The sequence below is a fragment of the Enterobacter sp. Ag1 genome, from assembly GCA_000277545.1.
Lineage (GTDB): Bacteria > Pseudomonadota > Gammaproteobacteria > Enterobacterales > Enterobacteriaceae > Cedecea.
On record AKXM01000049.1, the window covers coordinates 1 to 56,050 of the forward strand.

The window sequence follows — 56,050 nt, forward strand, 5'->3', positions numbered from 1 at the left end:
GGAATGGTGTTTTGATGATGGCGTGCCCTGGAACGGTCAGCCAGAGAGTTAACATCTTCGCCTGAAAAACGAGCTAACCACTTATAGCCCGTTTTACGGCTGATATTGAATCTGCGACAGGCATCGCTGACAGATAATCCGTCTACAAGGCATGCCATGACAAATTGCATTCGTTGCATGGTAACAGTCTCAAGCCAGGGCACGATAAACCTCCTCACTCAGTTTACCGTACCAGTTATAACCTGTTACCCATGTGCCCGGTTTAAAGTGTTACCTATGTGCCAGTTCATACAGTTTCACACCCCGTATCGCTTTCTTCCCGCCGCTTTATTCATCATTCCAATCAAATAAATTAGCTGGCAACCATATGGCTGGTTTATCATCAATATGTACCTGCTTTAAGGTACAACTTGCCTTACGCAAAGCGTTTCCCCTCCCACCCATGAGGTTGATGTGCAGTTAACGAGTTTTACTGATTACGGTTTACGTGCTTTGATTTATATGGCTTCTCTTCCCGAAGGGAGAATGACCAATATCTCTGAAGTCACAGAGGTGTACGGCGTGTCCCGTAATCACATGGTGAAAATCATCAATCAACTCAGCCGCGCGGGCTATGTTATGGCCGTGCGAGGAAAAAATGGCGGCATTCGCCTTGGTAAGCCAGCGGAAACGATCCGCATTGGCGACGTGGTGCGCGAGCTGGAGCCGCTCTCATTGGTGAACTGTAGCAGTGAGTTTTGTCATATCACCCCCGCCTGCCGACTCAAACAGGCTTTGGCTGAGGCGGTGCAGAGTTTCCTTCAGGAACTGGACAAGCACACGCTGGCCGACCTGGTGGACCAAAACCAACCGCTCTACAAATTACTGCTGGTGGAATAATCACTATTCCACCTGCGGATGACAACGGAGGACCCGAAATGTCAAAAGATCCTTTCCAGGAACGAGAAGCCGAAAAATACGAAAACCCGATCCCAAGCCGGGAGTTTATTCTCGACCATCTCTCAAAACGTGAAAAACCGGCCAGCCGCGAAGAGCTGGCGGAAGAACTAAAAATCTCCGGTGAAGAACAGCTTGAAGCTTTGCGCCGCCGCCTCCGTGCGATGGAGCGTGATGGCCAACTGGTCTTCACCCGCCGCCAGTGTTACGCGCTGCCGGAACGCCTGGATCTGCTGAAAGGTAAAGTGATCGGCCACCGCGACGGATTCGGTTTCCTGCGCGTTGAAGGAAGTAAAGACGATCTCTATCTTTCATCCGAGCAGATGAAAATGTGTATGCATGGCGATCTGGTACTGGCGCAGCCGCTCGGCGCGGACCGTAAAGGCCGCCGCGAAGCGCGTATTGTGCGAGTGCTGGAGCCAAGAACCGGGCTGATTGTTGGCCGCTACTTTACCGACGCAGGCGTAGGTTTTGTGGTGCCGGACGACAGCCGCCTGAGCTTCGATATTCTGATCCCGCCGGAAGCGCTGATGGGCGCCCGTATGGGCTTTGTGGTGGTGGTCGAGCTGACCCAGCGTCCGACCCGTCGTACCAAAGCGATCGGTAAGATTGTTGAAGTGCTTGGCGACAACATGGATACCGGCATGGCCGTTGATATGGCGCTGCGTACCCATGAAATCCCGCACGTCTGGCCGAAAGAAGTTGAAGCCCAGGTTGCAAAACTGAAAGAAGAAGTGCCGGAAGAAGCTAAAATCGGCCGTGTTGATCTGCGCGATCTACCGCTGGTGACCATCGACGGCGAAGACGCGCGTGACTTTGACGATGCCGTATTCTGCGAGAAAAAACGCGGCGGTGGCTGGCGCCTGTGGGTTGCGATTGCCGACGTAAGTTACTACGTTCGTCCTCCTACGGCGCTGGATAACGAAGCCCGCAATCGCGGGACGTCAGTTTACTTCCCGTCGCAGGTAGTACCGATGCTGCCGGAAGTGCTTTCAAACGGCCTGTGTTCCCTCAACCCGCAGGTTGACCGCCTGTGTATGGTCTGCGAGATGACCATCTCCGCGGCAGGGCGCCTGACGGGCTATAAATTCTATGAAGCGGTGATGAGCTCCCATGCGCGCCTGACCTACACCAAGGTCTGGCATATGCTGCAGGGCGATCAGGAACTGCGCGAGCAATATGCGCCGCTGGTTAAACACATCGAAGAGCTGCATAACCTCTACAAAGTGCTGGAGGTTTCTCGTGCTCAACGCGGCGGGATCTCGTTTGAAAGCGAAGAAGCGAAGTTTATCTTCAACGCCGAGCGCCGCATTGAGCGCGTCGAGCAGACCGTGCGTAACGATGCACACAAACTGATCGAAGAGTGCATGATCCTCGCTAACATCTCGGCGGCGCGTTTTGTCGAGAAGAATAACGAGCCAGCGCTGTTCCGCGATCACGATCGTCCAAGCAACGATGCGATCACCGCGTTCCGTTCGGTGCTGGCTGAGCTGGGCCTTGAGTTGCCAGGCGGGCAAAAACCAGAGCCGCGTGATTACGCCGATCTGCTGGAATCTATCGCCGATCGCCCTGACCACGAAATGCTGCAAACCATGCTGCTGCGCTCGATGAAACAGGCGATTTACGATCCGGAAAACCGGGGGCACTTTGGTCTGGCGCTGCAGTCCTACGCGCACTTTACTTCGCCAATTCGTCGCTACCCGGACTTGTCCCTGCACCGCGCCATTAAATACTTACTGGCAAAAGAGCAGGGGCATACCGGGAACAGCACCGAATCCGGCGGCTGGCACTACAGCATGGAAGAGATGCTGCAGTTGGGTCAGCACTGCTCGATGACCGAACGCCGCGCTGACGAAGCGACTCGCGACGTAGCGGACTGGCTGAAGTGCGACTTTATGCAGGATCAGGTCGGCCAGGTATTCAACGGCATTATTGCCAGCGTAACAGGTTTCGGTTTCTTCGTGCGTCTGGACGATTTGTTTATCGACGGCCTGGTTCACGTCTCGACGCTGGACAACGACTACTACCGCTTTGACCAGATTGGTCAGCGCCTGATTGGCGAATCCGGCGGGCAGACTTATCGTCTGGGCGACCGCGTTGAGGTTCGGGTGGAAGCCGTGCACATGGACGAGCGCAAGATCGACTTCGCGTTGATCTCAAGCTCGCGTGCGCCGCGTGGCGAAGGTAAAACGGCAAAAGACAAAGCGAAGCGAGGCGGAAAGGGTGGTGCGCCATCTAAGCGCCGTCAGGCAGGCAAGCGCGTAAACTTCGAGCCGGACAATGCTTTCCGTAAAGAGAAAGACGGAGCGAAAGCAAAGAAAGAGAAGGCTGGAAAGAAACCGAAGAAAGCCAAAGCGCCGTCTGACAAAACCCGTAAAATAGCCGCAGCAACGAAGGCGAAGCGCGCCGCGAAGAAGCAGGCGAGCTGATATAACCCTCACTCTGACGTATTCCCTCCCGGAAAGGGAGAGGGGGCAAACAGAACGATAATGTATGCTTTTATCGTTTTCCCCCTCGCCCCTTTGGGGAGAGGGCCGGGGTGAGGGGAAAAATCCCGATTATGAACAAACCAACACGGGCGAACCCTCGTCCGCAATGAGTGATATCGATGAGTGAAATTATTTACGGCATTCACGCCGTCCAGGCCCTGCTTGAACGTGCTCCGCAGCGTTTTCAGGAAGTCTTTATCCTGAAAGGTCGCGAAGACAAGCGCCTGCTGCCGCTGATCCACGCTATTGAAGCACAAGGGATCCCGGTGCAGGTGGCAAATCGCCAGTGGCTCGACGAGAAAGCCGAAGGCGCGGTACACCAGGGTATCATCGCCCGAGTGAAGCCGGGCCGCCAGTATCAGGAAAACGATTTGCCTGACCTGATCGCCGAACACGAACGTCCGTTCCTGCTGATCCTGGACGGTGTAACAGATCCGCATAACCTTGGTGCCTGCCTGCGTAGCGCAGACGCGGCCGGTGTGCATGCCGTTATCGTCCCGAAGGATCGTTCCGCGCAGCTGAATGCGACGGCAAAAAAAGTTGCCTGTGGCGCAGCGGAGAATGTGCCGCTGATCCGCGTCACCAACCTGGCCCGCACCATGCGTCTGCTGCAGGAAGAGAACGTCTGGATCGTCGGCACCGCCGGTGAAGCGGACCATACTCTGTTCCAGAGCAAATTCACTGGCCCGATGGCGCTGGTTATGGGCGCAGAAGGTGAAGGCATGCGTCGTCTGACCCGCGAGCACTGCGATGAGTTGGTCAGCATTCCAATGGCCGGCACCGTTTCTTCTCTGAACGTGTCCGTTGCCACCGGCGTTTGCCTGTTCGAAATCGTGCGTCAGCGCGGTTAAGCCACATCATCTGAATGGGGTGGAAACACCCCGTTTGTGATCCCTCTCCGCGCAGAACCCGCATCTCCGTCCATACTTACTGGCATTGCCACAGATGGAGGGAACAGCATGCGCTGGCAAACTCACACCGTTTTTAATCAACCCAAACCCCTCAGCAACAGCAATCTTTTTCTTTCAGACATCCCGTTGCGAGAAGCTGTCGTCCGTGAAGGGGCTGGCTGGGATGTTGAACTGCTGGCCAGCATCGGCCAACAGCTGGGATCTGCAGAATCTCTGGAGCTCGGCCGCCTGGCAAATATCAATCCGCCGGAGCTGCTGCGGTTTGACGCCAGCGGAGAGCGCCTGGACGACGTTCGTTTTCACCCCGCCTGGCATTTGCTGATGCAAGGCCTGTTTGCTAATCGGGTTCACAACCTGGCCTGGCAAGAAGATGCTCGTCAGGGCGCTTTTGTTGCCCGTGCGGCTCGGTTTATCCAGCATGCTCAGGTTGAAGCGGGCACGCTTTGCCCGATTACGATGACGTTTGGAGCAACGCCACTGCTGCTACAGCACTTACCCAAAGTATTTGAAGGCTGGCGCAAGCCCTTGCTGAGCGATCGCTATGATGCACATTTGCTGTCGGGTGAACAAAAACGTGGTTTGCTGATCGGTATGGGAATGACTGAAAAGCAGGGGGGATCTGACGTGCTGAGTAACACGACTCGCGCGGAACCGCTGGCTGGACGAGGGGCCGGAGAGGCTTACCGGCTGGTGGGGCATAAATGGTTTTTCTCCGTGCCGCAAAGCGATGCGCATCTGGTGCTTGCTCAGGCTAAGGACGGACTGTCGTGCTTCTTCTTACCGCGTATTCTGCCGGACGGCCAGCGCAATGCCGTTCGTCTTGAACGGCTCAAGGACAAGCTGGGCAACCGTTCAAACGCCAGCAGTGAAGTCGAGTTCTGTGATGCCACGGCCTGGCTTATTGGTGAGGAAGGCGAAGGCATTCGTCATATTTTGAAGATGGGCGGATTTACCCGCTTCGACTGTGCGCTGGGGAGTCACGGTCTGATGCGGCGAGCACTCTCCGTGGCCTTGTGCCACGCCCTTCAGCGGCAGGCCTTTGGCAAAACGCTTATCGAACAGCCGATGATGCGTCAGCTACTGGGAAAAATGGCGCTGCGGCTTGAAGGCCAGACGGCTTTTCTTTTCCGTCTGGCGCGAGCGTGGGAGTCTCCGGACAATGCTCTACAGCTGGCCTACAGCCGTTTGTTTACCCCGGCCGCGAAATTCAGCATCTGTAAAGCAGGGATCCCTTTTGTGGCAGAAACGATGGAGGTGCTGGGTGGCGTGGGCTACTGCGAAGAGAGCGAGTTGCCTCGGTTATATCGTGAAATGCCTGTAAACAGCATCTGGGAAGGATCTGGCAATATTATGAGCCTTGATGTGCTGCGCGTGTTCGCCAAACAGCCTGCGGCAATGGAGATGCTGTGCAGCGAATTTGATGAGGTTAAAGGGCAAAACCGGCATTTCGATCGCAGCTGGCGGCAGTTGCAGCAGCGTTTGCGGAAGCCTCAGGAGGAGAGAGGCAGAGAAATTACTCAGCAGCTGGCTAATCTCGCCTGTGGGGCACAATTACTTAAATCACTTTCACCCCCGGCAGCGGAAGCCTGGTGCCGTATGATGCTGGATGAACGGGGAGAATCGCTTTTGCCCGAGCAGGTCATCAATGACGTGCTGCTGCGGGCAACGGGAGGCGTGGCTTAATAAAATCGCGGGCCTTTACGCGTAGAGAATGGCCTGCGCTCGCCAGCTATCGGCCAGAGAGTTTTCCTGCATCTGAATAATGCGGTACCAGGAAGCGCCTTGCTCGTCAGCTTTCAGCGCGATCATACGTTCGACGTCCTGCGGGCTGCCGGCAATGTTATTGACCGAAATTAATCCGATTTCATTGAGGCCCGTTACGCAGTCCGCGCTGGCAAACTCGGCGGACTGCGCCAGCGTCGGAATGAGGCCAACAGATAACAGCAGTGTCGTTAAGGCAAGGGATCGTTTCATTGTCAGTTCCTTATCATTTTACCCCGAAGTTACAGGGCAATCCTTCGCTTACTCAAAGCTGACCCCGCTTCCTGAGGGCGAGGTCCATTGTGCATAAGAAACGATCAAGCGGCGAAAAGCTGTGTAAATATCAATAAATAACGGCTATCGGCCTCGGCTATTTTCGATACAAAATAGCCTGTGAATACCACTGGCCCGGGATAACCGTCTCATCATTCATAATGATGAGATAATAATCGGCTTTTGCTGCTGCGGCTTTCTTCTTAATAATGGCTTCTGAGTCCATCGGAGAGCCACGTACCACGGCGGTCACGGTGCCTATTTTTGTTAATTCCGCAGTCTGAGTGCGCTGTACTTCCTGCGGATAATTCGTCGGCGACGGTGCTGGTTGCGGTGTACCCTGAAGCACGCTGCAGGCGCTGAGTAAGGCTGCCAAAAATAGTACGGATAGCCGTGGCATGATGGTTTCTCGTTTCTTGACGATCATAGTGTAGTTCCGGGTTTGGCCGTGCAAAGGGGGAATGTTCCCGATTTGTTATCTCAGGCGCGCTTTTGGCTGACTTTCGAATGAAAATCGCTAGCTAGATCTCATCGTTACAATAATCCCTAATCTGCGTTACTTTCCCTGATATTTCGCCGGAGGAGAAGAGAAGATGATCGAAATTTATAATGAGCGGTTTGCTGATGTTGAAGTGCTGCACGCGGTCCCTGCCAGAATGAAGCAGTCCCCGCTGCCGACGGTTATTTTCTATCACGGGTTTACCTCTTCAAAACTGGTCTATAGCTATTTCGCTGTGGCGCTGGCGCAGCGGGGATTTCGTGTTGTCATGCCTGATGCGCTCGATCATGGCGCTCGATACAGCGGTGACGCTCACGCTCGCCTGCAGAAGTTCTGGCCGATTTTAAAAAACAGTATTGATGAATTCCCGGCTCTCTATCAGGCATTAATCAACTCCGGCGGTGTTGCTGAGGGCAGACTTGCCGTGGGAGGGGCTTCTATGGGGGGCATGACGGCGCTGGGGATTATGGCGCGGCAGCCTGAAGTCCGCTGCGTTGCCTGCCTGATGGGGTCTGGCTATTTTACGACTCTCGCCCAGACGCTGTTTCCACCTTCGGTGGAGGTACGTGACAAGATTATCGTCAGTCTGAAGGATTACGATGTTGGCGAGCAGCTTGAAGCGCTAAGCAACAGGCCGTTACTGCTCTGGCACGGTGAAGAAGATGATGTTGTGCCCGCCGTCGAAACGTTCAGGTTGCAGCAGGCCCTGGGGGCGAACAAGCTGGATAAAAACCTGACTTGCGTATGGGAAGCGGGCGTCAAACATCGCATTACGCCCGAAGCGTTAGACGCCACAAGCCAGTTTTTTGTCCGGTACCTGTAAGCACTAAACCAGGATGACTTTGATGCCACGTTCCTGAAGTTTTAGCACGACTTCAGGATCGGCCTGCTTGCCGGTAATGACCAGATCTATTTGATCTGTGCGGCTGAACAGCATTCCAGCCCGTTGCCCGACTTTGCTGCTGTCAACCAACACCACCAGTTTGCCCACCACTCCCAGCATCTTCTGCTCTGCCATTGCGGTTAGCATATCGGTTTTATACAAACCTTCGGCGGTCAGTCCCTTGCCACTGGTAAACATCCAGTGTCCGGCATACAGCGACGTTTCATTCTCCTGTGGCCCGAGGGTGATAGAGTGGCTTTTATTGTACTGCCCCCCCATGATAACCACGCTGTCATGCTCCTGTTCGATAAGATAATTTGCCAGCGGTAAGTAGTTGGTAATGATTTGTACCGGTTTACTACAAATCTGTTGGCCGAGCAGAAAGGCTGTGGAGCCGCAGTTGATAACAATGCTTTCACCTGGGCTGACCAGCTGAGAAGCCGCGCGGGCAATCCGTACTTTTTCATCATGGTTTTGAGCCTGATGAATGTTCATCGGCGACCAGCGCGGACGCTGCTCACTAACGGCTTCCGCACCGTTGCGGACTTTTTTCAGTTTGCCGCTCTCGTCGAGTTTATTGATATCACGCCGAGCCGTTGCGGGAGAGATTTTCAGCCGGGATATCACTTGCTCCACGGTGACAAACCCCGTTTGTGCAAGCAAATCCAGTAAAATTTGATGTCTTTGCGCTTCCGTCATGAGCAAATCCGATTAAAAGTGATAAGCAAAGATAATATTTAAAATCAGATGAAAATACTAATGTGGACGGAAAGAAATTCCGACGAGCGGCTTGTATTGACCGCTCGCCGGAGACATCTTACAGGAAGGACTTAAAGGGCAGATCGGGTTCCAGGGTGAAGCAGTCATCGAACCCACGTGGATAGTGGTATTCGTAGTTGTCTTTGTCCAACGGCCAGGTGAATTTCCCCCCAACCTGCCAGATGAAGGGCTTAAAGTGATATTTCAGCCGATCTTTCTTCATTTCCCACAGCATGCGGATTTCCTGTGGGTCGGCCTGGAAATTTGACCAGATATCGTGATGGAACGGGATGACCACTTTGGCGTTCAGTGATTCGGCCATACGCAGGATATCCGCGCTGGTCATTTTGTCGGTAATACCGCGTGGGTTCTCGCCATAGGAGCCCAGAGCCACATCGATTTGGTGCTCGTTACCGTGTTTTGCGTAGTAGTTGGAGTAGTGAGAATCACCGCTGTGGTACAGCGTGCCACCCGGCGTTTTGAATAAGTAGTTCACTGCGCGCTGGTCCATCCCGTCCGGCAGCACCCCCGCAGCTTTTTGATCGACCGGTAACGTGATCAGCGCGGTACGGTCAAACGCATCGAGCGCATGGATTTCAATATCTTTTATTTTTATAACGTCGCCAGGTTTTACCACGATGCAGCGTTCTTTCGGTACACCCCAGCCAATCCACAGATTAACGCAGGTTTGCGGGCCGATAAACGGTACGTCATCAGCACAGTTCTGCATGACTGCGGCGGCAACGTTCACATCAATGTGATCATTATGATCGTGCGTGGACAGTACGGCATCGATCTGGCGAATGGCGAATGGATCCAGAACAAACGGTGTAGTACGTAGGTTGGGTTGGAGTTTCTTCACGCCCGCCATGCGTTGCATCTGATGGCCTGTTTTCATCAGCGGGTTGCCGTGACTTTGCTTACCTGTTCCGCACCAGAAATCGGTGCAAATATTGGCCCCGCCTTCTGATTTCAGCCAGATGCCTGTACAGCCCAGCCACCACATGGCAAAGGTGCCCGGCGCAACCTGCTCTTGTTCAATTTCTTCATTCAGCCAGCTACCCCATTCCGGAAAGGTACTCAGAACCCATGATTCACGGGTGATCGTGTTCACTTTATTCATCGTTTTCACTCCTTTTTAATTCAAAATAATTCACAGTGTGATTTAATTTGATTTAAAATGGCACTATTTGATTCAGTTTGCAATAGCCTGATATCGGTATTTCGACTTGAAAACGGCAGCGTAAATCTATCTTTATGTTGGTTTGATATCGGTGAGTTTTGGTTATTTAATTGAATTTAATGGTTTATTTTCTTTACTTTGAACGGCGGTGATAATCCATTCTCATCCTATGGAAATAATTTGCGTGATGCATCACAATTAATCAAATTTGATCTTTTGGTGATCATTTGTGATTGCTAGAGTGATGGCACCCACCACGAAGGGATTGCCCCTCGCGTTCTTATTTCTGGAGAGAGTTATGGAGATCCTCTACAACGTCTTTACCGTGTTCTTTAATCAGGTCATGACTAACGCCCCGCTGTTGCTGGGTATCGTGACGTGTCTGGGCTACATCCTTCTACGCAAAAGCGTCAGCGTCATCATTAAAGGCACCATCAAAACCATTATTGGTTTCATGTTGCTGCAGGCGGGTTCCGGCATTCTGACGAGCACTTTTAAGCCCGTGGTGGCAAAAATGTCGGAAGTGTATGGTATCAACGGCGCGATCTCTGACACCTATGCGTCAATGATGGCAACTATTGAGCGTATGGGTGATGCCTACAGTTGGGTGGGATATGCCGTACTACTCGCGCTGGCGCTGAACATCATTTACGTTCTGCTTCGCAGGATCACAGGCATTCGCACCATCATGTTGACCGGCCACATCATGTTCCAGCAGGCGGGGTTGATTGCCGTTGCTTTCTATATCTTTGGCTACCCAATGTTGACGACGATTATCTGTACTGCAGTGCTGGTGTCGCTCTACTGGGGCATTACCGCCAATATGATGTTTAAGCCGACGCAGGAAGTGACTGACGGCTGCGGTTTCTCTATTGGCCATCAACAGCAGTTTGCCTCCTGGGTGGCTTATAAAGTCGCGCCGTATCTTGGTAAAAAAGAGGAGAGCGTTGAAGACCTCAAGCTACCGGGCTGGCTTAATATTTTCCATGACAACATCGTCTCTACGGCGATTGTGATGACCCTCTTCTTCGGTGCCATTTTGCTCTCCTTTGGTATCGACGTTGTCCAGGCGATGGCGGGCAGCACCCACTGGACGGTCTATATCCTGCAAACCGGTTTCTCGTTCGCCGTGGCTATTTTCATCATCACTCAGGGCGTGCGTATGTTCGTCGCCGAGCTGTCCGAAGCGTTCAACGGTATTTCCCAGCGTTTGATTCCTGGCGCAGTGCTGGCGATTGATTGTGCCGCTATCTATAGCTTTGCGCCAAACGCCGTAGTTTGGGGCTTTTTGTGGGGCACCATCGGCCAATTGATCGCCGTCGGTATTCTGGTGGGCCTCGGTTCTTCCATTCTGATTATTCCGGGCTTTATCCCAATGTTCTTCTCGAACGCCACCATCGGCGTCTTTGCTAATCACTTTGGCGGTTGGCGTGCTGCGCTGAAGATTTGTCTGGTGATGGGGATGATTGAAATCTTTGGCTGTGTCTGGGCGGTAAAACTTACCGGCATGAGCGCCTGGATGGGGATGGCCGACTGGTCAATTCTGGCACCACCGATGATGCAGGGCTTCGCCTCTGTCGGACTGGTCTTTATGGCCGTCATCATTCTGATTGCTCTGGCCTATATGTTCTTCGCTGGCCGTTGTTTGCGAGCGGAGGAAGATGCGGAAAAACAAACAGCAGAAGTTTCTGCTCGCTAAGGAGTCTCGATTATGACCGTACGTATCCTGGCCGTGTGTGGCAATGGGCAAGGGAGTTCCATGATCATGAAGATGAAAGTGGACCAGTTTTTAACTCAGTCAAATATTGACCATACGGTAAACAGTTGCGCGGTGGGGGAATACAAAAGTGAACTCAACGGCGCGGACATCATCATCGCATCCACGCATATCGCGGGAGAAATCACCGTAACAGGCAATAAATATGTTGTTGGGGTGCGAAATATGCTCTCGCCTGCTGATTTTGGGCCAAAACTGCTGGAGGTGATCAATGCTCACTTTCCACAGGATGTGAAGGAGGGCAGCTAATGAAACTACGTAATTCGCTGGCAGACAATAACACCATCCTTTTACAGGCTGAGGCCCGTACCTGGCAGGAAGCGGTAAAGCTGAGTGTTGATCTGTTGGTTAAGGCTGACATTGTTGAGCCGCGTTATTACCAGGCCATTCTTGATGGTGTTGCGCAGCATGGTCCTTACTTTGTGATTGCGCCAGGGCTGGCGATGCCGCATGGCCGCCCGGAAGAGGGGGTCAAGAAAACCGGCTTCGCGCTGGTGACGCTAAAAACGCCTCTGGTGTTCAACCATGAAGATAATGATCCGGTCGATATTCTTATCACCATGGCGGCCATTGACGCCAGCACCCATCAGGAAGTGGGCATCATGCAGATCGTCAATCTGTTTGAAGATGAGGCTAATTTTGACCGTTTACGTGCCTGCCGCACCACGCAGGAAGTACTCGATTTAATTGATAATGCCACTGCGGCGGCTGTTTAAAAGGAGCATCAAATGTCATTACCAATGTTGCAGGTTGCGCTGGATAATCAATCAATGTCTTCCGCATATGAAACAACCCGCCTGATTGCCGATGAAGTGGACATCATTGAAGTTGGTACCATTCTTTGTGTGGCTGAAGGTGTACGCTCCGTTCGCGATCTGAAGTCGCTCTATCCGCAAAAAATTGTGCTGGCTGATGCCAAAATTGCCGATGCCGGTAAAATTCTTTCCCGCATGTGTTTTGAAGCGAGCGCCGACTGGGTAACCGTTATTTGCTGTGCGGATCTTAACACCGTCAAGGGCGCACTGGATGTGGCGAAAGAGTTTGACGGTGATATACAGATTGAACTGACAGGCTACTGGACGTGGTCGCAGGCGAAGGCGTGGCGTGATGCGGGCATCGCGCAGGTGGTTTATCACCGTAGCCGTGATGCACAGGCGGCCGGTATGGCGTGGGGCGAAGCAGATATCAATGCCATTAAATGTCTGTCTGATATGGGCTTTAAGGTCACCGTAACCGGCGGCCTGACGCTGGAAGATTTGCCGCTTTTCCAGGGGATTCCGATTCACGTCTTTATTGCCGGTCGCAGCATTCGCGATGCGGCTGCACCTGCGGAAGCGGCACGGCAGTTTAAACGTTCTATTGCCCAGTTGTGGGGCTAAGGAGCGGTTATGCTGTCGAAACATATTCCGCTCGGCATCTATGAAAAAGCACTTCCCTCCGGGGAGTGCTGGCTGGAACGCCTGCGGCTGGCGAAAACACTCCTTTTTGACTTCGTCGAGATGTCGGTTGATGAAACCGATGCCCGATTGGCTCGCCTGGACTGGCGCAAAGAACAGCGCCTCGCTTTGGTCAATGCGATTGCCGAAACCGGTGTGCGTGTTCCTTCTATGTGCCTCAGTGCTCATCGACGTTTCCCTCTCGGTAGCGAAGACGATGCGGTACGGAACCACGGTCTGGAGATCATGCGCAAGGCGATTCAACTGGCACAGGATGTGGGCATTCGAGTTATCCAACTGGCGGGTTACGACGTTTATTATCAGGAGGCCAATGACGAGACGCGCCGCCGTTTTCGCGAGAGCCTTAAAGAGTGCGTCGAAATGGCAAGCCGCGCGCAGGTGATGCTGGCGATGGAAATCATGGATTACCCGCTGATGAATTCAGTCAGTAAGGCATTGGGCTATGTCCATTACCTGAATAATCCGTGGTTCCAGCTCTATCCTGATATTGGCAACTTGTCCGCGTGGGATAACGATGTGCAGATGGAGCTACAGGCCGGGATAGGGCATATCGTCGCAGTGCATGTGAAGGATGCAAGGCCAGGTGTGTTTAAAAGCGTGCCGTTTGGTGAAGGCGTGGTTGATTTCGAAGGTTGTTTTAAGACCCTCCAACAGAGTGGCTATTGTGGCCCCTACCTGATTGAAATGTGGAGTGAAACGGCCGATGACCCGGCAGCAGAAGTGGCGCGCGCACGCGATTGGGTGAGAGCGCGGATGGTGCGGGCTGGACTGGATGAGGCATCATAATGCAAAAGCTCAAACAGCAGGTTTTTGACGCTAATATGGATTTACCGCGCTATGGCCTGGTGACCTTCACCTGGGGCAACGTGAGTGCCATTGACCGGGAGCGTGGGCTGGTGGTCATTAAACCCAGCGGCATAGCCTACGAGATCATGAGTGTGGACGATATGGTGGTGGTGGATCTGGAGGGCAATGTGGTGGAAGGTAAGCTCCGTCCTTCTTCCGATACGGCTACGCATCTGGCGTTGTATCGCCACTATCCGCGTCTTGGCGGCGTGGTGCATACCCACTCGACGCATGCTACGGCCTGGGCGCAGGCCGGTCTTGCCATTCCTGCGCTGGGCACGACTCATGCGGACTACTTCTTTGGCGACATCCCGTGCACCAGAGCGTTAAGCGCCAGTGAAGTTGAAGAGGATTACGAGCTGAACACCGGGCGGGTGATCATTGAAACGCTGGACGTAATGGAGCCACTGCATACGCCGGGAATTGTGGTGTTTCAACACGGGCCTTTTGCCTGGGGCAAAGATGCTCATGATGCGGTGCATAACGCGGTCGTTATGGAAGAAGTCGCCAGAATGGCGTGGATTGCTCGCGGTATTAATCCCCTCCTTGGCCGCATGGATGATTACCTGATAAACAAGCATTTCATGCGTAAGCATGGTCCGAATGCCTATTACGGGCAAAAGTGAACGCGGGTGTTGGATGTTAAAGCCGCTGTCACCAGCGGTATTGGGGCGTTATCCAAAAAAAGCCCCCGCAAGCGGGGGCAAGTCAAACATGGATTTTTAGGTCGTGGTGTCTTCTCTGGTGTTTACGCGTACTCTCAAACTACCGGTAGATGTCAGCGCTGACGTGCATATTGCCGTTGCTGCCCGGTTCTCTCATGATTATCGTGTGATAAAACTTCGCGTTGTGCTGGTCAGCATCCTGTTGAATGGCCGATTCCGCTTCAGAAACGGTAGCGAAGTTGTGGTTGATGTAAATAACGCCCAGGCTCTGAACGTCGTCCATATTTCTGGCCTGGCGGGCGTCGATTTTTATAGCTGCGGCCGCATTTGCGCTAAAGAGCAGAACAGCGGCAAGGGCAATAACGATATTTTTCATGATGCGCTCCACTACAACAAACCTGAAATCCGTGGTCGTCGCTCCTGTTAATGGCTGTGGCGGCCTGTTACCAATAAGTGTAATTCCTGATGGCTGAATAAAAAGTGACCATTTCTGATGGTCTCTTTCAAAATATTTTGACGATCTGCTGCTTTGTTTTGAAATTCACAGGCTTAGCCATTCCCCCTGTCATAAAGAGAATTTATTTGCCTGCGGCCTTGAGTTTGGCGGCCTGGGTAAGTATGATTACGCGTCAATTTTTCAGCCGCAATTCAAACACGTTCCTTGCTTCCATGGGCCGCGGCTGACCCTGACAGGAGGCTGAATAATCCGTAAGGAGCAATTCGATGCGTCATTACGAAATCGTTTTTATGGTCCATCCTGACCAGAGCGAACAGGTTCCGGGCATGATCGAACGTTACACTGGTGCAATCACTGCAGCAGCAGGTACGATCCACCGTCTGGAAGACTGGGGCCGCCGTCAGCTGGCTTACCCGATCAACAAACTGCACAAAGCTCACTACGTTCTGCTGAACGTTGAAGCTCCGCAGGAAGCGATCGATGAGCTGGAAACTAACTTCCGCTTCAACGACGCCGTTATCCGCAGCATGGTTATGCGCGTTAAGCACGCGGTTACCGAAGCATCTCCAATGGTTAAAGCGAAAGACGAGCGCCGTGAGCGTCGCGATGATTTCGCTAACGAAACCGCTGATGATGCAGATGCTGGGGATTCTGAAGAGTAATTCTGATGATGGCCAACCGCCTGGCGTTGTCTGGCACAGTGTGCAAGACGCCCCTTCGCAAGGTCAGCCCCTCAGGAATTCCTCACTGCCAGTTCGTGCTTGAGCACCGTTCTGTGCAAGAGGAAGCCGGTCTTAACCGGCAGGCATGGTGCCGAATGCCAGTGATTGTTAGCGGGCACGCGAACCAGGCCATTACTCACAGTATAACGGTCGGTACGCAAATCACGGTTCATGGGTTCATTACTTGTCATCAGATGAAAAATGGCCTGAACAAAGTGGTCTTGCATGCCGAGCAGATTGAATTGATAGATTCTGGAGACTAGCCATATGGCACGTTATTTCCGTCGTCGCAAGTTCTGCCGTTTCACCGCGGAAGGCGTTCAAGAGATCGACTATAAAGATATCGCTACGCTGAAAAACTACATCACCGAAAGCGGTAAGATTGTCCCAAGCCGTATCACCGGTACCCGTGCAAAATACCAGCGTCAGCTGGCTCGCGCTATCAAACGCGCTCGCTACCTGTCTCTGCTGCCGTACACTGATCGTCATCAGTAATCGGTCACGGTCCATTAATACGACTTTGAGAGGATAAGGTAATGCAAGTTATTCTGCTTGATAAAGTAGCAAACCTGGGTAGCCTGGGTGATCAGGTTAACGTTAAAGCGGGCTATGCTCGTAACTTCCTGGTACCACAGGGTAAAGCTGTTCCTGCTACCAAGAAAAACGTTGAGTTCTTCGAAGCACGCCGTGCAGAACTGGAAGCTAAACTGGCTGACGTTCTGGCTGCTGCTGCAGCTCGCGCTGAGAAAATCAACGCACTGGAAACCGTAACCATCGCGTCCAAAGCTGGCGACGAAGGTAAACTGTTCGGTTCCATCGGTACTCGCGACATCGCTGACGCTGTAACTGCAGCTGGCGTTGCTGTTGCTAAGAGCGAAGTTCGCCTGCCGAACGGCGTTCTGCGCACCACCGGTGAGCACGAAGTGGACTTCCAGGTTCACAGCGAAGTATTCGCTAAACTGACTGTAAACGTTGTAGCTGAATAAGTTTTTATTCACTGCTCGTAAAAACGCCAGCCTCGTGCTGGCGTTTTGCTTTTCTGAGGCCGGACGCGTTTACTGCGCGCGAATAAAGCTGCCGTTCGGCTGGCGGGTAAACAGCACCTGCTGATCGTTGCCGATATCGATGGTTAAGCCCGTCACCACCCCGTTGGCATTCTGCCTGATCTGCACCATTTGCCCGGTCTGTAGGTTGCTCAGCGGCTTGCTGTCACCTTCTACCTGCGCCATCGCGTAAACGTCCGCTGGCGGTAAATTATGATCGCGGAACAGCTGGGCCATCGTCTGGCCGGCCGCTACGCGATAGGAGCGCCACTGCTGCTCAATATCATTGTTGTCATGGGGAACGGAAGCCTGGGGTTGCTCCTCCACGCGTGGAGGTTCAACCGGTGTCGCTGGAACATTGCTATTGGTTGAAGGCGTCAGTTCAGCCTGCATCGGTGACTGAGATTGTACGGAGAGCTGTGCATCGCGTGAGACCGGGCGACTATCGTTATCTGCCCCTGGCAGGAGAAAGCCGAGAATGACGCACGCGAAGCCAAGGATAATGCCTCGGCGGTGCAGGGGAGGTAACGGATCCAACAAGCGGATATGCTCAGGTGCATGCCAAATCCGCGTAAGCCATGGTTTAACAGCGAATTGCATGGGCAACCCTCCTCAAAAGAATACTTTCCAGTATAGACTCGTCCTGCTTCAAGCTGCCGGTATTGGCTGCAACTCGAATTATTTAGAGTGTAAACGCTAACTGTTTGATGCCTGTGGCAATCCCGGTTTCCGTGACGGTGAACCGCAGTTTTGCGCCCGCTTAAGCTATTGTTCCCGTTTCGTTTGCATTTGTCACCTTTCCTCCAATGTCATTTACCCTGTGGATTGACGCTGTTATGCTTCGGGCTTGCTTTTAAACATCATGAAAGGAAAATCCATGACAACCCCTTCTTTTGACAGCGTCGAAGCACAAGCAAGTTACGGTATTGGTCTGCAGGTAGGCCAGCAGCTGAGCGAGTCCGGCCTGCAAGGTTTACTGCCAGAAGCGCTGGTCGCTGGCCTCCGTGACGCGCTGGAAGGGAATGCCCCTGCCGTGCCTGTTGACGTTGTACACCGCGCTCTGCGTGAAGTTCACGAACGTGCGGACGAAGTGCGTCGCGAACGTCAGAAAGAGCTGGCGGTAGAAGGCCAGAAATACCTGGCTGAGAACGCAGAAAAAGAAGGCGTGAGCAGCACCGAATCTGGCCTGCAATTCCGCGTTATCACTCAGGGTACTGGCCCAATTCCTGCCCGGAAAGATCACGTTCGCGTGCATTACACCGGTAAGCTGATCGACGGCACCGTTTTCGATAGCTCCGTCCAGCGTGGCGAACCGGCAGAGTTCCCGGTAAGCGGCGTTATTGCTGGCTGGATCGAAGCGCTGACCCTGATGCCGGTTGGCTCCAAATGGGAACTGACCATTCCGCACAACCTCGCTTACGGTGAGCGCGGTGCCGGTGCTTCTATCCCACCATTCAGCACCCTGGTGTTTGAAGTCGAGCTGCTGGAAATTCTGTAAAGCGCTCAGAACCCCGCCAGGTGCGGGGTTTTGCATTGCCTAATAATAAACTAGCGTGATTTTATCTTGCATTAACCTGTTTTACGGGTATTTTTGTGAGCCATATCGCGCAGTGAATGCGATTTCACACTCAAATTAAACAAAAAATTAACATTACCCTTGTGCTTATTATTTATCCCACCGATTCTTACCTCGTATCACACAAAACAACATCACGTAAAAACAGTTCACGGGCCAGTAGAGCCTGAAAAAACAGACAGGTACAGGAAAATACAAACATGGTAGATCAGGTCAAAGTCGCGGACGACGCTCAGGCGCCGACCGAGCAGTCGCTGCGGCGTAATTTAACAAACCGCCATATTCAGCTTATTGCCATTGGGGGTGCCATCGGCACCGGCTTGTTCATGGGGTCAGGGAAAACCATCAGCCTTGCGGGGCCGTCCATCATCTTCGTCTACATGATCATCGGCTTTATGCTGTTCTTCGTGATGCGTGCGATGGGCGAGCTGCTGCTATCGAATCTGGAATATAAATCGTTCAGCGATTTTGCCGCAGATTTGCTGGGGCCGTGGGCGGGATATTTCACCGGTTGGACGTATTGGTTCTGCTGGGTGGTGACCGGTATGGCGGACGTCGTGGCGATAACCGCCTACGCCCAGTTCTGGTTCCCCGGGCTTTCCGACTGGGTCGCCTCGCTGGCCGTTGTGCTGGTGCTGCTGAGCCTGAACCTGGCCACCGTGAAAATGTTCGGTGAGATGGAGTTCTGGTTCGCGATGATCAAAATCGTCGCTATTGTGGCGCTGATCGTCATCGGCCTGGTGATGGTGTTGACTAGCTTCCATTCCCCGTCTGGCGTTGAGGCCTCCTTCAACAACCTCTGGAACGACGGCGGCTGGTTCCCGAAAGGCATCAGCGGCTTCTTTGCCGGGTTCCAGATAGCGGTCTTTGCCTTCGTGGGCATTGAGCTGGTGGGCACCACGGCCGCTGAAACCAAAGATCCTGAAAAATCACTGCCGCGGGCGATTAACTCGATCCCGGTGCGTATCATTATGTTCTACGTCTTGTCGCTGATCATCATCATGTCGGTGACGCCGTGGAGCTCCGTGGTGCCGAACAAGAGTCCGTTCGTTGAGCTCTTCATGCTGGTCGGCCTGCCGGCTGCGGCAAGTATCATCAACTTTGTGGTGCTGACTTCTGCGGCTTCCTCCGCGAACAGCGGCGTGTTCTCCACCAGCCGTATGCTGTTCGGCCTGGCGCAGGACGGCGTGGCGCCTAAAGCGTTCGCTAAGCTTTCCAAACGTGCGGTACCGGCGAAAGGGTTAACCTTCTCCTGTATCTGTCTGCTGGGCGGCGTGGTAATGCTTTACGTGAACCCGAACGTGATTGCGGCTTTTACTATGATCACCACGGTTTCCGCGATTCTGTTCATGTTCGTCTGGACCATCATTCTTTGCTCGTATCTGGTGTACCGCAAACAGCGTCCTCATCTGCACGAGAAGTCCATCTATAAGATGCCGCTGGGCAAGCTGATGTGCTGGGTGTGCATGGCGTTCTTCGTCTTTGTGATTGTCCTGCTGACGCTGGAAGATGATACCCGTCAGGCGCTGATCGTGACGCCGCTGTGGTTCATTGTGCTGGGGGCTGGTTGGCTGTTCATCGGTAAGAAACGTCTGGCAAATATCGGTAAGTAAGCGCGCAGTATAAATGTTAAAAAACCTCTCCTTTTCTGGAGAGGTTTTTTTGTAAGGCGAACTACTTATTTTTCCCCGCTCAACGCGCGTGGAAACAGAACGTTATTCTCCAGACTGATGTGGTTCATCAGGTCTTCAATCAGTTCATTAATCCCGTTATACATCGCTTTCCACGTCGTGCAGGCTTCCGGCGGAGGCGTGACGTTATTGGTGGTGTGCTTAATCACCTCCAGCAGTTCGCCCGCATCATCATGCTCGCTTTCCATCACGCTAATCGGGCCGCCGGCCTGAGTGCCCATGCCTTGTTTAATCATCGGGAACAGGATTTGTTCCTCTTTCATCATGTGGCTGCTCAGTTCCTGATGCAGCATGGTGAGGTATTTCGCCAGCCCTTTCGGCACGTTGGGCTTATCGGCATGGACGCGCTCGACTTTGGTTGCCTGCAGAATCAGCTCCGGCAACTGCTCACGGTGGCGGTCGTGGAAGCGCACAATAATGTGGTCGATGATTTCTGCCAGCGGCGCAGCGCGCCAGTCTTTTTCTACCGGCTCTTCGGATAATGCGGTCAGCTGAGCTTCGATAGCGTCCAGATCCAATTCCTTACGCGTTGCCGCGCGCAGCAGCGTCTGTTTCCCGCCGCAGCAAAAATCCAAATCCAGTTTACGAAACAGCGCGGAAGCGCGTGGAATAGTCAGCGCCAGTTCACCTAAAGGTTGATCGCGGTAGGCCATAGCTTGATTCCTCATCATGAAATATAAGATGCATTTTAAATGCATCTTTATGTGGGCACTATAACCCTTTCGGGGCAGCGATCATAGCGAGATGTGGATCACAAAAAATGTTTTCTGCTTAACATACTGAATGATTACAAAAAATCCCCAAAAATGGTGGTTTATTGATGGACGAAGCATAAATAACCAGGAGGTACTGCCGATAGTTAGACGTCGGACAATATCTGCATAATAAAAGGCTATACATGTTTAAAAGAATGAAAGTTATCACCTTACTGGTTACCGTGTTAATTGTGCTGGGGCTCATGCAGCTGCTCTCAGCCACGGTTTTCATCAATGCCCTCAATAACGATAAGAACAACTTCACCGTCTCCCAACTCTCCAGCCAGAACGTGGCTGAATTTACCGATGCCTGGATCGGCCTCAACCAGGCCCGTGTCACGCTGAACCGCGGCATGCTGCGTATTCAGGGCAGCATGGCGAATCAGATCAACGGCGGGCAGCTCCAGGAGTTAGTCGCCACGGCTAATTCACTGCTGGCGGAAGCGCAAAGCCATTTCGAAAAGTATCAGGCGTTACCCGATACCCCAGGTTTACGTCCACACCTGAGCGATGAGCTGGAAGCGCAATACCATAACTACGCTTCAACGCTAGCCAAAATGAACACCTTCCTGGCCGAGGGCAACCTCGAGCAAATGTTCAAGCAGAATGCGGAACAAAAGCAGGTGGCGATGCAGAAGGTCTACCGCGAATGGCGCGATGAGCAGGCCGAGCTGTCCAGCCAGGGCGTGCGCGATAATCAGGCCGACTACCAGCGGATTCTGTGGATCCTCGGCGTCGTCATGCTTGGCGTCATCGGCGTGATTGTGGTGAGCTGGGTCGCGATGCGTCGCGTCCTGCTGATGCCGCTGCGTGAAGTGATGGATCATATTCGTGCCATTGCCGCAGGTGACCTGACCAGGCCTATTGAGGCCGAAGGCAAAAACGAAATGGCCCTGCTGGCTAATAGCGTGAAAGAGATGCAAACCGCCCTGGCAAATACCGTCAGCGTAGTGCGCGACGGGGCCGACACCATTTATACCGGCGCCGGTGAAATCTCTGCCGGCAGCAACGATCTCTCTTCCCGTACCGAACAGCAGGCGGCTTCGCTGGAAGAAACGGCGGCCAGCATGGAACAGCTGACGGCGACGGTGAAGCAAAACGCCGACAACGCACGGCAGGCTTCTCGTCTTGCGCTGGACGCTTCCACGACCGCGAAAAAAGGCGGCAATGTGGTCGAAGGCGTGGTGCGGACGATGGATGAAATTGCCACCAGCTCAAGCAAAATCGCCCAAATCACCAGCGTGATTGACGGTATTGCTTTCCAGACTAACATCCTGGCGCTTAACGCTGCGGTAGAAGCGGCCAGAGCGGGTGAGCAGGGGCGTGGGTTCGCCGTGGTCGCGGGTGAAGTGCGGACGCTTGCCCAGCGCAGTGCCCAGGCGGCAAAAGAGATTAAAGCGCTGATCGATGATTCCGGCGAGCGCGTTAACGCAGGCTCAGATCTGGTGAATGAAGCCGGTAAAACGATGGCGGAAATCGTCAGTGCCGTAACCCGGGTTACCGATATTATGGGTGAAATTGCGTCCGCGTCGGACGAGCAAAGCCGGGGTATCGACCAGGTTGGGCAGGCCGTGGCGGAGATGGACCGCGTGACCCAGCAGAATGCCTCGCTGGTCGAAGAGTCCGCGGCCGCAGCGGCTGCGCTTGAAGAGCAGGCTTCGCGCCTTAATGAAGCGGTAGCGGTGTTTAAAATCAGCCGTCGTGCGCCGAGTCTCGTAAAAGCAGCTCAAGTAAAAACGCCGCAATTAAAAGCCAAACAGGTGATGCCGGTTTCGGATGCGAACTGGGAAACCTTCTAAAAAATCCCGGCGATTTTAAGCCGGGATCTTCTTCTCGCAGGCCGGGCTAAACCCCGGCTTTTTTATGCCTCGGAAACCTGAACCACCGTTGCTTTCTCCGGTTTGGAGCGCACCGCGAGCACCACGCCAATCGTCAGGCACAGCACCCCGCCGAGCGTCAGCAGCGGCGGCCAGCTCTGGCGAATCATAAAGGTGTAAGCCAGGCCGGCTAAGGTCTCAAAGACGATCAGCGGGCCGACAATGACCGTCGGCAGGCGCTGGCAGGCGATGTTCCAGCACAGATTACCCAGCCACGAACAGAGAACGGCAATCGCCAGCATCAGGGTGATAAAGACTTCCGGGCGCGGGCCGAAGGGCAGGGTAAAGCCTGAATCATGACTGCCCATCCAAATGCACACGGCGACATAACCGATAAGCGAGAAGGGCAGCGTGGAAAGCCCCTGAACCGTGGCCCACATCATTGGGTTTTTATCCGGATTTTCCCGAAGCCAGCGGGCATTGCGCAGGGCATACCAGGCCCAACAGGCCACCGAAACAAAGGCCAGCAGAATACCGCTGGCGTAGCGCCACCAGCTGAAATCGGCCTGCTCTCCGCGAAGCTCGGCGGTATTTACCATAATTAACCCGGCGGCAATCACCACCAGCGCCGGGGCAAGGCGTCGCCACGGCAGCTTGCCGTCTCTTTTGCTGTATAGCAGGTTAGCAAAAATGGGGATCACCACCGGCAGCGTGCCGATGATCATCGTCGCGATAGGCGCCCCGGTACGCTGAATGGCGCTTGCCAGGCAGACGTAATAAATCAGGTTCCCGACGCTCGAGAGCTTCAGGGCGGTAAACCAGTCCTGGCGGCTCAGCTCGCGCAGGCGCTTACGCCCAAGCCAGGCAATGGGAATCGCAATCAGCCCAAGGGCCAGATAGCGCCCGGTCGACTGCAGGGCAGCCGGATAGTCCGGGACGATAATTGGCCCTACAAAAATTAATCCCCACATCAGCCCCGCCAGCAGGGCGTACAGCACACCACTTAACATCTTTATTTCCTGCAACAACACAATTTAGCGGCAGTGTAGGGGGATCGTACTGTGGCGTATTGTACCAGGTTGCTGTCTTGTTAGCGGGTGACCTGCTTTTGGTAACGCCCGGGAGTAATGCCATAGCGCTGGGCAAAGGCGCGGGTCAGGTGCGCCTGGTCCGTCAGGCCGCTGGCGGCGGCAACCTGGGCCGCGGGCATGCCGTTAGTGAGGAATTGTTTGGCGTGCCACAGGCGAATCGCCATCAGCATCTGATGCGGGGTGACGTGATAACAGGCTTTGAACTGCCTTTGGAAATGGTAAGGACTAAGGGACACCAGCCCCGCTAAATCTTCAAGGGTGATAGTGTGCATATAGTTGTCGTAAAGGTATTCGCGGACGAGGGCGAAGCGGTTCGCCGCCTCGTGAAGCCCTGGAAGATGGCGGGCATAGGGGCGAAATGCCTCAACAAGATTCAGCAACAGCCCCTGCTGAGTGAGCGTATCCTCGGCCTGCCAAAGGCCCGCAATAAATTGCGAAACCTGGCGGGCGCGGGCGGGATCGTGATTCACGGCGGCGTTAAACCACCAGCTTCTCTCCCCGGTCAGCGACTCCAGCAGGTTAGGATCCAGGTAAATCATGCGGTACTGCCAGCCGTCTTCGCTGGCGGCTTCGCCAGTATGCAGCTCATCCGGGTTCATTAGCACCAGCGAGTCCGTGGGGGCAACCAGTTGCTCGCCCCGGTAGCGGAAGCGCTCTGCACCCCAGGTGATGGCCCCGATGCCGAAGGCTTCGTGGGTGTGTGGCTCAAAGGCGTACTTCGCAATATGGGCGTGATAAAGCTCAACGCCCGGCAACTGCGGCAGATGCCGAAACTGGGCGCTGTCTATCTCATCGCTAAACTGCTCGGGAACTCCCTGCACGCTTTCTCTCCACGCGGATTCTCCCGTTATTATAGAGATGTCCGCGTGCAGGGCTAGTTATTAACCACTTTTTAACAATTAAAGGGCGCTTTTCACGCTGTCGCGTAGCGATGTGGTTGGGCGACCGATCAGTTTGCTGAGCTGGTGGCTGTCGTCAAAAAGACCACCTTTTTCTGCTCCAGCATCTGAATTTGCCAGCAGCGCGGCAAAGCCTTCCGGCAGGCCAGCGCCCTGCAGCGCAGCTTTAAAATCGGCCTCGTTCAGGTTCTGATAAACCACGGGCTTGCCGCTTTGCTGGCTGACTTCCGCCGCCAGTTCGGTCAGCGTCCAGCCGCGATCTCCCGCCAGCTCATAAACTTTGCCTGCCTGGTTATCCAGCGTCATCACTTTAGCAGCCGCTGCCGCGTAATCAGCCCGCGTTGCAGAGGCGATTTTGCCTTCTCCGGCGCTGCCGATAAACACGCCGTGCTGAATCGCAGGCGGTACGCTGGCCAGGTAGTTTTCGGTATACCAGCCGTTACGCAGCAGCACGAATGGAACGCCGGAGGCTTTGAGCTGCTGCTCCGTGACAATGTGTTCTTCGGCGAGGGCCAGTGGCGATTTGTCGGCATGCAGCAGGCTGGTATAGGCGATGAGTTTCACGCCTGCCTGTTTAGCTGCGGCAATAATATTGTTGTGCTGAGCGGCGCGCTGGCCAACCTCGCTGGAGGAGATCAGCAGCACTTTTTCCACGCCCGAGAATGCTTTTACCAGGGCTGACACATCCCCGTAATTTGCCTCGCGAACCTGTACGCCACGGCTGGCAAAATCGTCAACTTTGGCCGGGTTACGCACAACGGCCACGATCTCTTCGGCTTTCACGGTTTTCAACAAATCTTCAATAACAAGGCGGCCCAACTGGCCGGATGCGCCGGTAATCGCAATCATGATCAATCTCCTGAGTGATGTTTCGAACAAGTTGTGCCACACTAGCACCATAACTAACTTTTAGTAAGTACGTACAAAAAGGTAAGTGTTAAATGAGTGAAATCATCGAAGCGCCCATGACGCTGAGCGAGCAGCTGCGCAACGGCAATCTGTTTAGCGACAAATGCCCCTCGCGGGATGTGCTGAAACACGTGACCAGCCGCTGGGGTGTCTTAATTTTAGTGGCATTACAGGACGGCACTCATCGTTTTAGCGATTTAAGGCGCAAGATGGGCGGCGTGAGCGAGAAAATGCTGGCGCAGACGCTGCAGTGGCTGGAGGCGGACGGTTTTGTGGATCGCAAATCTTACCCGGTTGTACCGCCGCACGTAGAGTATACGCTGACGCCGATGGGCCACGAAATTGCCGAGAAAGTGGCCGCGCTGGCCGACTGGATCGAGGGGAATTTGCCGCAGGTAATGGCGTCCCGGGAGAAACGGGACGCCTGAGGCACTTACTTGCTTAAATCAAGCTGATAGACAGCAAAACCAATGTCGTCGTTAGCGACTTTTTTCATTGGGTATTGGCCTTTTTCTTTGATAAAGGCGGCGGCTTTGTCGGTCGGCGAGGTTTCAAAGCGGATGTCCAGCGGCTGCTTGCTGGCTATAGGCGCCAGACGCCAGTTGTTGTCCGCCGCAGGATGAATTTCGCCCTGAGCACCGATCCAGTTAGCCAGCACCGAGCGGTTCTCATCCGGGGAAGCAAACGCGATGTGGCTGTCGCCGGTGCCGGCAAACTTGCCGCCGTAAGCGCGGTAGTTATTGGTCGCCACCAGGAAGACGGCATTCGGGTCGATAGGTTTACCCTTGAAGGTGAGGTCTTTGATGCGCTCGGCCTTCGGGTTCACCATCTGGCATTCACCGTCGTAGCGAGCCGGCTGGCTGACGTCTATCTGGTAGTTCACGCCGTCGATGACGTCGAAGTTGTAGGTACGGAAGCCGTCCCAGTTGATCAGTTCCTGAGGCTTAGTGCTGTTCACGTCGATCTGGTTGAACTGCCCGGCGGAACACTCCAGCCACTCTTTAACTTCTTTCCCGGTCGCTTTCACCACCACCAGCGTGTTCGGGTAAAGGTAGAGATCGGCGGCGTTGCGGAAGGTCAGCTGGCCTTTTTCAACTTCAACAAAGCTGGCCGGATCGTTTTTACGCCCGCCCACTTTGAACGGCGCGGCGGCGGAAAGCACCGGCAGATTCGCAAGATCCGGGTCGCCCTGAATGTATTTCTCGACGTAGGCCTTCTGCGCGTTATTCACCACCTGAACGGTGGGATCGTCCTGCACCAGCGCCAGATAGCTGTACATGTTGTCAGCCGATTTACCCACCGGCTTGCTGACAAACTCGCGGGTTGCAGTATGATCGTGCTCAAGCACTTTCTTCAGGTTCTGATCTTCTGCCGCCAGCGATTTTTTGGCTACGCTGTCATAAATTGGCCGCGCTTCCGCCTTGCTGCTGGCGACCTTCCAACTGCCAGAATCGTTGTTCAGCACCAGATCCACCACGCCGAGGTGGTCGCCCCACATGCCCGGCATCACGGCAGGCACGCCGTTCAGGGTGCCTTTTTCAATATCGGCCCCTTTAATATTGGCAAAGTCTTTTCCAGGGAATACGGCATGGGCATGGCCGAACATAATGGCGTCCACGCCTGGTACTTGGCTGAGGTAATAAACGGAGTTTTCTGCCATCGCCTGATAAGGCTCGCTGGACAGCCCCGAGTGGGCAATCACGACGACTACATCAGCGCCCTGTTGGCGCATTTCCGGCACGTATTTTTTGGCGGTTTCGGTAATGTCGTTCACCGTCACTTTGCCGCTCAGGTTGGCTTTATCCCAGCTCATGATTTGCGGCGGCACGAAGCCGATGTAGCCGATGCGCAGCGTCTGGGTTTTACCGTCTTTGTCTTTGACTTCGGTTTCTTTAATCAGGTACGGCGTGAACATTGGCTTCTGGGTTTTCACGTCGATGATATTGGCGTTCACGTACGGGAATTTCGCGCCAGCGAGGGCTTTGTGCAGGAAGTCGAGGCCATAGTTGAATTCGTGGTTGCCCAGGTTGCCGACCGTATAGTCGAGCGTATTCAGCGCTTTATAAACCGGATGAATTTCCCCGGCTTTAAGCCCTTTTGCGGCCGCGTAATCACCGAGCGGGCTGCCCTGAATAATATCGCCGTTATCCACCAGCACGCTGTTAATGACTTCACCGCGCGCGGCATTGATCAAACTTGCTGTGCGTACCAGACCGAACTTCTCTGTCGGCGTATCTTTGTAGTAATCGAAGTCCATCATGTTGCTGTGCAGATCGGTCGTTTCCATGATCCGCAGGTCAACGGTGGCCGCATTGACGCTGGCGGCTATCAGCGTCGCCAGAAGCGTTGCGCTAAACTTAATCATGTTTAAATGTCCTTTTTAGAGGTACGCCACAAAGGGCAATGTATATACAGACTGTTGCTTACAATTTTGTGAAGTCTGCCAGAATTTAAGCCCGGTAAACCAGAAATGCTTCACAGATAGCGCATCGTGGTGCAATGAGATATAAGTAAAACAATAAGTTATTCGCTCGATGTAGCGCAGAGACACAACGCGAGGTGGAGAATGTTAGAACAAATTTGCCAGCTGGCCCGCGAGGCCGGGGCCGCTATCATGCAGGTTTATGAGGGAGAGAAACCGCTTCAGGCGACGCATAAGCTTGATGACTCTCCGGTAACGGCGGCGGATCTTGCTGCCCACGACATTATTCTGAAAGGGCTGAAAGCGTTGACGCCGGACATCCCTGTGCTGTCAGAAGAAGATCCCCAGTCGTGGGATACCCGCCAAAGCTGGCAGCGCTATTGGCTGGTCGATCCGCTGGACGGTACAAAAGAGTTTCTTAAGCGTAACGGCGAGTTCACCGTGAATATCGCGCTTATTGAAGGTGGAAAAGCGGTGATGGGCGTTGTCTACGCGCCGGTGCTGAAGATTATGTACAGCGCCGCAGAGGGGAAGGCCTGGAAAGAAGAGTGCGGCGTACGCAATCAGATTCATGTGCGGGATGCCCGCCCACCACGCGTGGTGGTCAGCCGGTCTCATGCCGCCAACGATAGCGAGCTAAAAGAGTATCTCCAGCAGATGGGTGAGCACCAAACCACGGCCATTGGCTCGTCGCTGAAGTTCTGCCTGGTGGCAGACGGTCAGGCCCAGCTCTATCCTCGCTTTGGGCCAACCAATATCTGGGACACCGCAGCAGGGCACGCCGTGGCGGTCGCTGCCGGGGCGCACGTTCATGACTGGCAGGGTAAGCCGCTGGACTATACCCCGCGCGAGTCGTTCCTGAACCCCGGTTTCCGTGTTTCTATTTACTGAGTAACCCTTGCAGCAGGCTAATCACCTGCTGCACTTCCTGCTGGGTTAACGGGCCATCTTTGGCGAACTGAATTCTGCCTTCTTTATCCAGTACCACGATAGCTGAGCCGCCCTGTTGCAGCTGCCACGCTTTCGCCGCTACGCCGTTGCTGTCGACGATAAACTGCGACCACGGAAACTCTTTCTTATTACTTTCGATGCTGCTGCGCACAAACATGCTGGTGCCAACAATTGCGTCGTCGGTGTTCACAATGGTGGTGGTCTGGTACTTATCATGCGGGAATTTTGCCGCTTTGATGGCTTCGACCATGGCCGCATTTTCTTCTTTGGCGCTCGAACGGCCGGCAATATGCTGCAGGACTCTCACTTTCCCAGGCAGCTGCGCGCTATTCCAGTTTTTATAACTAAACTTATTGTTATCCAGCACCAGTTCGCCCTTATCGGTAATGCCAATAGGGGAAACTCGCTGATTATTTTCAAAGTTGTGGGCTGAGGCCATGAGCGGCAGCAGCAGAAGAGACAGCGCCAGCGTTTTGCGCAGGGTCATCGGTGACTCCTTATTGTTGTTAGCAGGTGATCCGACCACTTGGGCCGATGTTTTAAGCATATGTGCTGAATAAGCATCTGTCCCGCAAGCAAAGTGCCAGTTTGCGGGCTGACGCACATAACCCTGAAATTTGAAGGCTTACGCTGCCGTTTTTTACATTTAAAAATATTGTTCTGCAACTTTGTAATCTTTTAGTAAAAAAACTTCTACACACTAGGTGACCTTCGATATCTGGACTATAGTTTTCGAGCACCAAACTTTTTCGCCTCATTTTGTCGGGCCAAATGTAGCTCGCAGAGGCGTTAACATGCAGGAGTAAAGAACAATGAAAATTTTCCAACGTTACAACCCCCTTCAGGTGGCGAAGTACGTGAAGATCCTGTTCCGTGGACGGTTGTATATCAAGGACGTTGGCGCTTTCGAATTTGATAAGGGCAAAATCCTTGTCCCGAAAGTTAAGGATAAGCAGCACTACTCGGTCATGTCCGAGGTCAACCGCCAGGTGATGCGCTTACAGGCGGATATGGGCTAGGCCCAAAAGTTGTAAAAAAAACGGCCCCGAAGGGGCCGTTAGTGTTTATAGACAAAGAGGGAAAAAGCGTGGTTTTTCCCTCTTTGTGGCTATCAGCCGAAAACCAATGCAATGGTTTTCCTGGTTTATGTAGAAACTGCGGCTGACAATACTTCTTTCTGGTTCTGCTGCTCGTTGCCTGAAGCGGCCCCGAAGGGGCCGTTAGTGTTTGTAGAGCTTGCTTACTGCTCCTGAGGCTCTTCGCCATCAGGCAGCTTTGGCGACAGCGCGACAGGCTTATTGTCGATACGCGTTACCAGCAGCTGGTCGATGCGGTAGTTATCAATATCCACCACCTCAAACTTGTAGCCGGAGAACTTCACCGAGTCGGTGCGTTTCGGGATCTTACGCAGCATGAACATCATGAACCCGCCGATGGTTTCGTAGTTACCGGACTGCGGGAACTCATCGATATCCAGCACGCGCATCACGTCGTCAATTGGCGTGCCGCCTTCCACCAGCCATGAGTTTTCATCGCGGGCAACGATTTGCTCCTCCATCCCCTGGCCGACCAGGTCGCCCATCAGCGTCGTCATCACATCGTTCAGGGTAATGATACCCACCACCAGCGCGTATTCGTTCATGATAACCGCGAAGTCTTCCCCGGCGGTTTTAAAGCTTTCCAGCGCTTCGGAGAGCGTCAGGGTGTCCGGCACAATCAGGGCGTTACGCAGATGCACGCCGCTGTTCAGCGCCATGCTTTGGTTGCCCAGCACGCGGTTCAGCAGCTCTTTGGAATCAACATAGCCAACGACGTGGTCGATATCGCCGTTACACACCAGGAACTTGGAATGCGGATGTTCAGCGATGGTGGACTTCAGGCTTTGCTCGTCGGCGTGCAGGTCGAACCAAATCACGTTTTCGCGCGAGGTCATGGAAGACGGCACGGTACGCGATTCCAGCTCAAAGACGTTTTCAATCAGTTCGTGTTCCTGCTTTCGCAGGACGCCTGCCAGCGCACCGGCTTCAAAAACCGCGTAAACGTCGTCAGAAGTAATGTCGTCTTTACGCACCATTGGCAGCTTGAAGATGCGGAAAATAACGTTAGCCAGGCCGTTGAAGAACCACACTAAAGGTCTGAAAACAAACAGACAGAAGCGCATCGGGTTGATAATACGTAAAGCAACCGTTTCGGGAGAAATCATACCGATGCGTTTCGGGGTGAGGTCTGCGAACAGAATGAACAGGCTGGTGACGAGAGTGAATGAGATAATAAAGCTGAGCTGGTCGGCGAGTTCTGGAGCCAGAAAACGCTCCAACAGAATTTTAAACGCCGGTGAGAAAGCCGCATCGCCGACAATACCGCCGAGAATTGCCACGGCGTTAAGGCCAATTTGTACGACGGTAAAGAACATGCCCGGCGTTTCTTGCATCTTTAGCACGCGCTGAGCATTGACGTTGCCTTCATCGGCCAGCAGCTTAAGTTTGATTTTACGAGAGGCGGCAAGCGAGATCTCAGAGATTGAGAAAAAGGCACTAATAGCAATAAGGATAAGTATTATCAAAATACTGTTTAACATAATTTATCTGGCTGTTGTGGCCAGGTCCTCGGAAGGGAAAAGTGGATAAATCTCAGGGGTCAAACACAAGAAATGCTGGCCGCTTTTGTGAACGAGCCAGCAAATTCAAGGGGTAGTATAGCGTAAGGATGGGATGTGCTACCAGAGGCTGTAATTTAACCGGCGGAAAGCCGCGTTTTTATTGAACTGTTTTTTGATTAATGGGATTAACGTTTGGCGCATTGTATAAGCTGCTGTTCTTCTTTTTATCCCCGGAACTTTTCTTCTATTTTTGCCACTCACCTGACCGGTTAGCCCACTATCAGGAGAGCGTTCACATGGTCAATTCCGTTACTTCCGTGCACAGACAGGCGGCGGAGCTTCCTCCCTTACCGGAACACAGCGGCCAGCGACCGGCGTCGATCGCTTCGGGTTCATCTGTGGCCACTTCTGCTGCCGTAAGCGCGCATGAAAGCCTGTATTTCGTGGGTAACAGCGTTTATGGCTCGGCCAATGAAGCCGCGATCCATCACCAGCTTGGCACGCTGTTTGGCAAACATATTAACGGCGATAACCATGCTGAAATGCATGCTCTAATTGAGTCGAGAACCCGTGAATTACACAAAATGGGGGAAACGCCTGCCTCTGTTGAAGCCGTGCTGACTAAAGGGCACCAACTGGACAGGCTAGGGCAAGTTGCGCGAGGTGCTGTGCGAGCTATCCCGTTTGCCGCCGCGTCTGTTGCCTACGATAAAGTTCCGCTGCTGAGCGCTTTTGCCCACACTGCGGCGGAAATTGGCCTCCATGCTGGCCTTCAGTCCAGCATCGCCGACACCATTGGCACCACGCTGCTTAACCGCGCCACGGCAACAAATCCGTGGCTGTCTGCCAAAGACAGCGACCTGCATCCGGTCATGCGTGAAGCGGTAAAAGAGGCAAAAGCGAGCTTGCTGACGACGGTGACAGAAACCGGGTTAGCCATTCAGACCTATTCGGCACGTAACCTGGCGCGCCTGGCGACGGCGGCCACCTTGACGCATTTTGCCGGGGCGAAAGTGGCCGGTGAAGCCGATACGTGGCTGTCCGCAGCGGGCGGCGTGGTGGCGGGTGGTGCGATGAGCGCCATTCTGCATGCGGTGGACGAAAACAAAGGCCGAACCGGGCCCGAGTATTTGCTGGGGCGCAACGACTGGCAGCAGCGGTTCACTGACTTGAAAAATACGCATGTGGTGAGCGATACGCTTAAAAACGCCGCTCAGCGCGTGGCGAAGCTGCCCCTGGACATTGCCACGGATAGCCTGAAAGCGACGGCAAGCGTTCTTTCTGCACCGAGCCTTGGGAAAACGGCGATGCTGGCCGGGGGCTTTGCCGGTGTGATTAGCCTGCGTAGCGCGATTGGCGCAGCTGTCGCCCACGCCTTCCCCAGAGTGAATGCCGCTTCGCTGAGCGCCATCAGCCATTCGACCAACGTCGTGGCCTCTGCCCCGGTGTTCTTCGCCGTACCTGCGGCTGAGATCCTCGCTGACGCCGTGGCGGACAAAATGACACAAACTCTGCAGGAAAAGGTCCCGGCTGCCGTGAACTCGGCGGCAGGCTGGATCGGGCATCAGCTGCAGGCGGCCTTAAATCGCCAGCCAGCAACTTCCCTTAATGCCGCAGAGCAGCAGGTGTAAAGGAACCGATGGGGGAGTTACGTCCACACACAGGCAGTCTATTTTCGGAGCCTGATTATGCATATTAATTCTACGGCAGCGCGACCTTCAGGTCTGCCACCATTCTCCACCACATCCTCAACGGCAGCGGTGAAGGCCGCTTCCTCTGGCCTGCACGCGAGTGATTTACACGGCGATCTCAAGAATTGGACCGCTGCGGCTCCTACAGCGGAAGAAGGCAAAGCCAGAGCGGCGGCGTGTAGCGAAATAATGAATAACTTTCAGTGCCGTGGGGAAACATTAGATCTGAGCGAGCGAGGTCTGACGGCGCTACCTGACTCCCTGGGCGCGCTGACGCACCTTAAACATTTGAATTTGTCCGGCAACCCGCTGCAGACCTTTCCGGCCAAAGCGCTTTTACAGTTGGGCTCCCTGCAAACGCTGCAACTGGCGATGAATCAGCACAACCAGGGCGTACCGTTTCGTCGCTCGCATGAACGTTTTGCGGATGAAGGTTACAAACTGCAGTTTTTTGCCCAGGGCAATAACCGCGCGCAGGTAATTCATCAGCCTCCCCGGCAGAAAACGGCCTTATTCACCACCGACCTGGCACCTTGTCTGGCGGCGATGATTGTTCAGGATGGGAAAAGCCTGGCGCTGCATATGGATAATCCGCAGCGCAGTGGCTCAGGTGGGATCCCTCTGGAGGATATGCTGTCCCGGCATTTGCATCCGTCGGCGCGCAAAACCGAGGTGTTCCTGGTCGGGGCTAACGATCAGGGATCGGCGGGTAACGTGCGGGCGATGCTGGCGGCGCTGAATAAGCATGGCGTGGCAAATAACATCAGCATGGCCAGCCTCGGGAATGGGCATACTTCCGCTACGCTGGATGTGAATAATCAAAAGGCCTGGGTTGGCTTTGGCTAACGACGTTAAAGAAAAAGCCAGTCGGTTGACTGGCTGTATCGCGAAGCTTACTGAGGCGGCAGACAAACGCCGATGCCGCCAATGCCGCAGTAGCCGTGCGGATTCTTGTACAGATATTGCTGGTGGTCGTCTTCCGCGTAGTAGAACGGACCTGCGTTGGCGATTTCAGTGGTGACCTGGCGTTTATCGCCGGCGGCATTCATCGCGGCCTGGAAACGTTCAAGGCTGGCGTGGGCGGCTTTGTCCTGTTCCGGCGTGAGCGGGTATATGGCCGAACGGTACTGGGTGCCGACGTCCCCGCCCTGGCGCATCCCCTGAGCCGGGTCGTGGTTTTCCCAGAACACCTGTAAAAGCTGCTCGTAGCTCACGACTTTCGGATCATAAACCACGCGCACCGCTTCAGCATGGCCGGTCTGGCCGCTGCAAACTTCGCGATAGGTTGGGTTGGGCGTGTAGCCGCCGCTGTAGCCGGCCGCCGTACTGTAGACGCCAGGAATCTCCCAATACAGGCGCTCTACGCCCCAAAAACATCCCATCGCAAACAGCGCGATTTCCATCCCGTCTGGTACATTTGTCATCGAGTGTTCGTTAACCGCGTGAAGCGTGGCGACCGGCATCGGCGTGTTGCGGCCCGGCAGGGCATCGGCCTGCGTCACATTGTGAGTTTTGTCGAAGAATGACATGGTGTTGGATCTCCCGAAAATCGGCAAAAAAGCGAGCGGTTGTCATCAGACCTGCAATTGCAGACAATACATCCGAGTTACAGACTACATTACATATAAGAAAGATTTAGGCTAGTGAGTTATTTTCAACCCTCGATGTTAGGGTTTTGTTAATCCGCGGAGCGGGAATGACGTTTCCTTCCAGGGGTGGGAACAAGGATATTCAGGAGAAAACGTGCCAGTAATCCGTACTTTATGTATTACAAGCCTGTGTGTGGCGAGCGCATGGGCAAACGCCGCGAGCGTGCGTTTGCAGGTTGAGGGACTCAGCGGCGAACTGCAAAAAAACGTCCGCGCTCAGCTTTCAACCATCCAAAGCGATGAAGTGACGCCGGATCGTCGCTTCCAGGCACGCGTCGACGACGCCATTCGCGCAGGGCTAAAGGCGTTGGGCTACTACGAGCCCACCATCAATTTCACGCTTAAACCACCGCCGCAGAACGGGGGGCGTCAGGTTTTGCTGGCACAAGTTGACGCCGGGCAGCCCGTGTTAATCGGCGGCACTGATGTGATTTTGCGCGGCGGTGCGCGGACGGATAAAGACTATCTGGCATTGCTGCCCAAGCGGCCAAAAATAGGTACCGTGCTCGATCACGCTGACTACGATAACTTCAAAAAAAGCCTCTCCAGTATCGCGCTGCGTAAGGGCTACTTCGACAGCGATTTCCGTAAGAGCCAGCTAGGTGTATCTCTCGAAAGGCATCAGGCATTCTGGGATATCGACTACGACAGCGGCGAGCGCTATCGCTTTGGGGCGGTGACCTTTCAGGGCTCCCAGATTCGCGAAGAGTATTTGCAAAATCTTGTGCCTTTCAAGCAAGGGGACTATTACCAGTCGAGCGATCTGGCCGAGCTTAACCGCCGCCTGTCCGCCACCGGCTGGTTTAACTCCGTAGTGGTGGCGCCCGAATTTGACAAATCACGCCAGACTAAAGTGCTGCCATTGCAGGGCGTGGTGACGCCGCGCACTGAAAACACAATTGAAACCGGGGTGGGTTACTCCACGGACGTAGGGCCGCGCGTGAAAGCCAGCTGGAAAAAACCGTGGATGAACTCCTACGGCCACAGCCTGACAACCAGCACCAGCCTTTCCGGGCCGGAGCAAACGCTCGATTTCAGCTACAAAGTTCCGCTGTTAAAAAGCCCGCTGGAGCAGTACTACCTGGTCCAGGGCGGTTTTAAGCGAACCGATCTCAACGACACAAAATCGGACTCCACCACCGTAGCGCTGTCCCGTTACTGGGATATGTCCAGCGGCTGGCAACGCGCCGTTAACCTGCGCTGGAGCCTCGACCACTTTACGCAGGCAGATGTCACCAACACGACCATGCTGCTTTACCCCGGCGTCAGCCTGAACCGTACCCGCTCACGTGGGGGCCTGATGCCTACGTGGGGTGACTCACAGCGTTACTCGATCGATGTCTCTAATACGGCCTGGGGTTCCGGCGTCGATTTCGGCGTGTTCCAGGCACAAAACGTTTGGATACGTTCGCTGTATGAAAAACATCGCTTTGTCGTGCGCGGCAACGTGGGGTGGATCGAAACCAACGACTTCAAAAAAGTGCCGCCTGATCTGCGTTTCTTCGCCGGGGGCGACCGCAGTATTCGTGGCTATAAATACAAATCGATATCGCCAGAAGATAGCAACGGCAAGTTAACGGGGGCCTCCAAGCTGGCAACCGGCTCGCTGGAGTACCAGTACAACGTGACCGGCAAATGGTGGGGCGCGGCGTTCGTTGACTCCGGTGAAGCGGTGAATGACATCAAACGCAGCAACTTCAAAACCGGCGCGGGCGTTGGCGTGCGCTGGCAGTCCCCGGTTGGGCCTATCAAGCTCGACTTCGCCGTACCGGTGGGTGACAAGGAAGAGCACGGTTTACAGTTTTACATCGGTTTGGGGCCTGAACTATGAGTCGCTGGAAGAAAATAAGCCTCGCGGTGCTGGCTGTGATTGTGCTGCTGATCGCAGCAGTCGGTTTCCTGGTGGGGACTACGCCAGGCCTGCATTTGCTGTTTAAAGGCGCTAATCGCTGGGTACCGGGGCTGAATATCGCTCAGGTTGACGGCGGCTGGCGTAATCTGACGTTAAAGAACCTGCGTTATGAACAGCCCGGGGTCGCGGTGCGTGCGGGCGAGGTTCACCTTGCGGTGAAGCTAAACTGCCTGTGGCACAGCAGCCTGTGCGTAAATGATTTCTCGCTGAAAGATGTGGATGTTGCGGTCGACACGAAAAAAATGCCGCCGTCTGCCCCGGTGCAGGAAGAGGACAGCGGCCCGCTGAACCTCTCCACGCCGTACCCGATTACCCTGAGCCGCGTGGCGTTGAATAACGTTAACGTGAAAATCGACGACACCACCGTCTCGGTGATGGACTTCACCAGCGGCCTGACCTGGGAGCAGCGCAACCTGACGCTGACCCCGACATCGCTTGAAGGCTTGCTGATTGCGTTGCCGAAGGCCGCGCAGGTGGCAAAAGAAGAGATTGTTGAGCCGAAAATTCAACACCCTCAGCCGGAAGAAGCGCCGCTCGGGGAAACGCTGAAGCAACTGTTTGAGAAGCCGCTGCTGCCGGAAATGACGGATGTGAATTTGCCGGTAAATCTGAATATTCAGGAGTTTCGCGGCGCACGCCTGCGACTGACCGGCGATACGGATTTGCTGGTCAACTCTCTGCTGCTGAAAGTGAGCAGCATCGACGGCAATCTCAAGCTGGATGCGTTGGATGTGGACTCCTCTCAGGGGCTGGTGAACGCCACCGGCAGCGCGCAGCTACGCGACAACTGGCCGGTTGACTTAACTCTCAACAGCACGCTGAACATCGACCCGCTGAAAGGCGAAAAGGTGAAGATGACCGTGGGCGGCGCCCTGCGCGACGAGCTCAAAGTGGGCGTCAACCTTTCAGGGCCGGTGGGGATGCAGTTGAATGCCAAAACCCGACTTGCCGAAGCCGGGCTGCCGCTCAACGTTGAACTGGACAGCAAGCAGCTTGCCTGGCCGCTGACCGGCGAGAAGCAGTACCAGGCCGACGATCTTAAACTGCGTCTGACCGGTAAAATGACCGACTACAAGCTGGCCTTTAGTACCGCCGTGAAGGGCGACCAGGTTCCGCCTGCCACCATCACGCTGGACGGCAAAGGCAACGAACAGCAGTTTAGCCTCGATAAGCTGCGCGTGGCTGCGCTACAGGGGAATACGGATCTGAAAGCGCTGGTGGACTGGAGCAAAGCCATCAGCTGGCAGGGGGAGTTAACGCTGGCCGGCATCAACACGGCGAAGCAGTTCCCGGACTGGCCCGCGAAGCTGGACGGTAAGATCAAAACCCGGGGCAGCCTGTATGGCGGCAGCTGGCAGCTGGATATTCCCGAGCTGAAGCTTGCCGGCAATGTGAAGCAGAATAAGGTCAATGTGGAAGGCACTCTGCAGGGTAACAGCTACATGCAGTGGAAGGTGCCGGGCCTGCATGTGGCGCTGGGCCGCAATACGGTGGATGTGAAAGGCGAACTGGGCGAAAAAGATCTCAACCTGGACGCAAATATCAATGCCCCAAATCTGGATAACGCCTTGCCTGGTTTAGGCGGAACGGCGAAAGGGATCGTGAAAGTTCGCGGCGACGTGAAAGCGCCACAATTGCTGGCTGACCTGACCGCTAACGGCCTGCGCTGGCAGGAGTTGACGATTGCCCGTGTTCTGCTGAAAGGCGATGTAAAATCGAGCGACCAAATTGCCGGGAACCTCAACCTGCGCGTAGAACGTGTTGCTCAGCCGGGCGTGAAGGTTGATCTGGTCACGCTGGACGCGAAAGGTGATGAGAAGCAGCACCAGCTTCAACTGCGCGTTCAGGGAGAGCCTGTTTCCGGGCGCCTCAACCTGAGCGGCAGCTTCGACCGTAACGAAGAGCGCTGGCGCGGCAAGTTAACGGATACCCGTTTTGATACGCCGGTAGGACCGTGGGCGCTCAACCGCGAGCTGACGCTGGACTTCCGCAATAAAGAACAGAAAATCGCCATTGGCCCGCACTGCTGGGTAAACCCGAATGCCGAACTGTGTGTGCCGCAAACTATCGACGCCGGGGCGAAGGGGCGGGCGCTGGTAAACCTCAACCGCTTCGATCTTGCCATGCTTAAACCACTGATGCCGGCGGATACTCAGGCCAGCGGCGTGTTTACCGGTAAGGCCGACGTGAGCTGGGACAGCGAAGCTGGTGGCCTGCCGCAGGGCCAGGTGACGCTCAGCGGGCGCGGCGTGAAAGTGGCGCAGGTCGTGAACGGCAATACCTTGCCTGTTGCCTTCGACACGCTAAACCTCAGCGCCGAACTGAAGAATAACCGCGCCCAGCTTGGCTGGCTGGTGAAGGTGGCGAATAACGGGCAGTTCGACGGCCAGGTTCAAATCACCGACCCACAGGGGCGGCGTAACCTTGGCGGCAACGTCAATATTCGCAACTTCTCCCTGGCGATTGCTAACGCCATCTTCTCGAAAGGCGAAAAGGCGGACGGTACGCTGAACGCGAACTTACGCCTCGGCGGCAACCTTGAGCGTCCACAGATGTTCGGACAAATGCAGCTTAATGGCGTCGATGTCGAAGGCAACTTTATGCCGTTCGAGATGCAGCCTAGCCAGATTGCCATGAACTTTAACGGGATGAACTCCACGCTGCAGGGCGTGGTGCGCACGAAGCAGGGGCAGATTGTGTTAAGCGGTGACGCCGACTGGACGCAAATCGACAACTGGCGGGCGCGCATAGCCGCGAAAGGCAGCAAAGTGCGCATTACCGTGCCGCCGATGGTGCGCCTGGACGTTTCCCCGGATATTGAATTTGTGGCCACGCCAAGCCTGTTTACCCTCAACGGTAACGTTGATGTGCCGTGGGCGCGAATCGTGGTGCATGATGTACCGGACAGCGCCGTGGGCGTCTCCAGCGATGAAGTGATGCTGGATAAAGATCTGAAGCCAATTAACCCTAAATCTGCCGGGATCCCGATCAACAGCAATCTGACGATTCACGTCGGCAACAACGTGCGGCTGGACGCTTTCGGCCTGAAAGCACGTCTGACCGGCGACCTGAAAATGGTGCAGGACAAGCAGGGACTCGGCCTCAACGGCCAGATCAACATTCCTCAGGGCCGATTCCATGCTTACGGGCAGGATCTTATCGTCCGCAAAGGCGAGCTGCTGTTCTCCGGCCCGCCGGACAACCCGTACCTGAATATTGAAGCCATCCGTAACCCGGACTCGACCGAAAACAGCGTGACGGCTGGCGTGCGTGTGACCGGCCCGGCAGATGAACCAAAAGCTGAAATATTCTCGGATCCAGCGATGTCCCAGCAGGAAGCCTTGTCCTACCTGCTTCGCGGCCAGGGCTTAGACACTTCCGGCAACGACGGCGACGCGATGACATCGATGCTTGTGGGTCTGGGGGTTGCACAAAGTGGTCAGGTTGTGGGTAAAATCGGCGAGACGTTTGGCGTAAGCAATCTGGCGCTCGACACCGCGGGGGTGGGTGATTCCTCTCAGGTGGTGGTTAGCGGCTATGTACTGCCGGGTCTACAGGTTAAATATGGCGTAGGTATTTTTGACTCTCTGGCGACGTTAACGTTACGTTATCGTCTGATGCCTAAGCTGTATCTGGAAGCGGTGTCTGGCGTAGATCAGGCACTAGATCTGCTCTATCAGTTTGAGTTTTAGCAATGCGAATATTTGTTTACGGCAGTTTACGACGCAAACAAGGCAACAGCCACTGGATGACCAACGCCCAGTGGCTGGGCGACCACACGCAGGAAAACTACGTGTTGTATAGCCTTGGGCATTATCCAGGCGCCGTGCCGGGTGATGGCGTGGTCTCCGGCGAAGTTTACCGGATAGACGCCTCTACGCTTTCTGAGCTGGATGCGCTGCGCACCAAAGGGGGAGAGTACAGCCGTCAGCTGATTCAGACCCCTTACGGCGGCGCATGGATGTATGTCTATCAGCGTCCTGTCGAGGGGTTAACCCGTATCGACAGCGGGAACTGGCTGGATCGAGAAAAGTATTAATCACACCTAAGCGGCCACGCCAACACGTGGCCGTTTTTTTGCCTGTCTGCCTGATGAGGTGGGAGGCAGAAACAAAAACACCGCCCTTGGGCGGTGTTTTTTCTTTCTGGCGGGCTAACTTACTTCTTAGCTGCGCGTTCGAAAGAAGCGATGATTTCAGCTTTAGCAGCTTCGGCGTTATCCCAGCCGTCAACTTTCACCCATTTGCCTTTCTCGAGATCTTTGTAGTGCTCGAAGAAGTGAGTGATCTGCGCTTTCAGCAGTTCTGGCAGGTCGTTCACATCTTTAATGTGATCGTACTCTTTGCTCAGTTTGGTGTGCGGAACCGCAACCAGTTTTGCATCTTCGCCAGACTCGTCGGTCATTTTCAGAACGCCAACTGGACGGCAACGGATCACGCTACCTGGCTCCAGCGGGTATGGAGTTGGGACCAGCACGTCAACCGGGTCACCGTCCAGAGACAGGGTGTGGTTGATGTAACCGTAGTTGCACGGGTAGAACATCGCGGTAGACATGAAACGGTCAACAAACAGCGCGCCGCTCTCTTTGTCTACTTCGTATTTGATTGGATCGGCGTTAGCAGGGATTTCGATAACAACGTAGATGTCTTCCGGCAGATCTTTACCCGCAGGGACGTTGAGTAAGCTCATGTCTGTTTCCTTTAACCTGGTGTATTTCAAGTGCCCGATATTATAGCCAACTGCGGTTAAATGTCTTTTGCTGTTTTTTGACCGCTACCCTCCGGATGCACCAAATGCCCCGCTTCAGGCTACTCAAATCTTGAGTCATTTCATTGTCATAATTGAGCTAAACATCATGGCAACAAGCACTTAACGAACGTAAATCACGCAAATTGATTAAACAATTTCCGAAAATTGCCGATAACACGCTCACTACTTTATTCATGAGCCATCGTTAAACCGGGAATTAAGCATGTTGAGAAATTTGTCGATTCGCACGGGGCTGCTGACGCTGTTAGCGGTTATGACGTTCTTGCTGTTGGTTGTAAGCGGCATCGGCATTTATGCCCTGCAGCAAAGTTCCACTTCTCTTGAGCGCATCAACCGCCTACAGGGTGAGCAAATGGTGCGCATTAGCGATGGCTATATTCTGCTGCTTCGCGCCAGAAACGAGGCAAGCCAGGCGGTACGCCAGATGGAAATTGGCATGCTGGACGACGCGACAAAAGCCACGCAGAAGATCGTGGGTGAAGTTGGGCTGGCGCAGAAAAACCTGAAGTCCGTCATCGACAGCGGCGTGAATGACGACCAGGGTAACGCCCTGCTTACCGGCCTGGCGCAAAGCTTTGGCGCCTATCAGGCACAAGGTATTACGCCGATGCTGGCCGCGCTGCAAAAGCAAAGCCCGGACGACTATTACGACCTGCTGGAAAAAAGCCTGATCCCGCTGGGACAGAAGTTTGATAATGACGTGCAGGCTTTCCAGAGCTGGGGCGAAACGCGCGGAAACAGTGAAGTGGCTGCCGTTCAGCTGCACAAGACCCTTGTTCTGGGCTTTATTATTTTTGCCGCACTGCTGACCGCCGCGATTATTGTGCTGGTCTGGCTGGCGCTGCGTCACCTGCTGTTGAAGCCGCTGGATGAGGCGATTCACCAACTGGAGTTTGTGGCCGATGGCGACCTGACCCAACCGCTTCCGCAAACGGGCAACAATGAATTTGGCCGTCTTGCCAGCGCGATTGTGGCGATGAGAACCTCGCTGGTGGAGTCGGTCAGCCGCGTGCGGGATGCCTCTTCCCAGATTGATACCGGCAGCCGTGAACTGGCGGCCGGCAACCTCAATCTTTCCCAGCGTACGGAGTCCACGGCGACCTCGTTGGAAGAAACGGCGGCCAGCATGGAGCAAATTACCGCGACGGTGAAGCAAAACGCCGATAACGCCGAACAGGCGCACAAGCTGGCGAAAGTCGTCTCCGATACCGCCGACCGCGGCAGCGAAATGGTGTGCTACGTCATTGAGAAAATGCGCGATATTTCCGGTAGCGCGGGGCGTATCGCCGACATCCTGAGCGTTATCGACGGCATCGCTTTCCAGACCAATATTCTGGCCCTTAACGCTTCGGTGGAAGCTGCCCGCGCGGGTGAGCAAGGCCGTGGTTTTGCCGTGGTCGCCGGTGAAGTTCGTACCCTGGCAAGCCGCAGCGCCGAGGCAGCAAAAGAGATCCGCGCATTGATTTCCGATTCGCAAACGCACGTGGGTGAGGGCAGCGAGCTGGCGCAGCAGGCCGGGGAAACCATGGACGAAATCGCCGAAGAAATTATGCGCATGACCAAACTGGTTCGCGAAATTGCCAACGCGTCTAACGAGCAAAGCCACGGTATTGAGCAGGTGAATATTGCGGTCAGCCAGATGGATGAAGCGGCACAGCAGAACGCGGCTTTAGTTGAGCAGTCCACTGCGGCAACGCATTCGCTTGAAGAGCAGTCGCAGCAGCTGGTCGCCGCGATGGCTTCGTTCCGTTATTGATTGAGTCACGCCTCTCCCTGGAAGGAGAGGCGCATTGTGCAGGGGAAATCAGGCGTCCGGGTATTCGCGAATAAAACGCTCTACGTCATCGACCATGTGTTTTGTGCCGACGAAGAACGGGCGGCGTTGGTGCAGCGTGGTTGGGATGATATCCAGAATTCTCTCTTTCCCGTCGCTGGCTTTCCCGCCGGCCTGTTCCGCGAGGAATGCCATTGGGTTGCCCTCATACAGCAAACGCAGCTTGCCTTCCGGGTGGCTGGCGGTGCTTGGGTAAAGATAAATCCCGCCTTTCAGCAGGTTGCGGTGGAAGTCCGCCACCAGTGAACCGATGTAGCGCGAGGTGTACGGGCGCTTGCTGGCGGCATCTTCTTCCTGGCAGAACTTGATGTACTTCTTCACGCCGGTCGGGAATTTAATGTAGTTGCCTTCGTTAATGGAGTAGGTGTTGCCTCTCTCCGGGAAGCGCATACGTTCCTGACTCAGGCAGAACACGCCGAGAGAAGGATCGTAGGTGAAGGCGTGTACGCCGCAGCCGGTGGTGTAAACCAGCATCGTTGATGAGCCGTAAACCACGTAGCCGGCGGCAACCTGTTGGTTACCCGGCTGGAGGAAATCCTCCTCGGTGACCGGCGTGCCGACTGGCGTAATGCGGCGGTAAATAGAGAAAATGGTGCCAACGGACACGTTGACATCGATGTTAGAAGATCCGTCAAGCGGGTCCATCAGCACGACATATTTTGCCTGCTCGGCGCCTTCAAAGACCACGATCTCGTCTTCTTCTTCGGAGGCGATACCGGCCACAATACCGCGCGCTTTTAACGCTGCCTTCAGTTTTTCATTCGCGAACAGGTCGAGTTTTTGCTGCTCTTCGCCCTGCACGTTTTCGGCACCGCTCGCCCCCAGGATATCGACCAGACCGGCCTTATTGATATCGCGGTGGATGATTTTAGCGCCCAGCTTTATTGCCGACAGTAAAGCCGTGAGCTCACCGGTAGCATGGGAAAACTCATGCTGCTTTTCGACAATAAATTCACCTAACGTTTTCATAACACTTTCCCTGCATCATTATGTTGGATAAAGCGATCGCAACAATCTTAACAAATTTTCAAATTGTCGCGCACAGGTGAATCGCGCCAGCAAGATAAGGAATATCCTGAAATGCGTTTCGCCTCCGCAGCCATGCGGTTAGAATGTGCGCCAAACAAAGAAAGGATAGTTTCGTATGCGCATTCATATTCTAGGGATCTGTGGCACCTTTATGGGCGGCCTGGCGATGCTGGCACGCTCTTTAGGGCATGAAGTGACGGGCTCGGACGCCAATGTTTACCCACCGATGAGTACGCTGCTCGAAGAGCAGGGGATCTCGTTAATCGAAGGTTATGACGCAAGCCAGCTCGACCCGCACCCGGACCTGGTGATCATCGGCAACGCGATGACGCGCGGTAATCCGTGCGTGGAAGCCGTTCTTGAGCAGGGCATTCCGTATATGTCCGGCCCGCAGTGGCTGCATGATTTTGTGCTGCGTGACCGCTGGGTGATTGCGGTGGCGGGGACGCACGGGAAAACCACCACCGCCGGTATGGCGACCTGGATCCTTGAAGCCTGCGGCTACAAGCCTGGCTTTGTTATCGGCGGCGTACCGGGTAACTTTGACGTCTCTGCGCGTCTGGGCGATAGCCCCTTCTTCGTTATTGAAGCCGATGAATATGACTGCGCGTTCTTCGACAAACGCTCCAAATTTGTCCATTACTGCCCGCGGACGCTGATCCTCAATAACCTTGAGTTCGATCACGCGGATATCTTTGACGATCTGAAAGCGATCCAGAAGCAGTTCCATCACCTGGTGCGCATCGTCCCTGGGCAGGGCAAAATTATCTGGCCGGAAAACGACGCCAATCTGAAGCAAACCCTGGCGATGGGCTGCTGGAGTGAGCAGGAGTTGGTGGGCGATCAGGGCCACTGGCAGGCGAAGAAGCTGACGACCGATGCTTCTCAGTGGGAAGTTTACCTGGATGGCGAATGCGTTGGCACCGTGAACTGGCAGCTGGTCGGCGAACACAACATGCATAACGGCCTGATGGCTATTGCCGCTGCCCGCCATGTTGGCGTTACCCCAGCTGACGCAGCCCAGGCGCTGGGTAGTTTTGTGAACGCTCGTCGCCGCCTTGAACTGCGCGGCGAAGCGCATGGCGTCACCGTTTATGACGATTTTGCACATCACCCTACGGCGATTCTGGCTACGCTTGCTGCCCTGCGCGGGAAAGTGGGCGGCACCGCTCGCATTCTGGCCGTGCTGGAACCTCGTTCTAACACCATGAAAATGGGCGTCTGCAAAGACGATCTGGCTCCTTCGCTGGGGCGCGCGGACGAAGTGTTCCTGCTTCAGCCGCAGCACATTCCGTGGCAGGTTGCTGAAGTGGCGGAAGCGTGCGTGCAGCCAGCGCACTGGAGCGCAGACGTGGACACGCTCGCGGAGATGGTAGTGAAAACGGCCCAGCCTGGCGACCATATTCTGGTCATGAGCAACGGCGGCTTCGGCGGTATTCATCAGAAACTGCTGGATGGTCTGGCGAAGAAAGCTGAACAGCAGAGTGAGCAGGCGTTTTAAGCGCAGAGCATGATGAGAAAAAGGGCGTGCCTTACGGGACGCCCTTTTTGTTTAGTAGAGTTCAGGGGCCTTAGAATCTGGCCCAAAGCGGTTAGTTCCCGGCGTGCCATCCTGGCAGTTGAATGCCAGAATAATCAACCAGCCGACAATCGGGATTAACAGCAGCAGCAGCCACCAGGCTGAGCGGTCGGTGTCGTGCAGGCGGCGAAACTGGACTGCCCAAAGCGGCAGCAAAACCAGAACGGTATAAATCGTGGTGAGCGCTCCTTCATCCTTGGCGATGTGCAGCCCAAGCATTTTATCCAGCACGCTCAGCACGCCCGCCAGGATGAAGTTCACCAGATGAAACATCCAATACTCTTTGCGGCGAGCCCGCCCGCCAAACCCAATGTAATTTCTTAATGCTTTGAAATACCAATCCATCTAAGGCCTGCCTTGATTATCCGACAATCACCTGAACGGGAAGCGATCGATTCAAGAATAGTCGTGAATGCACAGGCCGTAAATCGTTGTTGTGCTGAATATTCTTAACTCTTCCTAAACCGCTCATCTCGCCCGTGCGGCTCGTCTAAATCTTGTGCAGGGCCGATGGAAATGACGCCGGTTGGGTTGATAGTTTTATGGCTGCAATAATAGTGGGTACGGATATGCGGGAAACTTACCGTTTCACGGACGCCGGGTAACTGATAGATATCGCGCAGGAAGCCGTAAAGATTTGGGTAGTCGCTGATGCGGTATCTATCGCACTTGAAGTGGGTGACATACACCGGGTCAAAACGGACAAGGGTCGTCCACAGGCGAATGTCTGCCTCGGTTAGCTGCGGGCCGGTTAAGTAGCGATGCTGACCAAGAATTTGCTCCAGACGCGCCAGGGAGATAAAGACTTTTTCAACGGCTTCATCGTAGGCTTCCTGAGAAGTGGCAAAGCCCGCTTTGTATACGCCGTTATTCACCGTGTCATAAATCCAGCCGTTCAGCTCATCAATCTCGCCTTTTAGCTCGTCGGGGTAATAGTTGCCGGGACGCGCACCCAGGGCATCAAAAGCCGTATTAAACATCCGAATGATTTCTGCGGACTCGTTGCTGACGATCGTCTGGTTTTTCTTATCCCAAAGTACGGGCACCGTCACGCGGCCCGTGTAATGAGGATCGGCCTGCAGATAAAGCTGGTAGAGGAACTCATGGTGGTAAAGCGTGTCGCCGGTTGCCTCCGGGAAATTTTCCGCGAACGTCCAGCCGTTTTGCAGCATCAACGGGTTAACGACGGAAACGGAAATAAAGGGCTCGAGGCCTTTTAGCTTACGCACGATAAGCGGCCGGTGCGCCCAGGGGCAGGCAAGAGACACATAGAGATGATAGCGATCTTTCTCTGCGGCGAATCCCGCTTTGCCGGAGGGGCCTGCTGCACCGTCGGCAGTCAGCCAGTTGCGGAAGGCGGATTCAGAGCGTTTAAAGCGGCCGCCGGTCGATTTGGTGTCGTACCAGACGTCATGCCAGACGCCGTCGATGAGTTGTCCCATTTTTTCTCCTCCTCAATAGCAAAAAAGCGAAGACGGTGTCTTCGCTTTCTCGGTGTTCATCAGTATAGAACGCTTACCATTTTTTATTCAGGACGCGGTCAAGGCTGATTGCGCCTGGGCCGAAGACCGCCAGCAACAGGTAGCCACCTGCGATGGTGAAGTTTTTCATGAACATAATAGAGTTCACGCCTTCAGCAAAGTTGCTGTGGAACAGGAACGCGGTCAGCACGGTAAACAGCGCAGTGATCAGCGCGGTTGTACGGGTCAGGAAGCCGAACAGAATAGCCAGACCGCCGCCGAACTCAAGCAGAATGGTCAGCGGCAGCAGCGCACCCGGCACGCCCATGGCTTCCATGTACTGCTGTGTGCCTGCATAACCGGTGATTTTGCCCCAGCCAGCGGTAATAAACAGGATTGGCATCAGAATACGAGCAACCAGTACGCCAAAATCTTCTAATTTTTTCATTTTTCTCTCCAGCGGTTCTTTTTTTCCGGCGTTCTCGGCCAGGGCTTAAAAGGTGTGCAAACTCCAGTGATTACCGATGTTTGCTGTCGATGGGGAGGATAATAGACGGGGTGAAAAAAGATTGTTAGCAAGGAAAACTGTCTAAGTTCTTCAAATATCCTGAGGAAACTAAGTCAGGAAAGTAAAAATACGAGGTATGGAAGAGAAGGGGCAGAAATAAAAACACCGCCAGAGGCGGTGTTTAAGTTTAGCGCGAAGGCGTGTTAAGCGTGTTACGAATCAGCCGCCAGGTGCTCCAGGCGCCAAATCCTCGTTTGGCCCAGCGCATGAACTTACCTGGATGCTTCACCGTCCAGATTGCCAACACGCTGCTGGCGATCATCGCGTAGCTACGCAGGCTGACTAAGGTGTTCCAGCCGCGATCGTAGGGGCTGGTGACCTGCAGCCAGTCGCGTTTTGCGGCGCTGAGATCGAGCCGCTGCTGCTGAACCTGGCTGAGCAGATAGGCTTTACGTTTATCACGTTCGGCATCGCTCATCGCTTATCCTCTTCCAGCAGAGCCCTGTCGTTTTCCAGCTCGCGCCGGGTGTGGCGCAGCAGGGTTGATTGACGGGACTTCCGCAGCGTCCAGATACCGCCGATCAATGCCAGCGACAGCAGGACGACGGTGGTAGCAATCATGGCGTTAAGACGATACTGCGGATCAACGGCCCAGATAATCAGCACCATCAGGCTCATTAAGCCAAAGGCAGCGAACAGCATGGTCAGCCCCAGCATCAGCAGCAGCTGAACGATGTGCGCTTTTTCCTCTTCCAGTTCGACGACGGCAAGACGCACGCGCGTTTCGACCATGCCGACCAGAATCGTCACCAGCCGCTGGCCAACGCCGAGTACGCTTTTGCCCGGCCCCTGGCTTTGGTGAGAATCCGCCATCTTAGCGACGTGCCAGCAGCACACCCAGCACGACGCCTACCGCCGCACCAATGCCTACACCGGTCCAAGGGTTCTCGCGAACATAATCATCCGCTTTGGCAGCCGCTTCACGGGTCTGTTTGGCGATGGCTTCGCTGGTTTCACCCAGGCGATCCCGGCTCTCTTTTAGCGTTTTTTCCGCTTTGGCACGCAGTTTGTCCAGTTCAGTTTTTGACTTGTCCGTGGACGCACTCAGGACTTCTTCAAGCGTATCTGCCAGGGATTTCAACTCAGCGCGTAAATGTTCTGACGTAGTATCTTTTGACATAGTTCTCTCCGAGTGTTTGAGATGGATCCTTAAAGTCTGCGACTACACAATCAGTAATCACGCTTCTCTAAAGCTTTGAGGCTATCTTCTGCTTCCGCAAGTTTCTTCTCGCGTTTGGTGATTTTGTCCGGGTCACCCTTCTGACGGGCTTCGATGAGATCGGCTTTACGCTCTTCGATTTCCGCTTTTTGCTTGGCTATCTTCTTTTGGTGCTCCGCACGCAGGCTAGTGTCGCTGCAGTTGGTGCGTACTTCACTCAGGGCCTTTTTCAGGCCATCAATACGGTGCTGATTATTATGTTTTTCCGCATAGCCAATCTCGCGTTGAATATCCTGCTCTTTCTCGTTGCACAAGGTATTTGCCTGTGCGGCAGAGGTTAGCGTGAGTAAAGCAAGAGCCAGTACGGTGCGGTAATTCATGGTTAAACCTTCCATTGTAAGACGAATCATAAAAGTATCAGACGATCATACTCCATGCGTCGTTCCAGAGTGTCGAAAAAGCGCAGATAAAGCGTAGTAAAAACAGCTAAAGCATAGTCATGAATCTGCTAAAAACCTAGAAGATGATAGCAAATTCAGACTGAAAGAAGGGGTCAGCCGAGGTGGTTGTGGTCAGGGCGCAGAATAGAGAGCCAGGCTAGCGCGTCTTTATCGGCGTCCTGCTGGGCAATGACATACCCCTGAGGCAGCGTGCGGTTGAGGACTTCTTTTGCCGCCTCACTCTGCGCGCTGGAATCAAACGTGACCAATAGCGTGTTATTGAGCGGCGTAATGCTTTTAAAGCGGATACCGTTGGCATCCAGGTGGTGCCAGACATAAAAGCCGTCGGGAATACTCCCGCCCTGCCGCGAGGCACGAATTTCGAGGGTGGAATCCTTATTCTGCATGCCGGACCACACCATCAGCGATGCAATCGCCAGGGCCCCAACAAGCAGCGCCGCCTTCAGGCGGCGTGTGAACGCTAATTTCATCGAATCCCTCTAACTGCTCTGGCCGCGTTTTTTACGCCAAAGCACGATTAACGAACCGACCAGACCGATGACCAGAAGCACCACCGGGATCAGCATCAGGCATGACATCAGGGCGTCTTCGTACTTCAGGAAGACAGGCGTTTTGCCCAGCAGATAACCCAGGGTGGTCAGAATCAATATCCACAGCAGGCCGCTCATCCAGTTGAAGAACTGAAAACGTGCGCTACTAAGACCTGATAATCCGGCAATAGTTGGCAGCAGGGTACGAACAAAAGCAATAAAGCGGCCAATGAGCAGCGCAGACAGCCCGTGCTTATGGAAAAGCTGATGTGAGCGCTGGTGATAATGGGCCGGCAGGTGCGACAGCCAGTTTTGTACAATACGGGTATTTCCCAACCAGCGCCCCTGGATATAGCCCAGCCAGCTGCCGAGGCTCGCGGCTATGGTCAACAGCGCCAGCGTTTCCGGGAAACCCATCGCCCCTTTAGCGATCAGTACCCCGACCAGTACCAGCAGGCTGTCGCCGGGTAAGAACGCAGCCGGAAGTATGCCGTTCTCAAGAAATATAATCATGAACAGCACAAAATAGAGCATGCCAATCATCGATGGATTGGCAAGCGTTTCAAAATCCTGGCTCCAGAGAGCGGAAAGCAGTTGAGTCAGTAGTTCCATTCAGGGTTCCTGGCACTTCGTTTAGGCCGCCGGTGAAACGGATGAGCAGAATGCAGCATGGTTTTTATTCTTATTTGCTGACAACAACCCACTGCCTGTGCTGCGGTGTCGGACTAATACCACGTGAAACGACAGCGGGATGGCGCTGAGCCCACACAGGCGGTGAAATTGCATCTAATTGTAACAAAACTACGCGTTATACGTCACAGTATTTGCAGTTTGTTGAGGAATGATTTTGCTTACTGGGGGAGAGGCTGGCGAGGGTATTTACAAACGCTGACACTATTTATGGTTTGCTTACCCTCGACCGGAAAAATGACTATTTTTGACCGTTTGCGGCTGTATCAAGGTGAATGACCGGGTTTTCTGCAAAGAAATAGCGGTCGGCATTGAATTCAAAATCATCGCTGGTGGCGTTAAACAGCATTTGACGGGTGTTTTCCAGATGCTGCCACATCGCCAGTTTTGCCGCATGTGGATCTTTACGAATCAGAGCTTTAAGAATCTGATCGTGATCATCACACCAGTTGTCTACCGGGCGCATATCGATGTGTTCGTGCAGTTTCTTCCAGTAGGGGTTGTGGATGCGGTGACTCCACATTTTTTCGACGATGGTCGCCAGCGCGCCGTTTTGCGTAGCCAGTGCAACCTGGACGTGAAACTGCAGATCCCACTCAGAATCACGGTAAGTTTGCTCTTTCCGCGCTTTTTCCTGGATCTCCATCAGTTTCACAATATCTTGCTTGGTGACCTGGGTGGCGGCGAACTCCGCGATATTACTTTCAATAAGCTGCCTCGCCTGCAGCAGCTCGAAAGGGCCATAATTGGCAAACTCAAAACGCTCATCCGGCACGGCCATGTATTTTGCCTGGTTAGACATGACGTGAATGCCCGAGCCCTTGCGAACCTCAACGTAGCCTTCCACTTCCAGCATGATGATTGCTTCGCGGACGACGGTGCGGCTGACGTTTTTCTCTTCGGCGATAAACCGCTCCGCAGGCAGTTTTTCCCCGACCTGATAAACACCGGTTTCAATGCGTTGTTTTAATTCGGCGGCAAGCTGCTGATAAAGGCGGCGGGGTTCTACGGCATCCATAAGTTGCTCCGGAAGAGGGCTATACGTGAATAAATTTGTTATACCACTTTTCCCGGTGACGCTCTAGCAACCAACGTGAGAATTGCCGCCCGAAGGCGGCGGTTTTTACATCAAGACTGTGTCACGGCCTCCGGGGTGGGAGCAGTGGCTGCGAGTTCGCTGGCAGACTGGTTTTTCAGCACCGTCCAGATAACAATCGCGCCGAGGAGATCGAACACGGCAAGCGCCGCGAAAAGCGGACTGAATCCCATTGTGTCGGCCAGCGCGCCGACGACCAGGGCAAACAAGGTGCTGGCGGTCCAGGCTGCCATGCCCGTCAGGCCGTTCGCCGTGGCGACTTCGTTCCGGCCAAAAACGTCGGACGACAGGGTGATTAACGCCCCGGACAGCGCCTGATGAGCAAATCCACCCACGCAGAGCAAGGCAATCGCCACGTAAGGGCTGGTAAACAGGCCTATCGTGCCAGGCCCAATCATCAGGATGGCCCCCATAGTGACCACCAGCTTGCGAGAAACAATCAGGTTAACGCCAAACCAACGCTGGAACAGCGGCGGTAAATAGCCCCCAAGAATGCAGCCAAAGTCGGCAAACAGCATGGGCATCCACGCGAACATCGCGATTTCTTTCAGGTTGAAGCCGTAGGCCTTAAACATGAACAGCGGGATCCAGGCATTGAATGTGCCCCACGCGGGTTCGGCCAGGAAGCGTGGCAGGGCGATGCCCCAGAACTGGCGGTTACGCAGGATTTTCCACGCCGACATCTTTTTCGTGTTATCGGTCTGGTGCTGGGCTTCCTGGCCGCTAATGATGTACTCACGCTCTTCGCTGGTGAGTTTTTTCTGGTCGCGGGGGTTTTTGTAGAACCACAGCCAGATCATGGCCCAGATAAAGCTCAGTGCGCCGGTTATCATGAACGCCATCTGCCAGCTGTGCATCACAATGGCCCAGACCACCAGCGGCGGGGCAATCATTGCCCCAATGGAAGAGCCGACGTTGAAGTAGCCCACCGCAATAGAGCGTTCTTTGGCGGGGAACCACTCGCTGCTGGCCTTTAATCCTGCGGGGATCATCGCCGCTTCGGCGGCACCGACTGCGCCACGGGCAAGTGCGAGACCGCCCCAACTCCCCGCCAGCGCGGTTGCTCCACAGAAAATAGCCCAGGCGACGGCGAACACCGCGTAGCCCACTTTGGTGCCCAGCACGTCGAGCAGATAGCCCGCGACAGGCTGCATAACGGTATAACAAGCCGAATAGGCGGCGATGATCCACGAGTATTGCTGCGTGGTGATATTCAGTTCGCTCATCAGCGTGGGTGCCGCGACGGCCACCGTGTTGCGGGTCAGATAGCCCAGCACGGTGCCCAGCGTCACCAGCGCTATCATGTACCAGCGTAAACCTTTTATTTTTCGCATTTCTAACCCCATCCCGTCTTTATTGTGAACGTTGTTCCCGATAAATCGGCTCCGTTCCTGCTCTTGTCACCCATGGGCCGGGGCAAGCGTTGCCCGGCAAGAGGTACTGCGACGGTTTGAACGATAACTTGTCATACATCTTTATAAGTTGAGTGATATCACAAAAGCATTTTCGCGTAATGTTGGGCTATACCTTGCTCTCAGGTCAGTATCGGCGCGGGATTTAGTCCGTTTTATGCACATAAAGACGGAAATTATGTGTTTGTTTTGTGACCATTGACGCAAAATTGAGGTCGTTGCAGGGAAATTGGTGTGATAACTTCGTGCCATCATGATGCGAATGCATAGCACCGTTATCTGCAGAGGATATCTCTTATGACCCCCTTTATGACTGAAGACTTTCTTCTTGATACTGAATTCGCCCGCCGCTTGTACCATGACTACGCGAAATCGCAGCCCATTTTTGATTACCACTGCCACCTGCCGCCGCAGCAAATAGCGGACAACTATCGCTTTAAAAACCTGTATGACATCTGGCTGAAAGGGGATCACTACAAGTGGCGAGCAATGCGAACTAACGGCGTGGCTGAGCGGCTGTGTACAGGCGATGCCAGCGACCGCGAAAAGTTTGATGCCTGGGCTGCCACCGTGCCGCATACCCTCGGCAATCCGCTCTATCACTGGACGCACCTGGAGCTGCGCCGCCCGTTTGGTATTACCGGCAAACTGCTCTCGCTGGCAACGGCGGAAGACATCTGGCAGCAGTGTAACGCCTTGCTGGAGCAGGATTCGTTCACCGCCAGAGGCATCATGCAGCAGATGAACGTGAAAATGGTCGGCACCACTGACGATCCGGTGGATTCTCTGGCGCACCACGCCACCGTGGCCAAAGATGGCAGCTTCGACATCAAAGTGCTGCCGAGCTGGCGGCCGGACAAAGCCTTTAATATCGAACAGGCGACGTTTACCGACTACATTTCGACGCTGGCCGCCGTGTCCGACACCGATATTCGTCGCTTTAGCGACCTCCAGGCGGCGCTGAGCAAAAGACTCGATCATTTTGCTGCCCACGGCTGTAAGGTGGCCGATCACGCGCTGGACGTGGTGGTCTTTGCCGAAGCGGATGAAGCCACGCTGGATGCTATTCTTGCCCGTCGTCTGGCTGGCGGCGCGGTTAACGACACCGAAGTCGCGCAATTTAAAACGGCGGTGCTGGCCTGGCTTGGCACGGAATACGCCCGTCGCGGCTGGGTGCAGCAGTACCATATCGGCGCGCTGCGCAACAATAACCAGCGGCAGTTCCGCCTGCTGGGGCCGGATGTAGGCTTTGATTCGATAAACGATCGCCCGCTGGCCGAGCCGCTGTCGAAACTGTTAAGTAAGCAAAATGAAGAAAACCTGCTGCCGAAAACTATTCTCTACTGCCTCAATCCTCGGGATAACGAGGTGATTGGCACGATGGTCGGTAACTTCCAGGGAGAAGGGATGCCTGGCAAAATGCAGTTCGGCTCCGGCTGGTGGTTTAACGATCAGAAAGACGGCATGGAGCGGCAGATGACCCAGCTTGCCCAGCTTGGGCTGCTGAGCCGCTTCGTTGGTATGCTAACCGACAGCCGCAGTTTCCTCTCCTACACGCGCCACGAATACTTCCGCCGTATTCTGTGCCGCATGCTTGGCCACTGGGTCCAGGCGGGGGAAGTGCCTGAAGATATGCCGCTGCTGGGGGAGATGGTGAAAAACATCTGTTTCAACAACGCCCGCGACTACTTTGCCATTGAGCTGAACTGAGGCCGCGATGCGATATATCAGGATCCATGCGCTGGATAACGTTGCTGTCGCGTTGGTGGACCTGCCGGAAGGCGAAGAGATAGGTACTCCGCCGGAAGCTTTCAGGCTGCGCCAGCCGATCGCGCGCGGCCATAAGTTTGCGCTCCAGCCAATTGCCGAAGGGGCAAACGTCGTGAAGTACGGCTTGCCTATTGGTCACGCACTTTGCCATGTCGCCGCAGGTGAACATCTGCATTCCCATAACCTGCGCACCAACCTTAATGACGTCGATGAATACCGCTATCAACCGGAAGTTGTGCCAGCGGCGGAGCCTTTTGGCGACCGGAACGTCAACATCTATCGCCGCAGCAACGGCGCGGTCGGCGTTCGTAACGAGCTATGGATCCTGCCGACTGTTGGCTGCGTGAACGGCATGGCTCGCCAGATGCTGAGCCGTTTCCTGCAGGAAACCAATAACGCCCCGGATATCGACGGTGCCTGGCTGTTCAGCCATCAGTTTGGCTGCTCCCAACTGGGGGACGACCATCTCAACACCCGCACCATGCTGCAAAACATGGTGCATCACCCAAACGCGGGCGCGGTGCTGGTGGTGGGGCTGGGCTGCGAGAACAATCAGATCGCTGCTTTCCGCGAAACCTTAGGTGAATACGACCCAGAACGCGTTCATTTCATGGCGCTTCAGCAGCAGGACGATGAGGTTGAAGCGGGGCTGGAGCATCTCCACGCTTTGTATGATGTCATGCGCTACGACAGGCGCGAACCGGGTAAACTGAGCGAGCTGAAATTCGGGCTGGAATGCGGCGGTTCGGACGGCCTCTCCGGCATTACCGCCAACCCGATGCTGGGTCGGTTCTCGGACTATATGGTGGCGAACGGCGGCACCACGGTACTGACGGAAGTGCCGGAAATGTTCGGCGCGGAACGGCTGTTGATGAGCCATTGCCGGGACGAAGCCACGTTTGAGAAAACCGTGGCGATGGTCAACGACTTCAAACGCTACTTCATCGAACACCAGCAGCCCATCTACGAGAATCCGTCGCCGGGGAATAAAGCGGGCGGGATCACCACGCTTGAGGAGAAATCCCTCGGCTGTACGCAAAAAGCCGGTGAAAGCCAGGTGGTCGATGTT

58 protein-coding genes (1 of these 58 cut by a window edge) are annotated in these 56,050 nt (G+C 54.5%); 30 read left to right on the plus strand and 28 right to left on the minus strand.

All coding sequences use genetic code 11. The annotated features are described in order from the left end of the window. A partial coding sequence (locus A936_RS23000; RefSeq protein ID WP_157141436.1) for a helix-turn-helix domain-containing protein occupies positions 1-203 on the minus strand: 203 nt, incomplete at its 3' end. 250 nt (positions 204-453) lie between these two features. On the opposite strand from A936_RS23000, the gene nsrR reads away from it, so the two are divergent. From nsrR to A936_RS18280, 4 genes are all read left to right on the plus strand, one after another. Further along, complete coding sequence (gene nsrR, locus A936_RS18265) at positions 454-879, plus strand: nitric oxide-sensing transcriptional repressor NsrR (RefSeq protein WP_008460383.1); 426 nt, start codon at positions 454-456, stop codon at positions 877-879. A gap of 38 nt (positions 880-917) precedes the next feature. Beyond that, positions 918-3,365 (plus strand): ribonuclease R, encoded by a 2,448-nt coding sequence (gene rnr, locus A936_RS18270; protein ID WP_008460386.1) that lies wholly within the window; start codon positions 918-920, stop codon positions 3,363-3,365. Between the two features lie 179 nt (positions 3,366-3,544). Beyond that, the gene (gene rlmB, locus A936_RS18275; protein WP_008460387.1) at positions 3,545-4,276 is read left to right on the plus strand and encodes a 23S rRNA (guanosine(2251)-2'-O)-methyltransferase RlmB; all 732 of its coding nucleotides are present in this window, start codon (positions 3,545-3,547) and stop codon (positions 4,274-4,276) included. Positions 4,277-4,384: 108 nt separating this feature from the next. Next, a complete protein-coding gene (locus tag A936_RS18280; protein ID WP_008460388.1) occupies positions 4,385-6,019 on the plus strand; it encodes an isovaleryl-CoA dehydrogenase in 1,635 nt (544 codons plus the stop codon). 15 nt (positions 6,020-6,034) lie between these two features. Here the strand turns inward: A936_RS18280 and yjfN are convergent, their stop codons facing one another. Both yjfN and bsmA read right to left on the minus strand, forming a co-directional pair. Further along, positions 6,035-6,310, minus strand: coding sequence for a DUF1471 family protease activator YjfN (gene yjfN, locus A936_RS18285; protein ID WP_008460389.1), 276 nt, complete (start codon positions 6,308-6,310; stop codon positions 6,035-6,037). A 157-nt stretch (positions 6,311-6,467) separates the two neighbouring features. Further along, entirely contained in the window at positions 6,468-6,797 is a 330-nt protein-coding gene (bsmA, locus tag A936_RS18290; protein ID WP_008460390.1) for a biofilm peroxide resistance protein BsmA, read from the minus strand. A 166-nt stretch (positions 6,798-6,963) separates the two neighbouring features. On the opposite strand from bsmA, the gene yjfP reads away from it, so the two are divergent. Continuing rightward, positions 6,964-7,692, plus strand: a complete 729-nt coding sequence (gene yjfP / locus A936_RS18295) for an esterase (protein ID WP_008460391.1) — start codon at positions 6,964-6,966, stop codon at positions 7,690-7,692. Positions 7,693-7,695: 3 nt separating this feature from the next. Here yjfP and ulaR read toward each other — a convergent pair whose 3' ends face one another. Together ulaR and ulaG are read right to left on the minus strand one after the other, a co-directional pair. Next, positions 7,696-8,451: an HTH-type transcriptional regulator UlaR gene (gene ulaR, locus A936_RS18300; RefSeq protein ID WP_008460394.1), complete on the minus strand. Its 756-nt coding sequence runs from the start codon at positions 8,449-8,451 to the stop codon at positions 7,696-7,698. Positions 8,452-8,569: 118 nt separating this feature from the next. After that, positions 8,570-9,634 carry an L-ascorbate 6-phosphate lactonase gene (gene ulaG, locus A936_RS18305; protein ID WP_008460396.1) on the minus strand — a complete coding sequence of 355 codons (1,065 nt, stop codon included), beginning with the start codon at positions 9,632-9,634 and terminating at the stop codon, positions 8,570-8,572. A gap of 358 nt (positions 9,635-9,992) precedes the next feature. On the opposite strand from ulaG, the gene ulaA reads away from it, so the two are divergent. From ulaA to A936_RS18335, 6 genes are read left to right on the plus strand one after another with little or no spacing between them, the layout of a single operon-like run. Continuing rightward, a complete protein-coding gene (gene ulaA, locus A936_RS18310) occupies positions 9,993-11,393 on the plus strand; it encodes a PTS ascorbate transporter subunit IIC (protein ID WP_008460399.1) in 1,401 nt (466 codons plus the stop codon). A 12-nt stretch (positions 11,394-11,405) separates the two neighbouring features. Further along, positions 11,406-11,720: a PTS ascorbate transporter subunit IIB gene (ulaB, locus tag A936_RS18315; protein WP_008460400.1), complete on the plus strand. Its 315-nt coding sequence runs from the start codon at positions 11,406-11,408 to the stop codon at positions 11,718-11,720. Then, positions 11,720-12,187 (plus strand): PTS ascorbate transporter subunit IIA, encoded by a 468-nt coding sequence (gene ulaC / locus A936_RS18320; RefSeq protein ID WP_008460401.1) that lies wholly within the window; start codon positions 11,720-11,722, stop codon positions 12,185-12,187. The genes ulaB and ulaC overlap by 1 nt, the downstream gene beginning before the upstream one ends. A gap of 12 nt (positions 12,188-12,199) precedes the next feature. Next, a complete protein-coding gene (locus A936_RS18325; protein ID WP_008460402.1) occupies positions 12,200-12,850 on the plus strand; it encodes a 3-keto-L-gulonate-6-phosphate decarboxylase UlaD in 651 nt (216 codons plus the stop codon). A 9-nt stretch (positions 12,851-12,859) separates the two neighbouring features. Continuing rightward, entirely contained in the window at positions 12,860-13,714 is an 855-nt protein-coding gene (locus A936_RS18330; protein ID WP_008460403.1) for an L-ribulose-5-phosphate 3-epimerase, read from the plus strand. Next, on the plus strand, positions 13,714-14,400 hold the full coding sequence (locus tag A936_RS18335; RefSeq protein ID WP_008460404.1) for an L-ribulose-5-phosphate 4-epimerase: 687 nt from the start codon (positions 13,714-13,716) through the stop codon (positions 14,398-14,400). Before A936_RS18330 ends, A936_RS18335 begins: the two co-directional genes overlap by 1 nt. 139 nt (positions 14,401-14,539) lie before the next feature. On the opposite strand, the gene yjfY is transcribed toward A936_RS18335, so the two are convergent. Beyond that, positions 14,540-14,815: a DUF1471 family protein YjfY gene (yjfY, locus tag A936_RS18340; RefSeq protein WP_008460405.1), complete on the minus strand. Its 276-nt coding sequence runs from the start codon at positions 14,813-14,815 to the stop codon at positions 14,540-14,542. A 347-nt stretch (positions 14,816-15,162) separates the two neighbouring features. Between yjfY and rpsF the strand changes: the two genes are divergently transcribed. From rpsF to rplI, 4 genes are read left to right on the plus strand one after another with little or no spacing between them, the layout of a single operon-like run. Beyond that, the gene (rpsF, locus tag A936_RS18345) at positions 15,163-15,558 is read left to right on the plus strand and encodes a 30S ribosomal protein S6 (protein ID WP_008460407.1); all 396 of its coding nucleotides are present in this window, start codon (positions 15,163-15,165) and stop codon (positions 15,556-15,558) included. Between the two features lie 8 nt (positions 15,559-15,566). Then, positions 15,567-15,881, plus strand: a complete 315-nt coding sequence (gene priB, locus A936_RS18350; protein WP_008460409.1) for a primosomal replication protein N — start codon at positions 15,567-15,569, stop codon at positions 15,879-15,881. 4 nt (positions 15,882-15,885) lie between these two features. After that, complete coding sequence (rpsR, locus tag A936_RS18355) at positions 15,886-16,113, plus strand: 30S ribosomal protein S18 (protein ID WP_000135199.1); 228 nt, start codon at positions 15,886-15,888, stop codon at positions 16,111-16,113. Positions 16,114-16,154: 41 nt separating this feature from the next. Continuing rightward, the gene (gene rplI, locus A936_RS18360; RefSeq protein WP_008460412.1) at positions 16,155-16,604 is read left to right on the plus strand and encodes a 50S ribosomal protein L9; all 450 of its coding nucleotides are present in this window, start codon (positions 16,155-16,157) and stop codon (positions 16,602-16,604) included. 69 nt (positions 16,605-16,673) lie between these two features. Here the strand turns inward: rplI and A936_RS18365 are convergent, their stop codons facing one another. Further along, positions 16,674-17,267, minus strand: a complete 594-nt coding sequence (locus tag A936_RS18365; protein ID WP_034809886.1) for an OapA family protein — start codon at positions 17,265-17,267, stop codon at positions 16,674-16,676. Between the two features lie 271 nt (positions 17,268-17,538). Here A936_RS18365 and bamJ point away from each other — a divergent pair, with 271 nt between their 5' ends. Further along, positions 17,539-18,159, plus strand: coding sequence for a BamJ family beta-barrel-assembly machinery protein (gene bamJ / locus A936_RS18370; protein WP_008460415.1), 621 nt, complete (start codon positions 17,539-17,541; stop codon positions 18,157-18,159). 278 nt (positions 18,160-18,437) lie between these two features. Then, positions 18,438-19,850 carry a D-serine/D-alanine/glycine transporter gene (gene cycA / locus A936_RS18375; RefSeq protein ID WP_008460416.1) on the plus strand — a complete coding sequence of 471 codons (1,413 nt, stop codon included), beginning with the start codon at positions 18,438-18,440 and terminating at the stop codon, positions 19,848-19,850. Between the two features lie 65 nt (positions 19,851-19,915). On the opposite strand, the gene ytfE is transcribed toward cycA, so the two are convergent. After that, a complete protein-coding gene (gene ytfE, locus A936_RS18380) occupies positions 19,916-20,581 on the minus strand; it encodes an iron-sulfur cluster repair protein YtfE (protein WP_008460417.1) in 666 nt (221 codons plus the stop codon). A 245-nt stretch (positions 20,582-20,826) separates the two neighbouring features. On the opposite strand from ytfE, the gene A936_RS18385 reads away from it, so the two are divergent. Next, positions 20,827-22,482 carry a methyl-accepting chemotaxis protein gene (locus A936_RS18385; RefSeq protein WP_008460418.1) on the plus strand — a complete coding sequence of 552 codons (1,656 nt, stop codon included), beginning with the start codon at positions 20,827-20,829 and terminating at the stop codon, positions 22,480-22,482. Between the two features lie 62 nt (positions 22,483-22,544). Here A936_RS18385 and A936_RS18390 read toward each other — a convergent pair whose 3' ends face one another. From A936_RS18390 to A936_RS18400, 3 genes are all read right to left on the minus strand, one after another. Then, positions 22,545-23,510, minus strand: coding sequence for a DMT family transporter (locus A936_RS18390; RefSeq protein WP_008460419.1), 966 nt, complete (start codon positions 23,508-23,510; stop codon positions 22,545-22,547). Between the two features lie 80 nt (positions 23,511-23,590). Continuing rightward, positions 23,591-24,412, minus strand: a complete 822-nt coding sequence (locus tag A936_RS18395; protein ID WP_008460420.1) for an AraC family transcriptional regulator — start codon at positions 24,410-24,412, stop codon at positions 23,591-23,593. Positions 24,413-24,490: 78 nt separating this feature from the next. Continuing rightward, positions 24,491-25,339 carry an SDR family oxidoreductase gene (locus A936_RS18400; protein ID WP_008460421.1) on the minus strand — a complete coding sequence of 283 codons (849 nt, stop codon included), beginning with the start codon at positions 25,337-25,339 and terminating at the stop codon, positions 24,491-24,493. Positions 25,340-25,431: 92 nt separating this feature from the next. On the opposite strand from A936_RS18400, the gene A936_RS18405 reads away from it, so the two are divergent. Further along, a complete protein-coding gene (locus A936_RS18405) occupies positions 25,432-25,827 on the plus strand; it encodes a winged helix-turn-helix transcriptional regulator (RefSeq protein WP_008460422.1) in 396 nt (131 codons plus the stop codon). A 5-nt stretch (positions 25,828-25,832) separates the two neighbouring features. On the opposite strand, the gene A936_RS18410 is transcribed toward A936_RS18405, so the two are convergent. Further along, positions 25,833-27,764: a bifunctional 2',3'-cyclic-nucleotide 2'-phosphodiesterase/3'-nucleotidase gene (locus tag A936_RS18410; RefSeq protein ID WP_008460424.1), complete on the minus strand. Its 1,932-nt coding sequence runs from the start codon at positions 27,762-27,764 to the stop codon at positions 25,833-25,835. A 201-nt stretch (positions 27,765-27,965) separates the two neighbouring features. Here A936_RS18410 and cysQ point away from each other — a divergent pair, with 201 nt between their 5' ends. Beyond that, positions 27,966-28,712 carry a 3'(2'),5'-bisphosphate nucleotidase CysQ gene (cysQ, locus tag A936_RS18415; RefSeq protein ID WP_008460426.1) on the plus strand — a complete coding sequence of 249 codons (747 nt, stop codon included), beginning with the start codon at positions 27,966-27,968 and terminating at the stop codon, positions 28,710-28,712. Here cysQ and A936_RS18420 read toward each other — a convergent pair. Continuing rightward, positions 28,702-29,259, minus strand: coding sequence for a YtfJ family protein (locus A936_RS18420; RefSeq protein ID WP_008460428.1), 558 nt, complete (start codon positions 29,257-29,259; stop codon positions 28,702-28,704). The genes cysQ and A936_RS18420 overlap by 11 nt on opposite strands. Positions 29,260-29,584: 325 nt before the next feature. Here A936_RS18420 and A936_RS18425 point away from each other — a divergent pair, with 325 nt between their 5' ends. Beyond that, a complete protein-coding gene (locus A936_RS18425; RefSeq protein ID WP_008460430.1) occupies positions 29,585-29,791 on the plus strand; it encodes a DUF1107 domain-containing protein in 207 nt (68 codons plus the stop codon). Between the two features lie 221 nt (positions 29,792-30,012). Here the strand turns inward: A936_RS18425 and paeA are convergent, their stop codons facing one another. Then, complete coding sequence (paeA, locus tag A936_RS18430; RefSeq protein WP_008460431.1) at positions 30,013-31,350, minus strand: polyamine export protein PaeA; 1,338 nt, start codon at positions 31,348-31,350, stop codon at positions 30,013-30,015. A gap of 317 nt (positions 31,351-31,667) precedes the next feature. Here paeA and A936_RS22470 point away from each other — a divergent pair, with 317 nt between their 5' ends. Then, positions 31,668-33,002 (plus strand): hypothetical protein, encoded by a 1,335-nt coding sequence (locus A936_RS22470; RefSeq protein ID WP_008460434.1) that lies wholly within the window; start codon positions 31,668-31,670, stop codon positions 33,000-33,002. A gap of 249 nt (positions 33,003-33,251) precedes the next feature. Then, positions 33,252-33,908, plus strand: coding sequence for a leucine-rich repeat domain-containing protein (locus A936_RS18440; protein WP_008460437.1), 657 nt, complete (start codon positions 33,252-33,254; stop codon positions 33,906-33,908). A 47-nt stretch (positions 33,909-33,955) separates the two neighbouring features. Here the strand turns inward: A936_RS18440 and msrA are convergent, their stop codons facing one another. After that, positions 33,956-34,591, minus strand: coding sequence for a peptide-methionine (S)-S-oxide reductase MsrA (gene msrA, locus A936_RS18445; RefSeq protein ID WP_008460438.1), 636 nt, complete (start codon positions 34,589-34,591; stop codon positions 33,956-33,958). A 214-nt stretch (positions 34,592-34,805) separates the two neighbouring features. On the opposite strand from msrA, the gene tamA reads away from it, so the two are divergent. The 3 genes from tamA to A936_RS18460 are packed head-to-tail and all read left to right on the plus strand — an operon-like array spanning position 34,806 to position 40,662. Then, positions 34,806-36,542, plus strand: coding sequence for an autotransporter assembly complex protein TamA (gene tamA / locus A936_RS18450; protein ID WP_008460440.1), 1,737 nt, complete (start codon positions 34,806-34,808; stop codon positions 36,540-36,542). Next, complete coding sequence (tamB, locus tag A936_RS18455; RefSeq protein ID WP_008460442.1) at positions 36,539-40,315, plus strand: autotransporter assembly complex protein TamB; 3,777 nt, start codon at positions 36,539-36,541, stop codon at positions 40,313-40,315. Before tamA ends, tamB begins: the two co-directional genes overlap by 4 nt. 2 nt (positions 40,316-40,317) lie before the next feature. Further along, positions 40,318-40,662 carry a gamma-glutamylcyclotransferase family protein gene (locus tag A936_RS18460; protein ID WP_008460443.1) on the plus strand — a complete coding sequence of 115 codons (345 nt, stop codon included), beginning with the start codon at positions 40,318-40,320 and terminating at the stop codon, positions 40,660-40,662. A 119-nt stretch (positions 40,663-40,781) separates the two neighbouring features. Here the strand turns inward: A936_RS18460 and ppa are convergent, their stop codons facing one another. Continuing rightward, positions 40,782-41,312, minus strand: coding sequence for an inorganic diphosphatase (ppa, locus tag A936_RS18465; RefSeq protein WP_008460444.1), 531 nt, complete (start codon positions 41,310-41,312; stop codon positions 40,782-40,784). Between the two features lie 283 nt (positions 41,313-41,595). Between ppa and A936_RS18470 the strand changes: the two genes are divergently transcribed. Next, positions 41,596-43,149: a methyl-accepting chemotaxis protein gene (locus A936_RS18470; protein ID WP_008460445.1), complete on the plus strand. Its 1,554-nt coding sequence runs from the start codon at positions 41,596-41,598 to the stop codon at positions 43,147-43,149. Between the two features lie 48 nt (positions 43,150-43,197). On the opposite strand, the gene fbp is transcribed toward A936_RS18470, so the two are convergent. After that, on the minus strand, positions 43,198-44,196 hold the full coding sequence (gene fbp / locus A936_RS18475; protein ID WP_008460446.1) for a class 1 fructose-bisphosphatase: 999 nt from the start codon (positions 44,194-44,196) through the stop codon (positions 43,198-43,200). A 175-nt stretch (positions 44,197-44,371) separates the two neighbouring features. On the opposite strand from fbp, the gene mpl reads away from it, so the two are divergent. Then, complete coding sequence (gene mpl / locus A936_RS18480) at positions 44,372-45,757, plus strand: UDP-N-acetylmuramate:L-alanyl-gamma-D-glutamyl-meso-diaminopimelate ligase (RefSeq protein ID WP_008460447.1); 1,386 nt, start codon at positions 44,372-44,374, stop codon at positions 45,755-45,757. Between the two features lie 51 nt (positions 45,758-45,808). Here the strand turns inward: mpl and A936_RS18485 are convergent, their stop codons facing one another. From A936_RS18485 to A936_RS18535, 11 genes are all read right to left on the minus strand, one after another. Beyond that, positions 45,809-46,180 (minus strand): DUF805 domain-containing protein, encoded by a 372-nt coding sequence (locus A936_RS18485; protein ID WP_008460449.1) that lies wholly within the window; start codon positions 46,178-46,180, stop codon positions 45,809-45,811. Between the two features lie 104 nt (positions 46,181-46,284). After that, positions 46,285-47,277: a glutathione S-transferase family protein gene (locus tag A936_RS18490; RefSeq protein WP_008460452.1), complete on the minus strand. Its 993-nt coding sequence runs from the start codon at positions 47,275-47,277 to the stop codon at positions 46,285-46,287. A gap of 73 nt (positions 47,278-47,350) precedes the next feature. Continuing rightward, positions 47,351-47,743, minus strand: coding sequence for a DoxX family protein (locus A936_RS18495; RefSeq protein ID WP_008460453.1), 393 nt, complete (start codon positions 47,741-47,743; stop codon positions 47,351-47,353). A gap of 247 nt (positions 47,744-47,990) precedes the next feature. After that, entirely contained in the window at positions 47,991-48,281 is a 291-nt protein-coding gene (locus tag A936_RS18500) for a YqjK-like family protein (RefSeq protein WP_008460455.1), read from the minus strand. After that, positions 48,278-48,676, minus strand: a complete 399-nt coding sequence (locus A936_RS18505; protein ID WP_008460458.1) for a phage holin family protein — start codon at positions 48,674-48,676, stop codon at positions 48,278-48,280. Before A936_RS18505 ends, A936_RS18500 begins: the two co-directional genes overlap by 4 nt. Position 48,677: 1 nt before the next feature. Then, positions 48,678-48,983, minus strand: a complete 306-nt coding sequence (locus A936_RS18510; RefSeq protein WP_008460461.1) for an ElaB/YgaM/YqjD family protein — start codon at positions 48,981-48,983, stop codon at positions 48,678-48,680. Positions 48,984-49,033: 50 nt separating this feature from the next. Beyond that, entirely contained in the window at positions 49,034-49,402 is a 369-nt protein-coding gene (locus A936_RS18515) for a DUF1090 domain-containing protein (protein WP_008460462.1), read from the minus strand. A gap of 173 nt (positions 49,403-49,575) precedes the next feature. Then, the gene (gene mzrA / locus A936_RS18520) at positions 49,576-49,953 is read right to left on the minus strand and encodes an EnvZ/OmpR regulon moderator MzrA (protein WP_008460466.1); all 378 of its coding nucleotides are present in this window, start codon (positions 49,951-49,953) and stop codon (positions 49,576-49,578) included. Positions 49,954-49,962: 9 nt separating this feature from the next. Continuing rightward, positions 49,963-50,625: a DedA family general envelope maintenance protein YqjA gene (gene yqjA, locus A936_RS18525; protein ID WP_008460467.1), complete on the minus strand. Its 663-nt coding sequence runs from the start codon at positions 50,623-50,625 to the stop codon at positions 49,963-49,965. A 319-nt stretch (positions 50,626-50,944) separates the two neighbouring features. Continuing rightward, positions 50,945-51,721 carry a transcriptional regulator ExuR gene (exuR, locus tag A936_RS18530; RefSeq protein WP_008460470.1) on the minus strand — a complete coding sequence of 259 codons (777 nt, stop codon included), beginning with the start codon at positions 51,719-51,721 and terminating at the stop codon, positions 50,945-50,947. Positions 51,722-51,831: 110 nt separating this feature from the next. Further along, positions 51,832-53,133 carry an MFS transporter gene (locus A936_RS18535; protein WP_008460473.1) on the minus strand — a complete coding sequence of 434 codons (1,302 nt, stop codon included), beginning with the start codon at positions 53,131-53,133 and terminating at the stop codon, positions 51,832-51,834. Between the two features lie 375 nt (positions 53,134-53,508). On the opposite strand from A936_RS18535, the gene uxaC reads away from it, so the two are divergent. Beyond that, positions 53,509-54,921, plus strand: a complete 1,413-nt coding sequence (uxaC, locus tag A936_RS18540; protein WP_008460476.1) for a glucuronate isomerase — start codon at positions 53,509-53,511, stop codon at positions 54,919-54,921. Between the two features lie 7 nt (positions 54,922-54,928). Then, positions 54,929-56,050 carry the 5' portion of a UxaA family hydrolase gene (locus A936_RS18545; protein WP_008460477.1) on the plus strand. The gene runs 366 nt beyond the window's last position, so the window shows 1,122 of its 1,488 coding nt (coding positions 1-1,122); it begins with the start codon at positions 54,929-54,931; its stop codon lies beyond the right edge, outside the window.

What these genes read in the sequence shown, in the direction of transcription:
- A936_RS18470 (WP_008460445.1), top strand. Translation starts at nt 41,596, where the DNA reads ATGTTGAGAAATTTGTCGATTCGCACGGGGCTGCTGACGCTGTTAGCG.
- A936_RS18390 (WP_008460419.1), bottom strand. Translation starts at nt 23,510, where the DNA reads ATGTTAAGTGGTGTGCTGTACGCCCTGCTGGCGGGGCTGATGTGGGGA.
- A936_RS18405 (WP_008460422.1), top strand. Translation starts at nt 25,432, where the DNA reads ATGAGTGAAATCATCGAAGCGCCCATGACGCTGAGCGAGCAGCTGCGC.
- A936_RS18515 (WP_008460462.1), bottom strand. Translation starts at nt 49,402, where the DNA reads ATGAATTACCGCACCGTACTGGCTCTTGCTTTACTCACGCTAACCTCT.
- A936_RS18385 (WP_008460418.1), top strand. Translation starts at nt 20,827, where the DNA reads ATGTTTAAAAGAATGAAAGTTATCACCTTACTGGTTACCGTGTTAATT.
- tamB (WP_008460442.1), top strand. Translation starts at nt 36,539, where the DNA reads ATGAGTCGCTGGAAGAAAATAAGCCTCGCGGTGCTGGCTGTGATTGTG.
- ulaB (WP_008460400.1), top strand. Translation starts at nt 11,406, where the DNA reads ATGACCGTACGTATCCTGGCCGTGTGTGGCAATGGGCAAGGGAGTTCC.
- rplI (WP_008460412.1), top strand. Translation starts at nt 16,155, where the DNA reads ATGCAAGTTATTCTGCTTGATAAAGTAGCAAACCTGGGTAGCCTGGGT.
- A936_RS18535 (WP_008460473.1), bottom strand. Translation starts at nt 53,133, where the DNA reads ATGCGAAAAATAAAAGGTTTACGCTGGTACATGATAGCGCTGGTGACG.
- ppa (WP_008460444.1), bottom strand. Translation starts at nt 41,312, where the DNA reads ATGAGCTTACTCAACGTCCCTGCGGGTAAAGATCTGCCGGAAGACATC.
- yjfP (WP_008460391.1), top strand. Translation starts at nt 6,964, where the DNA reads ATGATCGAAATTTATAATGAGCGGTTTGCTGATGTTGAAGTGCTGCAC.
- A936_RS18410 (WP_008460424.1), bottom strand. Translation starts at nt 27,764, where the DNA reads ATGATTAAGTTTAGCGCAACGCTTCTGGCGACGCTGATAGCCGCCAGC.
- A936_RS18490 (WP_008460452.1), bottom strand. Translation starts at nt 47,277, where the DNA reads ATGGGACAACTCATCGACGGCGTCTGGCATGACGTCTGGTACGACACC.
- mpl (WP_008460447.1), top strand. Translation starts at nt 44,372, where the DNA reads ATGCGCATTCATATTCTAGGGATCTGTGGCACCTTTATGGGCGGCCTG.
- rnr (WP_008460386.1), top strand. Translation starts at nt 918, where the DNA reads ATGTCAAAAGATCCTTTCCAGGAACGAGAAGCCGAAAAATACGAAAAC.
- yqjA (WP_008460467.1), bottom strand. Translation starts at nt 50,625, where the DNA reads ATGGAACTACTGACTCAACTGCTTTCCGCTCTCTGGAGCCAGGATTTT.
- A936_RS18420 (WP_008460428.1), bottom strand. Translation starts at nt 29,259, where the DNA reads ATGACCCTGCGCAAAACGCTGGCGCTGTCTCTTCTGCTGCTGCCGCTC.
- A936_RS18440 (WP_008460437.1), top strand. Translation starts at nt 33,252, where the DNA reads ATGAATAACTTTCAGTGCCGTGGGGAAACATTAGATCTGAGCGAGCGA.
- paeA (WP_008460431.1), bottom strand. Translation starts at nt 31,350, where the DNA reads ATGTTAAACAGTATTTTGATAATACTTATCCTTATTGCTATTAGTGCC.
- msrA (WP_008460438.1), bottom strand. Translation starts at nt 34,591, where the DNA reads ATGTCATTCTTCGACAAAACTCACAATGTGACGCAGGCCGATGCCCTG.
- A936_RS18400 (WP_008460421.1), bottom strand. Translation starts at nt 25,339, where the DNA reads ATGATTGCGATTACCGGCGCATCCGGCCAGTTGGGCCGCCTTGTTATT.
- ulaA (WP_008460399.1), top strand. Translation starts at nt 9,993, where the DNA reads ATGGAGATCCTCTACAACGTCTTTACCGTGTTCTTTAATCAGGTCATG.
- ulaR (WP_008460394.1), bottom strand. Translation starts at nt 8,451, where the DNA reads ATGACGGAAGCGCAAAGACATCAAATTTTACTGGATTTGCTTGCACAA.
- ytfE (WP_008460417.1), bottom strand. Translation starts at nt 20,581, where the DNA reads ATGGCCTACCGCGATCAACCTTTAGGTGAACTGGCGCTGACTATTCCA.
- A936_RS18510 (WP_008460461.1), bottom strand. Translation starts at nt 48,983, where the DNA reads ATGTCAAAAGATACTACGTCAGAACATTTACGCGCTGAGTTGAAATCC.
- A936_RS18505 (WP_008460458.1), bottom strand. Translation starts at nt 48,676, where the DNA reads ATGGCGGATTCTCACCAAAGCCAGGGGCCGGGCAAAAGCGTACTCGGC.
- mzrA (WP_008460466.1), bottom strand. Translation starts at nt 49,953, where the DNA reads ATGAAATTAGCGTTCACACGCCGCCTGAAGGCGGCGCTGCTTGTTGGG.
- A936_RS18280 (WP_008460388.1), top strand. Translation starts at nt 4,385, where the DNA reads ATGCGCTGGCAAACTCACACCGTTTTTAATCAACCCAAACCCCTCAGC.
- A936_RS18425 (WP_008460430.1), top strand. Translation starts at nt 29,585, where the DNA reads ATGAAAATTTTCCAACGTTACAACCCCCTTCAGGTGGCGAAGTACGTG.
- bamJ (WP_008460415.1), top strand. Translation starts at nt 17,539, where the DNA reads ATGACAACCCCTTCTTTTGACAGCGTCGAAGCACAAGCAAGTTACGGT.
- cysQ (WP_008460426.1), top strand. Translation starts at nt 27,966, where the DNA reads ATGTTAGAACAAATTTGCCAGCTGGCCCGCGAGGCCGGGGCCGCTATC.
- A936_RS18330 (WP_008460403.1), top strand. Translation starts at nt 12,860, where the DNA reads ATGCTGTCGAAACATATTCCGCTCGGCATCTATGAAAAAGCACTTCCC.
- bsmA (WP_008460390.1), bottom strand. Translation starts at nt 6,797, where the DNA reads ATGATCGTCAAGAAACGAGAAACCATCATGCCACGGCTATCCGTACTA.
- ulaC (WP_008460401.1), top strand. Translation starts at nt 11,720, where the DNA reads ATGAAACTACGTAATTCGCTGGCAGACAATAACACCATCCTTTTACAG.
- yjfN (WP_008460389.1), bottom strand. Translation starts at nt 6,310, where the DNA reads ATGAAACGATCCCTTGCCTTAACGACACTGCTGTTATCTGTTGGCCTC.
- yjfY (WP_008460405.1), bottom strand. Translation starts at nt 14,815, where the DNA reads ATGAAAAATATCGTTATTGCCCTTGCCGCTGTTCTGCTCTTTAGCGCA.
- fbp (WP_008460446.1), bottom strand. Translation starts at nt 44,196, where the DNA reads ATGAAAACGTTAGGTGAATTTATTGTCGAAAAGCAGCATGAGTTTTCC.
- A936_RS18495 (WP_008460453.1), bottom strand. Translation starts at nt 47,743, where the DNA reads ATGAAAAAATTAGAAGATTTTGGCGTACTGGTTGCTCGTATTCTGATG.
- A936_RS18500 (WP_008460455.1), bottom strand. Translation starts at nt 48,281, where the DNA reads ATGAGCGATGCCGAACGTGATAAACGTAAAGCCTATCTGCTCAGCCAG.
- rlmB (WP_008460387.1), top strand. Translation starts at nt 3,545, where the DNA reads ATGAGTGAAATTATTTACGGCATTCACGCCGTCCAGGCCCTGCTTGAA.
- A936_RS18460 (WP_008460443.1), top strand. Translation starts at nt 40,318, where the DNA reads ATGCGAATATTTGTTTACGGCAGTTTACGACGCAAACAAGGCAACAGC.
- rpsR (WP_000135199.1), top strand. Translation starts at nt 15,886, where the DNA reads ATGGCACGTTATTTCCGTCGTCGCAAGTTCTGCCGTTTCACCGCGGAA.
- exuR (WP_008460470.1), bottom strand. Translation starts at nt 51,721, where the DNA reads ATGGATGCCGTAGAACCCCGCCGCCTTTATCAGCAGCTTGCCGCCGAA.
- priB (WP_008460409.1), top strand. Translation starts at nt 15,567, where the DNA reads ATGGCCAACCGCCTGGCGTTGTCTGGCACAGTGTGCAAGACGCCCCTT.
- A936_RS18335 (WP_008460404.1), top strand. Translation starts at nt 13,714, where the DNA reads ATGCAAAAGCTCAAACAGCAGGTTTTTGACGCTAATATGGATTTACCG.
- A936_RS18485 (WP_008460449.1), bottom strand. Translation starts at nt 46,180, where the DNA reads ATGGATTGGTATTTCAAAGCATTAAGAAATTACATTGGGTTTGGCGGG.
- A936_RS18325 (WP_008460402.1), top strand. Translation starts at nt 12,200, where the DNA reads ATGTCATTACCAATGTTGCAGGTTGCGCTGGATAATCAATCAATGTCT.
- cycA (WP_008460416.1), top strand. Translation starts at nt 18,438, where the DNA reads ATGGTAGATCAGGTCAAAGTCGCGGACGACGCTCAGGCGCCGACCGAG.
- A936_RS22470 (WP_008460434.1), top strand. Translation starts at nt 31,668, where the DNA reads ATGGTCAATTCCGTTACTTCCGTGCACAGACAGGCGGCGGAGCTTCCT.
- rpsF (WP_008460407.1), top strand. Translation starts at nt 15,163, where the DNA reads ATGCGTCATTACGAAATCGTTTTTATGGTCCATCCTGACCAGAGCGAA.
- ulaG (WP_008460396.1), bottom strand. Translation starts at nt 9,634, where the DNA reads ATGAATAAAGTGAACACGATCACCCGTGAATCATGGGTTCTGAGTACC.
- uxaC (WP_008460476.1), top strand. Translation starts at nt 53,509, where the DNA reads ATGACCCCCTTTATGACTGAAGACTTTCTTCTTGATACTGAATTCGCC.